Origin of the sequence: Streptococcus suis (assembly GCF_019856455.1) — a bacterium.
Taxonomy (GTDB): Bacteria; Bacillota; Bacilli; order Lactobacillales; family Streptococcaceae; genus Streptococcus; species Streptococcus suis_AE.
In genome coordinates, this window is sequence record NZ_CP082205.1 from 2017069 (window position 1) to 2074739 (window position 57671).

The following is a 57671-nucleotide window of genomic DNA, read 5'->3' on the forward strand; positions in this document are numbered from 1 at the left end:
GCCGAAATCGGCCAATTACGAAACGGATACAGGCCACATACTTTCAAGATATGGTGAACTCGGTGTTCAATTTCTTCTTCTGTCACCCCTCGCATGCGCAAACCAAGGGCAACCTCATCAAAGATCATCGTTTGGCTAATCATTTGGTTGGGATTCTGAAGAACATAACCAATCCGTTCTGCTCGCTCTTTGACAGAATCTTCTTTGATCGACTGCCCCTTCCAGAGAATCTCACCCTCACCCTGAATAAAACCACAAAGCACCTTGGCTAAAGTAGATTTCCCAGCACCATTTTTTCCAACAATAGCTAGACGTTCCCCCTTATGAATCGTCAGTTGGATGTCTGTAAGAACTTGTTTGTTAGGATAGGAAAAATGAAGATGCTTGACTTCTAACAAAGCCTCTTTCTCTCCATTTTCAAAGTGTAGAGTCGGTAGGGATGCTATATTCAAAGCCTCAATATCAATTTCCCAAACTGAGGAGAGGCGTTCTGCCTGCGCAATCGGATATCCTAAGGCGCGAAGAGTCGATAGATATAAGGGTTCACGGATGCCGTTTTCCTGTAACAATGAGGTACGTAATAAATCATCCTGTCCTCCATTGAACAAAATCCGACCGTCATTAATCAATACAACTCGGTCCACCTGACGATACAGTACGTCCTCTAAACGGTGTTCGATAATAATGGTTGTGGTCCCTTCTTGCTTGTGCAGACGGTCAATCAAATCAATCGTATCTTGGCCCGATTTGGGGTCTAAATTAGCAAGTGGCTCATCAAACAACAAAATAGGACTCTCATCAATAAGAACTCCGCCCAGACTGACTCGTTGCTTTTGACCTCCAGATAAATCTTGTGGTCGATGTGCCAGCCAATCGGTCAAAGACAGTCTTTCTGCCCAATCTCCTACTTTTTGCTTCATCACCACCTGGCTTTCCATGTCGTTTTCCAAAGCAAAAGCTAGGTCCTCGGCAACTGATAAGCCAATGAATTGACCATCTGTATCTTGAAGAACCGTTGATACGAGCAAGGACTTATCATAAATTGAAAGATTAAAAGCTTCCTGACCATCCAATAGTAAACTTCCGCTATGTTCTCCCTTGTAAATATTGGGAATAATACCATTAAGACATTGTCCAATCGTCGACTTTCCTGAACCAGATGGACCAATAATCAGAACTTTCTCTCCCTGATAAATCGTTAACTGAATATCTTTTAAAGTGGGTTCCTGTTGCGCTTGGTATCTAAATGTAAAATCTTTAAACTCAATGATTTTTTTCATAGGACTATTATAGCGTAAATTGACTCTGAAAAAAAGGAAGAATCATCAGTTTCTCCCATTTCAAATAAGTTCATCTATGATTCTAGAGCAGATGAATTCTACCTTCTTGCCTCACAATCGCATTAAAATGATACCATCAAGGTCCGTAAAACTTGCTCCATAAAAGCCACGAGCATCTGTCGGGCGTTCTGCAATTTGCCCACCATTTACTTCAACACGATCGATAATTTTTATCCACTTCTTCCTTACTCGCCACATTAAGTGAAATCAAGACTTCATTGCCACTCGCTACTACCTGAAATGGTACGCGTTGAGCAAAGCTATCTGCCTGCATCAAAATCAAGTTGCCACCCTCAGGCAAAGTCGCAGACTTAATATGTCCAAACGTCGCAACTGCAAAGCTGATTGCTTCATAAAACCGACCAGCTATCCAAAGTCTGCTACTGCTAATACTCAATGAAAATCAAAAGTAACCTAGGAAACGAAGCGAAGATAGAACTGAAGTTCATCAAGGCAAGGTGACAACGGATAATGTTGATTTTCGAAGGGGATAAGTTCATCCAAAATAACTTCATCTCCTTCTCTTTTCTAATTGATAGGCTTCGTATAGAATGGACTGAAGAAAATAGCAAGCATTCTGATTACACAAAAACATTGCATTGATTTCTCAATGCAATGTTGATTATATTAGGCATTTGTCGGAGCCAAAGTTTCCCCAATCGCTTCCAAGCGTTTTGCCCATTCTTGACGAGTCAAACCGTTTTCAGAGATGTAACGGTTGCGCTCATGAGCACGGCATTCAGCTGAACAGCCACGAACATACTTGTACTCATTCTCTTCTGATGTCAAAATACGACGGTTACAGAATGGATTGCCACAGTTGACATAGCGCTCACATGGTGTGCCATCGAACCAGTCCTTACCAACGACAACTGGGTCTACATGGTTAACATCGACCGCGATACGCTCGTCAAAGACATACATCTTCCCATCCCACAATTCGCCACGAACTTCTGGGTCTTTACCATAGGTTGCGATACCACCGTGGAGCTGGCCGACATCCTTGTAGCCTTCACGAACCATCCAGCCTGAGAATTTTTCACAGCGAACACCACCAGTACAGTAAACAACTACGCGCTTGTCCATGAATTTCTCTTTGTTATCACGGACCCATTGTGGCAACTCACGGAAGTTGCGGATGTCTGGACGGATTGCACCACGGAAGTGACCAAGGTCATACTCGTAGTCATTACGTGTATCCAAAACAACTGTATCTTCGTCCAAGAGAGCTTCTTTGAACTCTTTTGGTGACAAGTAGGCACCTGTTGTTACAAGTGGGTCAATATCGTTGTCAAAGTCGTTGTCTTCCAAACCAAGGTGAACAATTTCTTTTTTATAACGAACAAACATTTTCTTGAAAGCTTGCTCATTTTCTTCATCAATCTTAAACCACAAATCGCTGAACAATGGGTTTGCATGAACGTAGTCCATGTACTTTTGAGTTGTTTCATAGTCACCAGAAACAGTACCGTTGATACCTTCGTCGGCAATCAAGATACGGCCTTTTAGTCCGATAGACTTACAGAAAGCTAGATGCTCAGCAGCATATTCTTTGGCATTTTCAATTGGAACATACTTGTAATAGAGTAGAACGCGAATATCTTTTGACATAGTGTCTCCTTTTCAATCTTTGCAATAGATGATAAAACTCTGTCATTTCTAATAAATGATACCTTACGATTATATCGTTTAGCCCCTCAAAAGACAAAAATCTGAACTGAAAATTTAGAACCTGTATTCGCAGGTTCAGTGCTTATGTGTAAAAAATGAGGCTGGGCAAAAAGACCAACCTCGCTTCTCAGGGTTCGTGTCAACATCTCAGCGCAGTGGTTGATTGGGTTTAACAGTCCAGTGGACTGTTAAAGGTTGGAGATAGGATTTGCGAAGCAAATCTCAGCAATTCGTGTTTTACACTCCAAATCTGACCTATACGACTGATGCGAACAGAGTTCGCTTCATCTCCAACCTCAAACTGTCCCCCAGACAGTTTGAGCTGTGCGGGGCGGGAGTGAAACAGTCTGGGGATAGACTGTTTCAGCTCAACAACTAGAAATAAAGACTTGTTGACGAACTCTTTTTTCTACCATTTGTCAAGCCTATCAAGGTATTTGATGAAAAATATGTTAAGTTCAATAGTCAAAATAAGGAAATTGTTTTCTTTTGGACTAAAGTTTCGTGTAAAAAAGAGTACACGAAATGAACACCTTATGTTGAAAATTTTTGATAAGGTGTTACAATAATATAGCATAAACAATCTTACCGATTTTGGGTTGAAGCGTAATCGTAAAGTTTGTTATGCATAATGAGGTAATACATTGTCCGAATGAGACGATGTATGGAGGCAATCGTGTGTGGCTTCGTAGAAGTCGTTTGCGATTGTCTTTTTCGTTTCTCATAAAAGTCTGCGATATGGCAAGGATTGGTATGACTGGCTGAAGCGATATTGTGGATACATTTGAACAGAATCTTTCTAGCGTAGGGATTGCCACGCTTGGTAATGTGTTCCTTAGCGAGGAAGTTGCCAGATTCATAGTGTCTCAGATCAATACCGATAAAGGCATTGATTTGATTGGCAGACTGAAAACGGCGAATATCTCCCAGTTCACCAATAATACTTGTTGCAGTAGTCTCAGCTATTCCAGGAATAGAGAGCAGAATGTCATATTCAGGTAATGGCTGAGCTAGTTCCACCATTTGGTCTAGAACAGTTTGTCTCTGTTCAGAAAGTCTAAGCAATTCTTTTGCATAGTAACGAACCTCTTCCAGCATTGGAGAGGTTTTCTTGACGGCACAATAAGATTGATTAGCTAGTGCTATCAGCTTCTCAGCTAAATACGCCACACGCTTGTCCGAAATACGTTTTGAGGTGGACTGACGAATGCTCTCTAAGAGTTTGTCCTTGCTTAAATCAAGCACGAAGTCCTTGCAAGGAAACGCAGTAACTAAGTTCCAGTATTGTTCCCCAGTTGGCTTTGATAAGACAGTCTCTATCTCTGGAAACGTGACTTGCAAGACCTTGTGCAGACGGTTTTTAGCTCGAACGATGTCCTCAGTTAAGTTCTGATAGAAGCGACTTAAATCTCGCAGTTCTTGATAGACTTCTTCTTGGACATAAGTGGGTTTACGATTCAGCACAAATTGAGATTGAGCCAGTTTTTCGGCGTCAATTTGATCTGTTTTCCGCACACGCAAGCTATCCAGTTGCTTCTTAGCTTCTAAGGGATTAAGCCGTGTATAAGCGTAGCCATGTTCATCCAGAAAAGCTTGGAGACGACGAGAATAGACACCTGTTGCTTCAAAGATGATTTCTGGCTTATGGACGGTTTTCAAATCGCCAAGTAGCCGAGCAAAGCCGATGGCGTCATTGGACATGGTATAGCCATGAACTTTCTCACCATTGACTAGAATGGCCACTTCTGAACTTGCCTTACTCACATCAATCCCAAAAACTGCACGCATGATATTACCTCTTTGTCTTGAATGATTCCTTGTTTTAGTGATGTCATTTTCAATACTCGACGTCTGGCGTCCCACATACTTTGATAACATTCTTTCTAAAACAGGTGTCTTGCCAGTTTTTGATGCGACGTCTAGCGTCAAAAGAGTTCTCGACTTAACAAGACACCTCTACTTTATCATAAAGAAAAAGTAGTGACTACTCTCTCCCGTCGGAGATTTCCTCACTACTAATCTTAGTATGTTTTTGACCAGTCGAGTTCTTTCCCGCTCCCATTTATTGAAGGTTCGCTATAACTTCTTAGTCGTCTAATTCTGTTTTCAGTTGTCGGAGTTTTTCCAAGGTATCATGTCCAATCAGTTGGTTCACTTTTCGCTTATGGCGTCTAGCAATATTTTCCTTCCATTTATCTTCAATAGGATTATGTGGCTTCTCGGCTTTCCTTTGCTCTTTGATTTCTCTTGCCTCCTGCCACTCCACTCCTTTAATAACTTCTTCCCAATAGCTGGCAATGGCAGAGCAGAGATAGAGTTGGACCTTATTCAACCAGTGTCCAAAAAAAGTTTGCGGAGCACTTTCCTCCACTAGCCGATAGGTCCTTTGGATTTCAATAAGTTGACTTTGGTATTTTTCCCACTGGAGCATAGCTTTACTCGGCTTTTTTCGATAAAGTTGACGCTGTTTGATTAGAGCTATATACGGTGCAACAAAACGACTCGTCCGTATCTTGATAAAATTTCTGGAGGAGCGAATGGCCACCAGCATGCCTGAGGCCAATAAGCGTTCAACCTCCCTTGCCTGATTATCTGGAAAACGGTAATGGACTTGCCACCCCTCTTCTTCAACCACTAAGCGAATCTGCATTCTACCATTTTGCCAACTCGCCTCCACCTCTTGCTTTTCATCCCATAACTTTTGAAAAAAGAGAAGAAGGTAGTAGCTTTGCTTACTAAGTTCATACCAACTGTTCGTATGGTAAAGGTAGGTCCGAATCGCTCCTTTCATATAAAATTCGCCATGGAAATCATAAAAAGTTGGCTGTTTGTATGTAGATTGTGATGGGTGGTTACTAACTCGGAAAACCTTATAATAATAACTATTCCAAAGAATGCAGCCATAAATTGATTTCGTCGTTTTCGATTGATAAAGACTTAAAACTTCCTCGTCAGGATTGAGTATAGAATGAATAATCGGTCCCAACTTTTCTTCTGTCCAGACCATACTTCTCCCCTTGAACACATGTTTTTGTTTGTTTTATATTACCCGTTGTGCTAATTAATTCTAGCCAAATAAAAAAACTTTGCGTATCATAAACTCAAAACAACCACGAAATGAGGGAATGATATGCAAAGCCAATATTATTATCTCGCAAATCCCAATCAAACACAAGTTATTTTTTCAAAAATCTTGACTCAAGTTCTCGCTTTATATGAGCGATTTGTTCCCTATGAGGTTCGAAATCGGCGAAATATCCACCTACAAAAACAGTCTGATGTCGTTGTTATCGCTAGTTATCTTTGGGCAATTCAAGAGGGTTGCAGGACGGCAAGTGCTATTTCCCGTGCGATTCGTCATAATCTCTTCCCTGACAACTTCCCTTGCCGTATCTGTCAAAATCTTGCTCAAAGTATTCAGCGTATGCGCTATTTTATGGTCTTAGATCTTTGTCAAACCTGCTCGTTCGGCTTGATTGACAGCTTTCCTTGTGCCCTATGTCACCCCATTCGCAACATGAGAGCTACATTGTTATCAGAGGTGGCAGATATTGGCTATAATGCGACTAAGAAAATCCATTATTATGGCTTGAAATTTTCAGTTCTTGTCAGCGATAGTGGGTTTCCTATTGATTATGTTGTCACACCCGCATCTATTTATGATGGCGATGTTGCTTTGGAGCTACTTGAAAATAGCCCATTTCCAATCGTTTATGGAGATAAAGGATATGTGGATAGACAGATAAAGGCAGCGTTAGCAGACTGTGGCATCCAGTTAATTTCTCAACTCAGAAAAAACATGGTGGGTTATTCATGGCTAGAAAATTACAAAATAAGTCGATTGAGAAAACCAGTGGAGACTGTATTTTCTAGTTTAGAGCAGTTTGGAATGGAGGCTTTACGTTGCCGAAGCATTCAGGCGCTCAAATTTAAGACAGAGGCAATATTACTTATCTATTCTCTTTTGCTTAAAAGCAGTCATACTGAATTCGGTATCAGTTTAAAATATTCCCTTGCTTACGCTTGATTAACTAGCACAACGGGTTTTATATTATTATATCATATTTGTATTTTTTGGTATTGAAAAAACCCTAGAATTTTTTCTAGGGAAAATAAAAACTTAATCTTTAGACAAACTACCTGTCTTCGTTTGAGATTTTGCATAAACAGCCAAAAGGAGTGTCCCTGCAATAGCAACTGTAATACTATTTGCAATACCTGCCACAAGTCCCTGTGCAAAGACCTTATTCGCCGCCTCACTATAGATAAGAATATCTAAAACTGGGGCAATGACTCCCCAAGCAATGAGGTTAGCTACTGCTTGAAAAATATTGAAAGCAAAAATATCTTTTCCTTCAAAAATCCCTTCCTCAACACGAAGACGATTTCTAGCAAAACCTAACACCAAGCCGAAAACTGCTGAGGCTAGAACCCATGACCACCAAGGCGACCCACCTCGCAGTGCGTCTATAAAGGCATGACCAATAAGCCCTACAAAGAAACCAACAATTGGTCCAAAAACAATTGACAAGAGCGACTGAACTGCATACTGCAATTGAATGTAGGTATTCGGTACAAAGGTAGGAATGCTAATCAGCAAGCCAATGACAACAAAGAGGGCAGCACCGATACCGGTAGCTACGACAGTTTTGATAGAATTATTTTTCATAACTATCTCCTAAAATTTCTTTAATTACTAATACGTTTGATTTCAATATGCCAGTTTTGACCTACACCGACATTATAAGCCTTGGCAAATGAGCCCTGATTAATCGCAACACCTACACGATAGAGGGAATTGATATAGATCAATGGTTGTCCGATACGTACATCCGCAAAGGACTTGCCATAGGTTACTTGGTTTTGATACACAAGCATGTCATTATTGTATATGGTCACTTCAAAGCGATCTTCAAACTGCGGTTGCAAGGTGTAAAATTCTTCCCTCGTAATCGAGGTCCAAAGCGAGCCGAATCGAACATCCAGAATATCAATTGCACCTTTTACATAGTCCGAACCAACTTCCGTTGGGACTGTTGGAATTTCCACAATCTCATCCACACTTAATTCTGGACCAACTTCTTCAAAGCTAATGTGTCCAGAAGCCAATTTAGCTCCCGTATAGGCATAAACATCTCGACCATGGAAGGTGTACGAATGTTCTGTATTGGCACGGCGATTAGCCACCTCTGAAATTTCTCGAACCGCCTTTATCCCCACATATTTTTTGATGAAGGATAGCGTTCCATTATCTGGCGTTACAATGTAGTGATTTTGTTCGGTCAAAGCTACTACACTCTTACGTTTTGAACCAACTCCCGGATCAACAACCGAAACAAATGTTGTCCCCTCCGGCCAGTATTCGACTGTCTGAAAAAGACGATAAGAGCCTTCAAAAATGTTGTAGGGTGTAATATCGTGGGTGAGGTTGTGAACAACTAGGTCACGCGACTCCTGAAGAGCCACACCAATCATAGCTGATACAGCTCCATCCACTAATCCAAAATCTGATTGTAATACTAATAAATTATTCGACATAGCTCCTCCTAAAAATAATACCACTCTATCATATCAGAAAAGCTAGATGCTTTCAAATAGCTATTTCCTAAACAATGCTATAGTTTCGCCTTATAGCTAAATTATTTTAGAACAACTTATTTACATCTTCAATCTGAACATTTTACAGTTGGTTATCATTTGGCAATCTGGCACAAAAAAATTTCCCAACGTCCGTTCTAATTTCCAATCCAGACTTCGAACTTTGATATTTATACAAAGAAAACTGCCTACCGGCAGTTCCAATCTTCAACTTTTTAAGCCAAAAATTGTCCTTATGGACAGCTGAAAATAAAGAAAACCAGCTACTCATTTCCAACCTTTAGGACATCCCACCTACAATGAGAACCGTCTACCGACGATTTCAATTTCCAGCCTTCTAATAAAATTGGCAGTTCCTCGGAATTTCTAACCTTTTAATATAAAAAAAGTGCTACTAGCACTTTTTTTTATATTAAAACCCATCTACATTTGTGTAAATTTTTTGGACGTCTTCGTCGTCTTCGAGGGCATCGTAGAGTTTTTCAAATGTTGCGAGGTCATCGCCTTCAAGTGATACTTCTGATTGTGGAATCATTTCAAGTTCAGTGACGTTGAACTCTTGGATTCCTGATTCTTTAAGTGCCACGATTGCCTTGTGCAAATCAGTTGGTGCTGTATAAACAGTGATTGTGCCGTCTTCTGCTTCTACGTCATCCACTTCGACATCTGCTTCAAGGAGCAATTCGAAGATGGCATCTGCATCATCACCAGCAAAGACAACCACACCTTTTTTATCAAACATGAATGATACAGAACCAGATGCACCCATGTTACCGCCGTTTTTACCAAAAGCAGAGCGCACGTTAGCTGCCGTACGGTTTACATTTGATGTCAAGGTATCAACAATAATCATAGAACCGTTTGGTCCAAAGCCTTCGTAACGACCTTCTACGAAAGTTTCGTCTGTGTTTCCTTTTGCCTTGTCAATGGCCTTGTCAATGATGTGTTTTGGAACCTGCGCTTGCTTAGCACGGTCGATAACAAATTTCAGCGCTGAGTTTGTTTCTGGATCTGGGTCACCCTTTTTCGCTGCTACATAGATTTCAACACCAAATTTGGCGTAAACTTTTGAGTTAGCACCGTCTTTTGCGGTTTTCTTGGCTACAATATTGGCCCATTTACGTCCCATGGGGAACCTCCTACATTTTATAAAATCGCTTTATTATACCATAAATGGCAAGGATTGAGAAGATTTTAAAAATCTTCTTTACTATACAGTTGACATGTATAGTTTTCCGATATATAATATATAGTACAACTGTACATTTGAACTACATAGGAGAAGCCAAATGAAAAGGAACAAGCACCTCCCCTTAACGGAGACAACCTACTATATTCTATTAGCCCTCTTGGAACCTGCCCATGGCTACCATATCATGCAAAAAGTAGAGGATATGAGTGATGGTGATGTGAAAATCGCTGCAGGAACCATGTATGGAGCGATTGAGAATCTTTTGAAACTAAAATGGATTTGTTCCGTTCCAAGTTCCGATAAAAGAAGAAAAGTCTATCAAGTAACAGCAACGGGACAAGAGATTATTAAACTGGAAACACAGCGTATTCAAAAACTACATCACATTGCCAAAGAATTAGTTTTTTAAGGAGGAAGCCATGATAAGACACAAATTATTCACCAGTTTACAAGAGGAAGAACATTGGATCAATTCGATTCAATCCGAAGGTTATCAGCTTGTCAAAGTAACTCCGTGGACAGCAGCCTATCATTTTGAAAAATGTAGTCGCCCCCCTCATCCCGTACGCCTTGATTTTCATGAACATATTGCAAAAGGAGAATATTCAAATTACCTCTCTCTATTTGAAGACTGTGGTTGGCAACCTATACAAGGTAGTCGTAGATGTGGCATCCATTATTTTCAACAAACAATCGAAGCTTCAAGCACAGAAATTTTTTCTGATACCGAATCGAAAAAAGCATTCTATTCACGCTACCAAAATTATGCCTACTCCTATTTCGGATTATTTCTGACTTTATTTTTTATCCATTACCAAGTTGGACTCCAAAATGGATACACACTTTGGAATCCTAAATCCTGGTACCTAACTCCAGGACTATGGGAACGAACTGGTACCAGTTTTTGGTTTGGTTTTCTCTTTGAAACCCCATTCGCATTGTTTAGAAGTGGCATTATTCCCTTATTTTTCCTTGCTTGGTCTATTTATTTCCTCCATATCGCTGAAAAAGGTAAAAAAGAAGCGAAGAAATTAGAAAAATACTGATGGCATACTATCCAAAAGAAAAAGATTGAAAAGAGTTGACTGCAATCATCTTTTCAATCTTTTTTACTTTTTACAACTCAACTGTCACAACTTGACTATCTTTGCTTACTTGCCCAAGATTTCCAAGGCTGACAGATTTGATTTCAGCAGTGTTTGTGAAGGCAACAACGATGGTTGTTTCACGTCCTGCTGAGCGAATGGCTTCAAGGTCTGCGACAAGGAGCAAATCCCCTGCTTCAACACGTTGACCATCTGTTACCTTGGTTGAGAATGGAGCACCGTTTAGCGCAACTGTATCTAGGCCGACGTGCACCAAGACTTCTACACCCTTGTCAGACAAAATACCGACAGCGTGTTTGGTTGGGAAGACACTGGTTACGATACCTGAAACTGGTGCGTAAACATTGCCGGAGCTAGGCTCAACTGCATAACCGTCGCCCATCATTTTTTGTGAGAAAACTGGATCTTTCACTTCTGTGATGGCAATGGCTTGACCTTCAGCAACAGCATAAACTGCCTCGGTCACACCCTTGAATTGTGCTTCCTCAACTACTGTTTCAGTCGCAACAATTTCCGTACGAGGAATAGCTACGCCAGATTCTAGCAAGTCTTGAATGTCTGATTTGAGAACATCTGCTTTTGGTCCGTAGACTGCTTGAACACCTGAGTCTTTGATAATCAAGCCCATAGCACCAGCCTGTTTCCAAGCATTTTCATCTCCAACCTGTGCCACATCTTTAACACTAACGCGAAGACGGGTCATACAAGCATCCACATCTGCGATATTATCACGACCACCAAGCAAGTTGATGATTTGAACCACTTGTGAATTGGCATCCGCAGTATCTACGTTTGAGTTTGAAACCACATCCGTTGTTTCTGTATCATAGTTGCCATTGCGTCCAGCTGTTGCTAGGTTGAATTTCTTAATCATAAAGTTGGCAATGAAGTACATACCAACCGCAAAGAGGGCTGTTACCCAGATAAAGTTAATAACATCCATACCGATACCAGCTTTGATCGCCATCGGTGTACGTGTAAGGAATTCAATATTACCAAACGAGTGCATACGCAAGTTGACAATGTCAGCCATGGCAAAAGCCGCACCTTGTACAAAAGCATAAACGACATAGAGTGGCATTGCTGCAAACATGAACATAAACTCAATTGGTTCTGTTACACCTGTCAAGAAAACGGCTGCAGCAGATGAAAGGAACATACCACGGTATTTTTTCTTCTTATCCGGGTCAACATTGCGGTACATAGCAAGGGTCAAGCCCATGAGAATACCAGAGGAACCAATCATTTGACCTACTTTAAAGCGAGCAGGCGTTACATTGGCAAGAAGGTCATTGTACTGAGCCATATCACCAGCATCCTTGAGGTTAATCAAGTCTGTAATCCAAGCCAACCAGAGCGGATCTTGACCAAATACTTGTGTACCTGCTTGAGCACCTGTCAAGATGTCATAGGTACCACCAAGCGATGTGTAGTTCATTGGAATGGTCAACATGTGATGAAGACCAAATGGAAGAAGCAAACGTTCCAAGGTACCATAAACAAAAGGAGCTACAATAGGAGCGGTGTCTTGTGATGTTGCAATCCATTTACCAAAACTGTTAATACCAGTTTGTACAAGAGGCCAGAAGATTGCCAAACCAAGCGCTACAAGAACAGAACGATAGATGACTACAAACGGCACAAAGCGTTTGCCGTTAAAGAAGGTCAAAACATCAGGTAATTTGCGATAGTTGTAATATTTGTTGTAAGCAGTCGCACCAACAAAACCAGCAATAATCCCTACAAAGACACCCATGTTCAAAGCAGGTTGACCCAAGATATTGACGAAGTAGCCTGAAACTGGAATCTCTGTTCCAAATACAGTGGTTACGGTTGCCGCTGCATCTGCAAGCATGTCAGTCGTCACGCCAAAGAAGTGACCTGTTATCAAGTTAATCAAGATAAAAGCAAGACCTGCTGAGAAGGCACCTCCAGCTTTTTCCTTAGCCCAGCTACCACCGATAGCCAAGGCAAAGAGCAAGTGAAGGTTTCCGATAATCCCCCAACCGATTTGGGCAATGATATTCCCAATACGAATGAGCAATTCTGATTCAGGACTGATTAGTGGAATCGAGTTTCCGATAGAAACCATGAGACCTGCCGCCGGCATAACGGCAATCACGACCATCAAACATTTACCGAATTTTTGCCAAAATTCAAAACTAAGAAATTTTTTCATGTGTTTCTCCTAAATTTTTTCTTGGTCAGTTGACCTTTAAATACTAATGTTAACTTCCACACCAAAGTGGTCTGAAATAATGGGACGATTCTCTCCATTGAAAATCACACGACTGGATTGAACCTGTCTTTTCTGATTTAAGAACACATAGTCCAGACGTTTTTCCTGACTATGCCCTGCCCATCCGTCAATGGCTTTTTCAACAGTGATACCTGCATCCTTTTTCTCTGCCAAATCATAACTATCATAAAGTCCAAGGTCCCTGATAGCTTGGTAGGCTTTGGGATTTGACAGGGCATCCGTATTGAAATCTCCCATTAGAATTTTCAAGCGGTCCGAACTTGTCCGTTCCACAATCGAGCGAATATTCTCCAACTGATTTTCTTCTTTACTGTCAGGAAGGTTGATATGACAAGAATAAATGTCGATCAATTCCTTCTCATACAAGACCGTCAAACCAATGATTTTTCTAGACAAGATTGATGCCAAATCTTTGTTCTGACTGCAGTAGAAGGCATCCACTTCATAGACAGGTAGTTTGGTCAAGAAGGCAATTCCTTCATCGTACCTATCGTAACCGATATGAGAATTGGACCAGAAATAAGAATAGTCTGCCACTCCAAGCTCTCTCAGTTTCTCAAGCAGGACCAGACCATAATTGTCTTGCCGTAAGTCCTTGGTCACCAGAGGACTTGTCATCAACTGGTTGACTTCCTGAAGAGCAATCACATCGTATTGCTTTTGGGCAATGGTCTGAGCAAGTATGTCCAATTTTTGAACTTGATTTTCTTCCAACCAGGCATGGACGTTGACTGTTAGTAATTTCATAGGTCTCCTTTCTATTTACTTCGTAAAACGTATTCAACTTGTAGCCTTATTATAACGTAAACGTTTTCAATTGTCAATGGTTTTACGGAATAATTTTATTGGTTTTCCGTAAAAGTTGTCTAGACTTAGAATACTGACCTTTGGCATTTTTTATGATATACTAGCGGTAAATAGCAAGCTAGGAAGTTACCCCCAATGAGTAAATACAAAAAAGTCTATGCTGACATCAAGGAAAAAATTGAACAAAATATCTGGCAGGCCAATCAAGAGATGCCTACAGAAAATGAACTGATGGAGATTTATTCCTATTCCAAGGACACCATCCGCAAGGCCCTATCGTTATTAGAAATGGATGGTTATATCCAAAAACGTCAAGGGAGAAATTCCATTATTTTGGACCATAACCTGGTCAGAAAACCATTTGTGTCCGAATTGAAGACCGTCAGTGAACTCAACCGCTCTGCCCACCATCAAGTCCAGACCGAATTGACCAACCTCTATATTGTCCAAGGTCAGCCAGAGGTCATGAAGGAATTGGAAGTGGATGAAAAAACGGATCTCTACCGTGTCAGCCGCGTTCGGACTATCGACGGTGAGCGATTAGAGTATGAGATTTCCTACTTTGACCGCAGGATTGTTCCCTATCTCAGCAAGGAAATCGCTGAAAAATCGATTTATCAGTATTTGGAAAACGACCTTGGCTTAGAAATTTCCCATTCCCGCCGAGAAATTTCCTTCCGCTTTGCGACGGAAGAAGAAAAATCCTTGCTTGATCTGGCAGGCTATGATATGGTGGTCTCCGTCACCAGTACCACCTATCTGGCAGACGGCCGTCCCTTCCAGTACGGCACCATCACCTACCGACCAGATAAGGTTACCTTTGTTTCAATGGCCAAACGATAAAAACTAAACATACTAAAAAAGAATGTTCCCACTCGGAAACATTCTTTTGTTTTGGATTAGTTACTGTGCCAGATATCTTCGTTGTACTGTTCAATGGTACGGTCAGATGAGAAGAATCCTGCTTTGGCGATGTTGTGAACAACTTTCTTGTTCCAAGATTCTTGATCTTCGTAGTCTGCAAAGACTTGCTCTTTAACTTCGATGTACTCTGCTAAGTCAATCAAGGTCATGAACCAGTCTTTAGAAATCAATTCATGGTGCAAGCGACCAAGACGTTCTTCATTACCAAGTGCTTTCACTTCATCACTAATGATAAAGTCAACCGCACGTTTGATGTTGGCATCACCATTGTAGTAGTCCGCAGACACGTAGCCAGCCTTGTCGTACAAGTCAATAATAGTATCTGAATCCTTACCAAATGTGTAGATGTTATCCATGCCTGCTAATTCTGCAATCTCAACGTTAGCACCGTCCATAGTACCAAGTGTCAAGGCACCGTTGAGCATGAACTTCATGTTACCTGTACCTGACGCTTCTTTAGAAGCCAATGAAATTTGCTCAGAAATATCTGTTGCAGGGATGAGTTTCTCAGCAACTGTCACATTGTAGTTTTCTACCAAGTGAACGTTGAGGTACTTGCTCACTTCTGGATCGTTGTTGATCAACTCAGACAAGCAGAGAATCAAGTGAATAATGTCTTGGGCAATCACGTAAGCTGGAGCTGCCTTACCACCGAAGATAACGGTGATTTTACGTTTTGGCAGATTGCCGTTTTTGATTTCAAGATACTTGTGGATGACATACAAGGCATTCATTTGTTGACGTTTGTACTCGTGGAAACGTTTGATCTGTGTATCGATGATAGAGTTTTCATCCAATTCGATTCCCTTATTGTCTTTCAAATAACGTTTAAGGGCCAACTTGTTGTTGAACTTGATTTCTGCCAACTTAGCATGCACTTCCTTGTCATCTGCAAAGGCAAGCAATTTCTCAAGCTTAGTCGCATCTGTCAAATACTCATCACCAATCAATTCCTTGATATAGTCAGCGAGGTCTTGGTTAGCAAATTCCAACCAACGGCGGAAAGTGATACCGTTTGTTTTATTGTTGAATTTTTCTGGGTAAAGCTCGTAGAAAGCTTTCAATTCAGAGTTTTTGAGGATTTCTGTGTGAAGCGCAGCTACACCGTTCACTGAGTTAGAGAAGTGGATATCCATGTGAGCCATGTGTACACGACCTGATTCATCAATGATTTGGACTGCTGGGTCTTTAATTTCTGCACGAATAAGGGCATCCAATTCTTTGATAATATCAACCAAGTGCGGCACCACTTCTTCAAGGAACTCAAGTGGCCATTTTTCAAGTGCTTCCGCCAAGATAGTGTGGTTTGTGTAACCAGTCAGATTCTTAACGATGGCAACTGATTCCGCAAATTCAATACCATGCTTTTCAGTCAAAAGACGGATCAACTCAGGAATCACCATTGATGGGTGAGTATCGTTGATTTGCACATAAGCGTAGTCAGCCAAGTCATGCAAGTTTGAACCGCGCTCAATTGCTTCATCAATCAAAAGTTGAGCAGCATTTGATACCATGAAATATTGTTGGTAGATACGGAGCAATTCACCATTCTTATCAGAATCATCTGGGTACAAGAAGAGTGTCAAGTTTTCTTTAATATCAGTCTTGTCAAATGAAATACCGTCTGTAATCAAGTCATAGTTTACTGACTCAATATCAAACAAATTGAGGTAGTTCTTAGTCTCTTTTTTATAGCCAAGAATATCAAGACGATCCAATTTTGATTTCAAAGTGAAGTTTTTGAATGGAACATCATAGCTGATAGTTGTTGGAATCAACCAAGAATCATTTTCAATCCAGAAGTTTGGCTCTGCTTCTTGCTCATTTTTCTTAAATACTTGGCGGAAAAGACCACAGTGGTAGTTCAGACCAACACCTTCACCGTTGATAGCAAGTGTTGACATAGAATCAACGAAACATGAAGCCAGACGTCCCAAACCACCGTTACCAAGTGATGGTTCTGGTTCAACATCTTCAACTTGAGCCAATGATTTACCAGCTGCTGCCAATTCTGCTTGAATGTCTTTGTACACGCCCAAGTTAATCAAGTTGTTTGACAAGAGTTTACCGATAAGGAACTCAGCTGAGATATAGTAAACTTTACGTTTTCCTGTGTTTTTTGGTTTTGAAGCTGCTGCATCTTTTACGTAGTTTAACAATTGAAGATAGATTTCTTCATTTGTCAAATCAGCTAATTTCTTCGAAGTATTTGTTTCTGCAAATGTTGTAAATTTAGTCATGGTTTTCATTTCCTCGTTGGTATAGTAATGTCATTTTGGTCAAGAAGTCTTTGCGTTCTTGTGTCAAGTCTTCAGCTTTCATGCGCCATTCCCAGTTTCCACCGATAGTTGACGGCATATTCATTCGACTTTCTTCACCCAAGTCTAGGACATCTTGCATGGTTGCAATAGCTGTATCACTCACTGTTGCAAACAGCATACGGAGCATAGCTTGGCTAACTTTTTCAATCGGCTTACGGTTGCTATAGGCGTCCACGTATTCTTGTTGTTCTGGATCAAGATTGTTGTACCAGCCATTGACAACCTCATTATCGTGAGTTCCAGTGTAGGCAACTGAATTTGGAATGCAACGGTGTGGAGCATCGATACTCTTGCCTGTTACATCAAAGAAACCAAATTCTAAGATTTTCATGCCTGGATAGCCACAATCTGCAAGCAATTTGCGAGCTTTAGCGTCAATGTTTCCAAGGTCTTCTGCAATGATTGGAAGGTCTCCAAGTGTTTCTTTGATAGCCTTGAAGAGATTGTAGCCAGGACCTGGTTCCCAAGTTCCAACTTTTGCCACCTCTGCCTTACCATCAACTTGCCAGAAGTCTGAGAAACCTTTGAAATGGTCAATCCGAAGGACATCATAAAGTTTGAAACTTTCATGGATACGATAAATCCACCAGTTATAGCCAGTTTTTTCATGTTCTGGCCAATCGTAAATAGGATTTCCCCATAATTGACCATCTGCCGAGAAGTTATCAGCTGGTACACCTGCTACATAAAGCGGCTTGCGTTCACTGTCCAATTTGAATAGTTGGGGTTTTGTCCACACTTCAACGCTATCAGCAGAAACATAGATTGGCATGTCTCCGATGATTTTGATGTGGTGTTTGTTGGCATATTCTTTCAATTGTTTCCATTGGCTGAAGAAGAAATACTGTGTGACTTTGTAGTAGTCGATTTGATTTGCCAATTCTAAGCGGTACTTATCAAGAACTTCCTCGTTGCGAGCTACAACTTTTTTATCTTCCCATTCTTGGAGAGCTTTATTACCAAAGTATTCCTTGATAGCCATGAACTCAGCATAATCTGTCAACCAAGATGAGTTAGCCTTTTCAAACTCTAGAAAAGCAGCTTTCTTCTTATCATCTTGTAAAAATGCTTGAACTGCCTTCTCCAAAATTGGTCGACGGACTTGATAGATAAGAGCATAGTCTACTTTTTCAGGATTATCTCCAAAATTTACATCTTGGAAATCTTCTGTTACCAATAAGCCATCTTCAACCAAGAGGTCAAAGTCTATCAAATGTGTATTTCCTGCAATAGCAGAGAAAGACTGGTAAGGAGAATCTCCATAGCTTGTAGTTGTTAGTGGTAAAATCTGCCAGTAGGTTTGCTTGGTTTCCACCAAGAAATCTACAAAATCATAGGCAGACTGTCCAAAAGTACCAATACCAAACTTACCTGGAAGTGAGGTAATATGCATCAAAATTCCACTGGTACGATTTGTCATAAAAACGTTTTCCTTTCTGTCGGTTACGAATATAGTTTAACGCAAACGTTTGCATTTGTCAAGGATTTTATAAAAAAAGTTTTAATATGCTCTAGAAAGCCTATTTTATAGCATTTGTTAGCGAATAACAAAAAAGAAAAAATCAGATAGTTCTATCCGATTTTTCAAATTCTTCACTATTTTTAAGCAAAGCTTTGCTCTTTTATTTGGATGCTTCCATCAACCACATCCGCTTCCAGATATTTGACATCAACATGATCCAAATAGTAATCTGTTACCTTGTCTCGAATCTGATTTTCAATCACGCGGCGCAGAGGACGGGCTCCCATGGCCTTGTCATAGCCTTCTTCCATCAAGAATTCTTTGGCAGCTTCCGTTACCATTAATTGGATGCCTTTCTTCGCCAGGGTATTATTGACCTGGGACAAAAGTAATTCTACAATGGCTTTGAGATCATCTTTACCCAAGTGCTTGAATTCGATAACTGCGTTAAAACGATTAAGGAACTCCGGACGGAAGAATGGTGCGATGCGGTCCATGATGTCTAGCTCTTCTTCACCTTCTGCCATTCCATAACCAAAACCAGCATTGGAAGTCGCGATAATAATGGTATTTTTAAAGTTAACTTGGTTGCCCTGTCCATCAGTCAAATGCCCGTCATCTAGCACTTGCAAGAGAAGGGTAATCACTTGCGGATCTGCCTTTTCAATCTCATCCAAGAGGACAATGGAGTAAGGATTGCGGCGGACACGTTCAGTGAGAGTATGGGAATTGTCATCGTAGCCAATGTAGCCAGCTGTGGTACCGATTAATTTGGAAACGGCTGTCCGATCGCTGTATTCAGACATATCCAAACGAATAATGGCATCCTTGTTACCAAACAAGTCTAGCGCTAACTGTTTTGCCAACTCTGTCTTACCCACACCTGTCGGACCGACAAAGAGGAAGGAACCAATCGGACGGTTGCCATCATCAAAACCTGCACGATTCCGACGAATGGCACGGGATACAGCTTCCACCGCATCGTCTTGACCGATAACCTTAGCTGCCAGGCGATTTTTCAATTCCTTGAGTCGTTCAATATCAGAAGCTCCCATTTGAGAGACTGGAATTCCTGTCATCCGCTCAACCGCCTGAGCCACATCATTAACAGTCGCAACAACTTTTTGACTTTCGGTATGGTTGTCAATCTGTTTTTGTAGCTTATCAATACGGACTTTTTCATTCAAGGCTTTTTCATAATCCTCTTTTTCAGCTGCTTCCAACTGCAACTGTTTTGCCTCAGCCATTTCTGCTTCTAAGGTCTGAATATCTGTCACAGGATGTTGTGCAGCCAAGTGTGCAGCAGTCACATCGACTAGGTCAATGGCCTTATCAGGCAAGCTACGTTGTGGAATATATTGGACGGAATAATCAACCGCAGCTCTCAAGACCTCATCTGGCAATTCAATATTGTGGTGGGCTTCATAAAGCGGCTTAATCCCTTTCAAAATCTGGTAGGTGTCTTCTGCGGACGGAGCATTAACCTTGACTTCATTGAAACGACGAGCCAGAGCGGCGTTCTTGTGAATGGTATTGCGGTATTCGTCCTGTGTAGTGGCACCGATAACCGTCAATTCCCCACGGGATAAAGCTGGTTTGAGAATATCCGCTAAACCCTTGGAACCTGAGTCCCCACCAGTGCTACCAGCTCCCAAAATCTGATGAATTTCATCAAAGAAGAGAATGATATTTCCTGCTTTTTTGACTTCATCCACAAGATTCTGCACATTTTCCTCAAAAGCACCACGATACTGAGTCCCAGCTTCCAAGCCTGAAATGTCGATGGAGATGATTTCCTTGTTCTTAATGGCTGCTGGCACATCTCCGTTGACAATGGCTTGAGCCAAGCCTTCTACTACCGCTGTCTTTCCGACACCCGCATCACCGACCAGAACAGGGTTGTTCTTGGTACGACGAGCTAGGATTTCAGAGGTTTCTTGGATTTCCTTGTTTCGTCCAATGACTGGATCCAACTTACCTTCACGCGCATCTTGGGTCAAATTGCGACCCAGTTTTGCAAGAATCCCGTCTGACTTTATCTGACCTTTGGCCTGTGTTTGAGCCACTTCTTCTGTCTGTGGCAAGCGACCAGTCTGACGGTAAATGGCAAATTCCTCCGGCGTCACCTCACGACCATTGATCGCATAGCGACGGCGTTCGGTGCTGTAGCCTCCCATGTTGCCCATGAGTTGATTGAAAATATCGTCCATGTTGTTAAAGTTATTGAAATTGTTGTTCATAGTAGTTACCTCGTTTATAAATTCTATTTCTTTTGACTTTTACTGACCTTTGTTTTAAAAAAATTGATTTAGTCTTTTAGTTTGCTTTTAGTACTAGGCAACGAGCTGAAGGCAGTACTGGAGTACGGCAAAGCGAGTCAACGCAGTAATAAAAGATAAACTAAATGACGCTAATAGGGTATAATCTTATCTTTCATAGCAACCTCCTCAGAAGTTTGTCCTTTACTGACCAATTAGTCAATTAGTCAATTAGTCAGTCAAACAGCATTTTGTTTGACCTAAACTGATCTTTTGTTCAAAGAATTCGTAAGGTCCTTTACCTTACGAATCTTATTCTACACCATTGGTCAGTAAAAGTCAACAGTTTTGTTTGACCTTTTTTGACTTTTTATAGTCGAATGAATTAGCTTTCAGACAAGGAACAAAGGCGCAGGCTATACTAAAGTATGGCAAGGCGAAAGTGACGATGTATCAAAGTTAATTCAAATGACTATAAAAAAATCTACCTGACGGTAGATTTGGTAGCTACTAGATGATAATCCCTTCCAAATGATCTAGTTCATGCTGAACAATCTGGGCTTGGAAGTCTGTCAGCTTTAGGTTCTGCTTTTTCCAAGAAGCATCAAAAAACTCCACTTCAATCTCCTGATAGCGAGTGGTCGGACGGATACCTTCGAGCGACAGGCAGCCCTCTTCTGTCTGATAGGGCTTGGCCTTGCTGATGAGGACGGGATTGTAGATGACCAGGTTGGTGAAGCCCATGTTGACGATGATAATCCGCTTTTTGACGCCAATCATGTTGGCCGCCATGCCCACGCAGGCGTGAGCGTTGGCTACCAAAGTATCCTGTAAATCCTGACCGACCTGCACATCTAGCTGAGTCGCAGGCTCAGACTTTTGTTGCAGGAAGAAAATATCTTTCATAATAGGTTGAATCATGGGGACCTCTTTCGATAAAGTATATAGTATTATTTTACTATTTTTTCTACCATTTGTCAAGCCTATCAAGGTATTTGATGAAAAATATGTTAAGTTCAATAGTCAAAATAAGGAAATTGTTTTCTTTTGGACTAAAGTTTCGTGTAAAAAAGAGTACACGAAATGAACACCTTATGTTGAAAATTTTTGGTAAGGTGTTACAATAATATAGCATAAACAATCTTACTGATTTTGGGTAGAACGATAATCGTAAAGTTTGTTATGCGTTATGAGGTAATACATTGTCCGAATGAGACGATGTATGGAGGCAATCGTGTGTGGCTTTGTAGAAGTCGTTTGCGATTGTCTTTTTCGTTTCTCATAAAAGTCGGCGATATGGCAAGGATTGGTGTGACTGGCTGAAGCGATATTGTGAATACATTTGAACAGAATCTTTCTAGCGTAGGGATTGCCACGCTTGGTAATGTGTTCCTTAGCGAGGAAGTTGCCAGATTCATAGTGTCTCAGATCAATACCGATAAAGGCATTGATTTGGTTGGCAGACTGAAAACGGCGAATATCTCCCAGTTCACCAATAATACTTGTTGCAGTAGTCTCAGCTATTCCAGGAATAGAGAGCAGAATGTCATATTCAGGTAATGGCTGAGCTAGTTCCACCATTTGGTCTAGGACAGTTTGTCTCTGTTCAGAAAGCCGAAGCAATTCTTTTGCATAATAACGAACCTCTTCCAGCATTGGAGAGGTTTTCTTGACGGCACAATAAGATTGATTAGCTAGTGCTATCAGCTTCTCAGCTAAATACGCCACACGCTTGTCAGAAATCCGTTTTGAGGTGGACTGACGAATGCTCTCTAAGAGTTCGTCCTTGCTTAAATCAAGCACGAAGTCCTTGTAAGGAAACGCAGTAACTAAGTTCCAGTATTGTTCCCCAGTTGGCTTTGATAAGACAGTCTCTATCTCTGGAAACGTGACTTGCAAGACCTTGTGCAGACGGTTTTTAGCTCGAACGATGTCCTCAGTTAAGTTCTGATAGAAGCGACTTAAATCTCGCAGTTCTTGATAGACTTCTTCTTGGACATAAGTGGGTTTACGATTCAGCACAAATTGAGATTGAGCCAGTTTTTCAGCGTCAATTTGATCTGTTTTCCTCACACGCAAGCTATCCAGTTGCTTCTTAGCTTCTAAGGGATTAAGCCTTGTATAAGCATAGCCATTATCTTCTAGAAAAGTTTGGAGACGGCGAGAATAGACACCTGTTGCTTCAAAGATGATTTCTGGCTTATGGACGGTTTTCAAATCGCCAAGTAGCCGAGCAAAGCCGATGGCGTCATTGGACATGGTATAGCCATGAACTTTCTCACCATTGACTAGAATGGCCACTTCTGAACTTGCCTTACTCACATCAATCCCAAAAACTGCACGCATGATATTACCTCTTTGTCTTGAATGATTCCTTGTTTTAGTGATGTCATTTTCAATACTCGACGTCTGGCGTCCCACATACTTTGATAACATTCTTTCTAAAACAGGTGTCTTGCCAGTTTTTGATGCGACGTCTAGCGTCAAAAGAGTTCTCGACTTAACAAGACACCTCTACTTTAACATAAAGAAAAAGTAGTGACTACTCTCTCCCGTCGGAGATTTCCTCACTACTAATCTTAGTATGTTTTTGATAATTTGAATTATTTTATGCTTTATCGGATGAGGATAGTAACGAAAAGTACCAGCTTTTCTCAAAATATACCCATTAAAATTTTGCTTAAAGCGAAGAACACCATCCGAGCCATCGAATAAGCCTGTAATCCCTAAGAAATTATAAAACTTGATAGATTTTTTTATTGCCTTCTTCATTGCGAATTCTTGTAAAACGATTGGAGCATAGAAACTACTGAACTCCTCAAGTGAACCACTAAATAAATACACCAATTCTTGTTTAGTATATATAAACAAACTAGCAGCAATATCTATATCAGATGTCCCATATTTGTTAATCCAGTGTTCAGCATTTTGTTTTCGTTGCTCAAAACTCTCTATTTGACTTTCAATTTCGCGTAGTTCATTCCCTTTTTTTCTAGATTTCGGATTTATACTCAAATCTTGCACTAAATTCTCTGCTATTTTTTTCAATTTATCTTCTTGAGAATGTAATAAATCTAGATAGGTAGTCAGATTCAAACTTGCAATTAAGAAATCCGCTCCATCACTAAATGTATCAAATAGATCTTGATAATATTCTAACGGTTTATCTGTATAATCTCTTCTGTTTGAAGTAGTTTCTGTTATAGCTTTAAATCGCGGTAGTTCATCCTTTGTTAATCTAATAATTTTCAGTCCAAAGCTATTAGCCTTCTTACTAAGAACTTTCCCTTTTTTACTAAAGGAGGATACTAAGGTATCTTCAGTAATCCCCTCCAAATCCTTCACATAATGCCAAACCGGCTCTCCATTTGGATAACCTGTTTGTAAGCCATCATGTTTAAATCCAACTTGCACCATCTTCTCAATTAGTTGAGTATCTGCTTCACTAATTGGATTCCCTACACTATCAAAGAGTTGATAGGTTTGGGAAGGCTTGACCACCAATTCAAGTACGCCTTCACGCTTAGCATAGTTTTTTAAAGATTGATAAAATTCCTCTAAATAAGCATCATCGGTAACCAGCGGTCCAGAATTCAATTCCATATACAAACCACCAGCCATCTTCTTACAGAAAAGCAAAGTAGAAATAACGATTTCTGATTGTGAATTTTTAAAACCAGCATAGCGAACATCATATCCTCGCTTGGATAGTAATCCGGCCATCTCAATAGATTGAAAAAATGATTTTTCATTTACTTGTTCACAATGCTTTAAAAATTCTTCTTTAGTTATTTGACAAAAAGTCATTATTTTTTCTTCCTTAATTTTTTTCTAATTTCCAGTAAAACTTGAAAAATCTTATATAATATTGGCGAAACAATAAGATCGAATTCGCCGATATACTCTTCTACTACTGGATTCAAATGTGATTTAAAGTGATAAAGGCCTCCGTCTAAAGTTGGCTCTATTCCTCCTAAATTTTGCCATTTCACACCTCGTTCGAATGCACACTTTGCTGTCTCCACCCATGTTAGTAAAGCAGGCTGATAATGTTTAAACTTTTCATCCATACCAGCATAGATATTTTCAGATGTTCCTGCAAAATCAATTGTCAAAGTACCAGCCAATGGAACTAACTTACTCCCGTTACGAATCAGAGAATGTATCATTTCTAATTCTGTATTTATTCTTCGGGTTTCTTTTTTATAATTTTCAATCTTCGATTGTCTCGTAGTGGAGGTGAAAGTCATGGCTTCTTTTACTAATTTTTCTTCAAGATAAGATAACTGTTCATATCTCTTTGCTAAATCCAAATAGGCAACTACAATATAAGAATTTTCTGGATAGGCATTCAATATTTTTTGATAATACTCTCTCCCCCGCAAGCGAATAGATTTGCGCTCCTCAGTCTTTTTTAATAGCTCTGAAAAATCTCTTAACAATTCCTCACGACCAATTCGAATCTCAATACCTTTATTACGCGCCGACCGAATATTTTGTCGAACTCGTTTATTTAGTGATTCCTCTGAGAAGGATTCGCTATACAATACTGCATGACAAGTAGGTTGGATTGTAGCCGACATGGTCTGCACTCGACCAGACCAAATACCTCCCAAATCAACAATCCTATCTTTGACGGCAAGTACATTTAATTCTTCTTCCCTATCTCCTGTTATAGTTTTACTAGATAGTCGAATAAATGGATCGAATTTTATAACAACACTGCGTTCTCGCAGGGCAAATTCTTTAATGGACTTAAATACAAATGATACTAATTCAGCATCTTCATAATCCATTACAGGACCTCTAGGTATATAAATCATCGTAAAACCAAATGGTACTACCAACCTTCTGATAAGAAGAGAAGCAACTGCCACTAATTTCCCATCTTTAAAAAAGCCTAGTCTCTCATTTCGCCACTCACTTTTTACGGTTGCCCACTGACTGCTCTGCAAGAGATTGGCCTGTGGTGATTGTTTTACAAATGAATCATGTTCCTCAGCAGAAATGCCTATTTTATAAGTGTAAAACATTGATTATTCCCCTTGCTCATAATTACTTTTAACGCTAATTAGGAAGGGCTTGCCCGTAGTGTCAAGCCCTGCTATACTAGTATAGCAGTCGATTTTGTCAAGTATTTTGTCCTGTTTTCAGTAAAAAAAGCCTAGTTTTCACTAGACTTTTCTTATTTATTTTACACAATAAATCGCAATCGCTTGACTGACAAAGGACGCTGTACCTTCTCCTCCCACTTGATCAATAAATTGAGTAAACCGGTTATCTGCAATATACATTTGTCCTAGACTTGCTAGAATTTCATTGGTACAATTATAAAAATTCTCACTAATATAAGCTTTAAGAACCTCTACTTGTTTCTGAACTTTAGAATCATCAGCTGATAAATTCTTCATTTTTCCAAATTCCATCATAATACCAGATATTTCTGAACTTATCTGAGCAAACCCTTCCTGATTTGTCTTAGCAGAAAATTCCTGAAAAGCTACGGTATTACCCCATCTTTCTTTAGCTTCCTCCTGGAAAGCCAACAAATCCGACTTATCAAACACTTCAAAATTCATGTAATTTTCTCCCTTCTGCTGTAAAGACTTGGCATGCTTTATGACTTTTTCCAAGTGTTTCTTTTTCAACTCCAGTAATCTAATCTGGTCTTTCAAAGCCGCTTCTCTGTCATACGCCGCATTCCCTACAATTTTTTTATTTCTTTGAGAGGAAATTCCAATTCACGAAAAAGTAAGATTTCTTGCAACTTTTCAAACGCCTCATTATCATAATAACGATATCTGTTTTCCGCAATAAAACTAGGTGTCAGCAAATTTATTTCATCGTAATAATGAAGTGTGCGCACACTGATACCTGAAAGTTGACTCACTTCCTTAACTGTTTTCATGGAAAATCTCCTCTCTATAATCAGTATAAGGGGTAACGTAAGGTGAGAGTCAAGGGAAATATTACATTTTTTTCAGCTGGTTGTCCACAATAGCAATCTTATTTTCCTGGCACCATTCCAGTACAAGTTCTTTGTAACATTGTGTTTCAAAGGCATACCATTCTTCCAAACGGTAACATCTCTCTAACTCATTCTTAAAACGTCTAAAAGCACCGCGCCCTCGAATAGCTCGAAATAGACGGCCAGACAAGTCTCCATCAGTCAAATCAGAAATATAGAGCTCCATAAATGTGTAGGGATTGAAGTCATAATAGGTCGGCAGCCGTACGAACCTTCCCGTCACATCCTCCTCAATCTCTTCTTCTAAACCTTCACAGGATTCAAGCCCCGTTTCCTCAACAGACAGATAGACTAATTCATCTAAATAGCTATCATAATAGTACCTATCACCTTGACTAATCATCTGCAACGAATCAACCACATCTTGAAACCAAACTGCCATATCCTACCACCTCACTGCATCTAATTCCTCTATCATGGCTTTGCGTCGCGGATACTGGACTTTCCACGAAGTGCGAAGACTTGTACTCACCACTTTCCCATCAGGTAAACCTGCAATTTTTACCAAATACCCTGCCAACTGACGATAGCGGCTTCGACTACTAGCCACATCCATCTGCTGACAAAGAGCTTGAGCGTAGGCATCTCGTAATTGCTCAGGCAGTTTCTCTGATAAATAGTCTTCAAATCGATCCAAATTTTCTAAGAACCAGTAACTTGCTGTAATGCGGTCCAATAATTCCTGCGGTCGGTCTGCCAATTGCAACAATTTCAACTGCTGTGACCGGAAACGACCATCCTCCAGCAAATCATCTAAGTAGCTCTGCCATTCTTCCCTAGAAACATAGTCCCGTAACTCCTCTACCAGCTCCAAATCAGTATCACCAGCAGAGAAAATCATCTCCAGCAATTCTTCTCTGACCTTGTCATCCTGCCCCTGAGACCGGTAGATGTCCCGTAACTGCTGGCTATAATCCGACACCAGTCCCCTATACTGGGCATCCAGGCGCTTACTTTCCTGCAAGAGGTGAACGGCACGGTCTAGATGCTGATTTGCTACAGCCTGGGCAATGGCTAGTTTACGAAGTCCAGCCACCTCCCAATGATTGGCCTGGAAGGTCAACAAGTCTGCCTCACTAGAGTCCAACTGAACCAACAACCTGTAACAGAGCAAGGCAAATCGGTCACGACGGAATTTCCATGACCAAGAGGACTGGTCTCCTTCTTCTATCGCCTGCAAAACAGCTTGAAAATAGGTCAATTTCTGCTCAAGGAAGGTTTCTTCTTGAAACTCCATTTCCACAAATTCCATGAGAAGATCTTCTGCAACCTCATAGCCACTTAGCTGTTCTAAGCACCAGTCTAGTAATTCTTGGACAATCTTATCCGGAGCTACAGTCAATAAATTCTGCCAGTAGCCAGCAAGTCTATACAGCAGACTACCAGTCGTTCCATTGGAATCATCCAACTCTTGCTGGCAAATCTGGTGATAGAAGGCATCTGATACAGCCAAGAAATTCGCATACTCACACCTATCCAGCAAAGGCTGGAGATACTGATGCATGGCCTTTTCCACGGCCCGTTCGTAATCCCTAGTCTGCCTATACTCTATAAACCCCATACGCCTGTCCTCAAAGGGACGGCCGAGGTCTCTGATTTCCTTCATCACATTTTCCACTTGCTGAGGTGTTAACTGGGCAGAGAAACGCAGTTGTAGCCGATTGGCTAGTTCCCTATCTTCTTGGGCTAATTCAAGAACAACAGCCCGTAGTTGCTCAACTGTCAGTTTATCCAGGAGCTGGGCAAGTGACACATCTTTGCCCTCAAGAGCTGGCTGGCTATCTAATTCAGAAATAGCAAACAAGACTGCTGCCATATGCTTGCAGTGGTTCATTTCTTGAGCATATGGACACTCACACCACATATTGACCAGCTGACCGTGCTCAAAGCTAATCTCCACCTCATAGACTTGACCACCAATAACGTGTGCATTGTAGCCATCACCCACCTCTTCAAGCCCTTGAACAGCATCGTCTAAAAATAAACTGCAACCCCTATCTACAATGTGAGGCTTAAAATAGTCCATCCAATTTTTCATGATTTATTTCCTTTGATTTTTCTACTTAAATTATACAAAAAAAATAGGAAGTTTTTCAAGTCAACGACAAAAACTTCCCATTCTTTATTGCATTCATCTCACTCCACCCTCATTGGCACGCGCCCATAGGTCTGCTCTGCCATTGCGTCAGCGCCCAGTTGATAGACCGCATCCGCCTGCTGGGTCAGGCTGTCCCAGGGCTCTTTGCCGATCCGCGTCACCAGGTCCACCCGCTCCTTGACGGTCTTGAGATAGGCCTGACCTCGAGCTGAAAAGCCCAATACATGGACCGCATCTGGCAAGGGAGTTTCCACCGCATTGACCAGGATATAGGTCAGCACCCGCCGCACCCGCGCCTTGGTGTAGCGCTTGGTCGCAACAGCATCCACTAGCTCCTCGACGGTCGCTACGCTCCCAGTAGCAGAGCGGATACGACTGGCTAGTTCTTCGTTGACCTGAAAGACCTGACTGAGAGCTCGGTGGGTCGCAATCTGATAGCGGAGCAGGGGAAAATAATTTCTCCAGCTTACCTTGGTCGCCTCCTCAAAGAGACTGGCAGACGGTAAAAAGTCACGCACCAAGTCCAATTGGTCAGCACCCTTTCGAATAGCTGTCGCCGAGGCGTAGGTCGTTTCCACCTCTTCCGAGTGAAAACCAGCTCCCTGCCGTTGAACAGGGCTGAGCTGAATGCCTGTTCCAGCCACCGCCTTAGCATAAGCCAAGGCCAGAATATGGTTGGGCGTATCACCTGTGAAGGTTAGACCCGCAAACGCCTGCCACATAGCCTGGGTCTTCTGTGGATAAGAGAGATTGTCTGGCAAGTTTTTCACAAAATTTTCCATCTCTTCCGACTTATCCACATAGATATTCGCAATCTTTTGGTAATCCAGCATTTCTTCCGTACCGAAAACCAGTTTTTCCACACCCAGCTTGTGTAAAATGCTGATGGCTCCCTTGGCAAAATGGTCAGCCGACTGGACAGACACCAAAAAGGGCATCTCGACAACAAGATCTGCCCCGTGTTCCAAAGCCATCTGAGCCCGTGTCCACTTATCCACAATAGCTGGCTCACCCCGTTGCATAAAATTGCCAGACATAACCACGATTTTCAACCCCTCAGCCTGCTCCAGCAAGTACTTATGTCCCGTATGAAAAGGATTGTATTCCGCTATTATCCCTGAAATCATGCCTTGACCGCCTTGAAAAACCACCGCTGGCTAGTTTCTGTCGGCGCTTCATCTTCAAAGTCCGCAAAGACTTCCACAGAAGCAAATCCAGCTTCTTTCAATAATTCCACATAAGTTTCAATCGGATAGGTCCGCTCTTCATGCACTTCATCCCGACGGATAAACCGCTCCTCTTGACTGTCCTCATCTTTGACAAAGAAGGTCAATTCATGAACAATGGAATACTCACGCTCACCTTCATAGGTGTCCCAGACAAAGGCAAAATCCTCGTAGTTTTCATGGTAGCTATAGCCTGCAAACACTTCCTCCATTTGATAGATGGAGTGAACGTCAAAAAGGAAGGTCCCGCCTGTATTGAGAACAGAGTGAACGCCCTCAAAAACCCGCAAAACAGCTGCTTGGTCCGCCATGTAGCAAAGGCTGTCCGAGTAACAGGTCACCGCATCAAAATCTCCAACACCTTCCAGAGCCATCATATCTGCCTGGGCCAATTCTATCATGACACCAGCAGCTTCTGCTTTTTTCTGGGCCAATTCCAACATTTCATAGGACAGGTCAAGACCTGTCACTTCAAAGCCCTTTTGAGCAAAACGTACAGCCTGAATCCCTGTCCCACAGGCCAATTCTAAAATTGTCTTGGTGTCTTGTGGCAAGTTCCGCAAGCTAAAATCTGTCCATTTATCATACAAGCTGTCGTCCATGATTTCATCATAGACCGCCGCAAAGGTTTCATAAGTTGCCATATTTTTCCTTTCATAAAAAGCAGCCAATCGACTGCTTCATTAACTCATGCTGTGTTCAAGAAGTCATAGTTTTGAGTTGTTAACAAACTCTTTTTGACTAGTCGAGTTCTCTCCCGCTTCCACTATTCCTTTTCTAAAAAGTCTGCGACTTCCAAAAAGCTGCCTTCATGCCATAATTTTTCAAGGTTGTAGAGGTCACGCATTTCTTCTGAGAAGATATGAACGACAACGCCTCCAAGGTCCAAAAGAACCCAGCCACCGTTACTATCGCCTTCTACACGGCTACCCTTGATTCCAACTTCCGCTACCTTTTCACGGATGTTTTCCGCAATAGCCTCCAACTGGCGACTGTTCATGGAGCTGGCAATCACAAAGTAGTCTGTCAGACTGGTCACGCCTTGAACATCAATTACAACAAGGTCCTCAGCTCGCTTGTCATCAGCAGCCTGAACCACAACTTTTACTAAATCTAGTTCTTTCATGTTATCCTCTAATTATATTTTCTAATGTATCTACCTGGGCAAAATTCCATGACCTGATGTTTTGGTAGTGGTCAATCAAGTCTTTGGCATCCAATTTGCCTGAATAACCTGTCGTCGTTCCGTCCTGAAGCACAGCTACCTTGTAGCCTAGTTCATAAGCTACTTTAATCGTCGTATCAATGCAAAAATTGGTCGCCATGCCCATGATAATGAGCTGCTCAATTCCCTTTTCCTGCAAATAAGCATGAAGCCCCGTTTCCTTGAAGGCACTGTTAAAGGTCTTATCGAAAATCTTCTCGCTAGCTAAGGGTGCAACAATTGAGTGAATTTCCCAGTCGGCAGTCCCCTTGACCAATTCCTGATCATGATGGCGGACATGAATGACTTCTAGCCCCGCTTGACGGGCTTGTGCAAGGCTATCTTGCCAGAGGGCTAATCGCTCTTCAATGGCATAAGGTTTTTCCTTCACTAGAAGGTTCTGAATGTCAATGACTAACAATGCAGATTTCATAGCTTAACACCAGGCGTTTCCAAACGAAAGACCAATTCCCTTTCTTCTTCAACATCTAAGACAAAACCATTTTTCTCCAAGAGATAAGCCATTTTCTGATTGCCCTTGACATAGGCTGCAATCAAATGGTCGCAGACAGGGTGTGACTGAGCCATTGCTATTACGACCTCCAAAGCAGCCTGGCCATAGCCCCTTCCTTGAAACTCTTGGCCAATCATAAATCGCCAGAGCATATACTGCTGGATGTCTTCATCAATGTCAATCAAGGCAAAACCGACCACCTGTTCATCTACCCAGATGGCATAAGGGAAAACATCCCCGTTTTCTCTGTAAAGCCAAGCGTCAGCGAGTGAACGCACATTGGGAGCCACGAAGCCCTTGTCCTCCTCGGCTACTGTCAAGTCTAAGACTGCTTGATAGGAAATCTCATCCACAGGTTTTAATGTAATCATCTCTACTCCTTCAACCAAACAACATAGCCATTATAGGTTTCCAAAGTTTGTGGATAAATGGGAAGCCCCTTCTTGGCTAAGTAGGAAATGGTTTGGGCAGTTTCATAGGCTACTGCCTTGTCCAAGGACTCTTTTGCGATACGACGTGCCTCTTCCACCCCGGGAAAATCCCGATTGGGTTCGATGTAGTCCGCCACATAGAGCACCTTGTCCAGCAAGGTCATCTGTCCTGCACCAATGGTGTGGCGTTGAATGGCTTGGAAGATTTCCTCATCTTCCAAACCAAAATCTTCTGCGATTTTATAGGCCCCAACCACACCGTGCCAGATGTTATTATCCCAGTTGAGCAGGTCCCTATCCAAATCATACTTGGCAATCAAGTCCAGAAAGACTTGGTCTTCCACTTCCTTGGCATAGTCATGCAAAAGCGCAGCCAGACTGGCTTTTTTCGGATCACAGCCGTATCGATCTGCCAAGGCAAGTGCTGCCTGCTCCACACCCAAGACGTGTTGGAAGCGTGCTGGCTTCATGGCCGCACGGATTTTTTCCAAAAGATCCTGACGGTCAAATGTCAAATCTGCTGCAATCATTGGTAAAGTCCTTTTTCTTCGATATAGTCCAGAACTTCATGAGGCACCATAAAATTCGGTACCCGTCCTTGCTTGATAAAGTTCCGTACCATGCTGGATGAAATGTCCATCAAGGGCACATCTACCCAGATAACCGGATAGGACGTCCCCGCCTTGTAGCGAGGACGCTGGACACCAACAAACTGCACCATCTGGACCAATTCATCAATCCTGTGCCATTTTGGAAGGTAGTCTACCATATCTGCACCGATGATAAAATAATAATCCGTATCAGGATTTTTTTCTTTCAACAATTTCATTGTGTCGTAGGTATAGCTGACACCACGGCGTTCCAGTTCAATGGTTTCAATCCCCAAGCCGTCAATACCTGCAATAGCCATCTTGAGCATGGAATAGCGATGGTATTCGTCAATGGTTTCTTTTTTATCCACATGAGGCGGAATGAATTCTGGCATGAGCAAGACTTCATCCAGCTTCAACTGTTGACGGACCTGGTCTGCCACAATCAAGTGAGCATTGTGAACAGGGTTAAAATTCCCTCCCAGAATCCCCACTTGTTTGCGATTGGTTTCTTTCTTTTCAACCTCTAATTCAACCTTGGTAAAGGGTGTTAAGAGTTCAATAGCCATAGGCTCTCCTTCTTAGATTTCTTTGACCTGTTTGGAAATTTTACGGTTCTCTTTCTTGCTAGATTGTTTGAATAAAATCAAGATGCGACCGATTTTTTGGACCGTATCCACACCGATTTCTTCTTCCAAGATTTCAGCTACTTCGTGGATGTTTTCATCCGTATTTTGTAGCAAGGTCACCTTGATCAATTCACGCGCGTCCAGCGCCTGACGAACACTGGTTTTAATCTGGTCATTGAGACCATTTTTCCCAATCTGAATGATGGGTTTGAGACTATGTGCCTGACTGTTCAAAAAGGCACGTTGTTTTGAAGTTAATGACATCTATTTTTCCTATGTTTCTATATTTATTGGCTAACAAATGTAACCAGCACACCCATCTAAATTATCGTCTTGCGAATCACCACATCCACACCCTTAGGTGCCCAGGCAGCAATCTTGGCCTTTTCATTGACACGAATCCAACCAAGACCTGAGAAGACCACATCCGTCTTCTCGTTGATGGTAAATTCATGGCGGACCAATTCAGGAAATTCTTTCAATTCCTTGCTGGTTGGTGGCGCTAAAAGTGAGCCCGCATGTTTCTGATAAAACTCACTAGCTCCCTGCAGTTTGGTGCGGTGGAGTTGGAGCTCATTGTCAAAGAAGGCCGTAAAGCCTTGGCGTTCACCAGCCACAAAGTCAAATCGTCCCAGACCAGCCAAGAACAAGGTTTGTTCTGGATTGAGCTGATAGGTCTTTGGCTTGATTTCCTTGCGAGGGCTGATGTACTTGAGGTTTTTAGCCGTCAAATAATGGGCCATCTGGTGACGATGGATAATTCCTGGCGTATCATAGATGTATGAACCATCGTCCAGAGGAATTTCAATCTTATCCAGCGTTGTTCCAGGGAAACGTGAAGTCGTTATGACATCCTTGTCCCCTGTGATTTCTTGAATAATAGCGTTAATCAAGGTTGACTTGCCGACGTTGGTCACGCCGACCACATAGACATCCCGTCCCTTGCGGTGTTGTTCAATCTTTTCAATCAAGTCCTTGATAGCCTGCTTGTTTTGGGCTGAAGTCAAGACAACATCAACTGGTCGCATGCCGATTTCATGTGCCCGCTCAGTCAACCACTGAGTAACCTTGCCTGTCTTGACAGACTTGGGTAAAATGTCCTGCTTGTTGCCGACCAAAAGCACGTCATTTCCAGAAATAAAGCGAGGTAGACCTGGAATAACCGATCCATTGAAGTCAAAAATATCAATGACATTGACCACCAAGGCATCACTTTCTCCTACGCTATGGAGGAGTTTCAGGAAATCGTCATCCGAGATATTGACATCTGAAATCTCATTGTGATGGCGCAAACGGAAACAACGTTGGCAGTAGAGTTGCCCTGTTTCCAAGCCTTTTTCTAGGGCTGATTGAGGTGTAAATCCAGCGACAGCCTTGTCTAGCGTCTGAATCTGGGCACCACAGCCGATACAAAATAATTCTTCCACTTACATCTCCCTCTTGTAGTCTATCGCTCCATATTTAGCGATGATTTTTTTCATGGTCCGTCGCTCACGCCAACGGTTAATCTGCGTATTGATAGAGTCCGTCTTTATCAAGGGTTTGACCAAGACAGACTTGAGACCAGCTCGCTTAGCAGCCCGAATATCTGTCATCAACTGATCCCCAATCATAACCACCTCATGCGGCTGGACATCAAAGCGTTTCAAAGCACGGTTAATCCCAAAGGTGAAGGGCTTGAGAGCGAAGGCTTCAAATTCAATCCCAAAAGGTGCAACTGCTCGCTTGACCCGCTCGTATTTGTTGTTGGAAACCACCACAACGGGAATGCCTGCGGCCTGTAAATCCTGTAACCACTGGCGCATCTCTGGCGTACCATCGGGATTGTTCCAAGCAATCAAGGTATTATCCAAGTCAACAAACACTACTTTTATGCCATGTTTTTTCAAGCTTTCGACGGTCACGTCATAAGCCTTTTCCAAGGCAAAATCCGGCATGTAATTTTCTAAACTCACTGTCGTCTCCAAAGTTTTTTATCAGACAATTATACCATTTTTCTAGTAAAAAAGCGAATAGATAGCCAAAAGGAAAACACCCGGTGGAACCGAGTGCCTATTCTACGAACCTATTTACCTTCTAAAATCCAATCCTTAGGAATGAAAATCATATGGGTCAACAACCAATCAATATCCAGTGAATATTTCGAGAAGGCAAACCCAATTTCCTCAACACCAGAATCATCCTCATCCATGCCTAAAATCGTCGTCGCATGACCATAGTTCGCATGACTATCATCAAAGAGGCGCCAAATCAAAGCCTTGTAAACCAATTTTTTGGCATCATAAAGCGTATAAGTCTCTCGATATTCTGAAAAGGCTAGACAGTCCTTGCCTTTGGGTTCGACACCCTTAAGTTGAGCAATAGCAATCAAGCTATCATAGTTGTGATAACGGAGGGAGCTACTCAAGGATTGAGCCAAACTAACCGCATAATCCAAGGCCAAATCACTCACCTCCACAGCCACAGTTCCCAACTGTTCCCGCAATGGATTGAGCAAATTCGCAGCAAAGCGAGCTAACTCTTCACGGATCTCTTGAGGCAAATTCTCTATATCTTCCAGAATAATCTCCCTATCCTGCTCAGAACCCTTGTAGACATTGATGTCTAGCCCCTGCTCACCCAGTTTTTCCAGTTCAGAATCAAAACCTGTTTTCCCAGCTTGAACATATTGAGCGAGAGTTTCATAGTAACCTTCTGGCAAGATGATACGTTCTAAGTTATCAGCTCTTTCAATGATTGTCATAGATTTCTTCCCCCCTATGTTTGATATTCTTATTGTAACAAGATAAGGGGAAATTGTAAACCTTTTCAACTTTTATTACATATTTACACCAAGTATATGAATACAAGTAATTCATAGCTACCAAAACAAACGGGTTCCATGAACCTGGTCAACTGGCAATTTTTCTAACAAATCAGGTACATTGTCCACCGTCAAGCCACCACCAATCAAGATTTCAATTTTACCTTGTGCATAGGCGACAATTTCCTGTAACCATTCCACATTGTTCAAGGCAGACCCCGTCAAACTGCCTCTTGTCAAAATCCGTGTCACACCATGAGCTGCCAGCCAATCAAGAGCCTCGAATTGGCGTTCGCGAGGAATTTGGTCAAAAGCCATGTGAAAGACAATCTGACAGTCCTGCGAAACAGCAAACAGTCTTTCCAAGGCTGGTTCGTCCAACCAATTTTCCTCGGTTAACAAACCATAAACCAGACCATCTGACCCCAGTTCAATCGCTGCTTTACAATCTTCAACCATCATTTCAACCTCTGCCTCATCATAGCAAAAATCTCCACCGCGAGGGCGAATCATGGTCATGACTGTTGCATCCTGCTCATGCGCCAGTTGACAAACATATTTGATTACAGCATAACTCGGTGTCGTCCCCCCGACTGCCAAATTATCGCAAAGTTCAATCCGTTGGGCCCCCATTGAGATAGCTTTAGCAACATCTATATGGTTTTCAGAACAAAATTCTTTTATCATGGTCATTCCTCTCGAAGTCTTTTTCTTAAGTATAACAAAAAAGAGTATATTAACCAATACTCTTTTCAGAAATAACGACATCCTTTAATGATATGAGAAGGACTGCTGATAAAATCAGGGCCATGCCCAGAAAATCAATCGGATAAAAACGTTCATTGACCAACCAGACCGCAAAAAATACGGAGGCGATTGGCTCGATAGAAGCTAATAGACTTCCATTTACCGGACCAACCATACTGACCCCTTTGAGAAAGGCCGTATAAGCAAATATGGTTCCGACTCCGACAATCCCCAGTAAGCCCAATAGACTACCACCATCAAGCGGTAGATTGCCCTGCCAAGTTTGTAAGCCAAGCGTAACCACAAAGCCGCCCATCAGCATGCCCAGCCCTATCACCACCATACTGCCGTTTTGACGAATCAGTTTTCCTGGCAAAATAATATAGAGTGCATAGGTAAAGGCAGAGAAGATTCCCCAGAACAAACCAATTGGTGTCACAGCCAACTCATCCAATTTGCCATGAGTTGCAATTAAAAATGTACCTGCTACAGCCAAAACAATCGATACCAACTCAATTCCTGATGGCTTTTCCCTATTTTTCAAACAAGTATAGGCCAATACCAAGACAGGACAAAGATATTGTAAAACCGTAGCTGTTCCAGCATTTGTATAGTAAATCGCTTGAAGGTAGGCCATTTGATTGAGTACCAAACCAAGCATGGCAAAGACAAAAATGCCCAACAAAGCCTGTTTGCTCTTTAAGACCCTAATCAACTGCTCTCTGGCTGTTATATAGGCTAGCCCGAGCAGGAAAACACCGGATACCATCAACCGAAGGGAGGTAATCATATCCACTGATACACCACGTAACATCAAGTACTGCCCACTTACCCCCGAAAGTCCCCAAGCTATCCCTGCAACTAAAGTTATCAAGGTTCCCAATCTTTTTTCTGTCATCCTATCTCCTTCTCACATAGTGAATACTTCCATTATACCAAAAGAGCAGGACACCGTCCCACTCTTTGCTGTCATTATTGTTTGAGACCCACAAACTCTACAAATCGCATAAAGGCTTCCTGTCCTTCTGGAGTACGTTTGTAGACACCTGCATCTTCTAGGACACGGGCAAAGATTTGTCCGACGGATGCTCGAATGACCTCTTCAGCCGTCTCTTCTGTCACAACTGGATGTTCTGCTTTTAAGCTGTCTGCCCAAGGCTGATGATAGTCAGCTACCTGACTAGCTTGACCCAGTAGGTATTTCTTGACTTCAGCCAATTCTGCCTTTAAGCGCGGTGGCAAAATCGCCAAGCCCATGACCTCAATCAAGCCGATGTTTTCTTTCTTGATATGTTGGACGTCTGGGTGTGGATGGTAGATGCCATCTGGAAACTCTTCTGAGGTCTGATTATCGCGGAGAACCAAATCCAGCTCGTACAAGTCCCCTCGTTTCCGAGCAATCGGGGTGATGGTATGATGGGGAGTTCCATCCGTCTCAGCCTTAATCTGAACTCTATCATCTGAGTAGCTCCGCCATTTTTCCAAAATCTTAGTCGCTAAACCAAGAAGCGATGACTTATCTGCGGAACTCAAGCGGATGACCGACATAGGCCACTTGACAATGCCAGCAGATACGGACTCAAAGCCAGCAAAGACCAGCTGGTGCTCAATCGGAGCCTTTTCCATAGCAAAACTGTGCCGCCCACCCTGATAGTGATTGTGGGTCAAGATAGAACCACCCGAGATTGGTAGGTCTGAGTTGGAACCGACAAAATAATTTGGAAAGATGTCCAGCAAGTCCAAGAGCTGCTCAAATGTTCGCGGACTAATAACCATGGGCACATGTTCCTGATTTAGGAAAATAGCATGTTCATTGTAGTAAGCATAGGGTGAATACTGGAAGCCCCACTTTTCTTGACCAAGATCCAAGCGAATAATACGGTGGTTGGCGCGTGCTGGATGGTTAATCCGTCCCTGATAGCCCTCATTTTCCATACAGAGTAGGCATTTGGGATAATTGCTTGCTTCAGCCTTCGTCGCAGCCGCAATAGATTTGGGATCCTTCTCCGGTTTAGACAGATTGATTGTGATTTCCAAATCCCCATACTCTGTTGAAACTGGATAATAGATATTTTTCGCAATCGCAGCCATCTTGATATAGTCATTGCGCTTACTCAAGGCATAAAACTCTGCCACAGCTTGTTCTGGATTTTCCTGATAGGTCTGCCAAAAATCACTATTGACCTGACTTGGACTTGGGGTTATCAAATCCATCAAACAAGCCCCAACCATGTCCTGTTCTTCCAGCACTTCTCCCACAAAACCAGTTCGCACCGCTTGAGCTAGGAGCTCATCCTTGAGTTCAATCAAGTCTGTTAGTTCTGTTTGGACAGTCAAAACTTGGTCCCCAACCAAGGCTAAAACCCGATTTCGCAAGTAGATAGCATCCATTTCCTCAAAATCACTGTTGGCAATAACCTGCTCAACAAAACGATCCACCAATCCAGCCATCATTTCTCCAATCTATTTTCGAGATAAAACGCGAGAGCCTCCAGCAATCTCCGCTACATAGAAGCTTGGTTCATAGCCAACCACTTCAGTATAGGTCTTGCCGACATTTTCCGTGAAGGCTTCAACCTTATCCTTGTGGACAATGGCAATACCACAGCCGCCGAAGCCAGCTCCTGTCATCCGAGCACCAAGAACCCCTTCTTGTTCCCAAGCAGTATGTGCCAAGGTATCCAATTCCAGACCTGTCACTTCATAATCATGCTCCAAAGAAACATGAGAAGCATTGACCAAACGACCAAAGGTTGCCAAATCCCCTTCTTCTAAAGCCTTACGGGCCTGCAAGGTCCGTTGATTTTCTAAGACAGCATGGCGGGCACGCTTGAGGCGGTTTTCATCCTTAATCAAATAACTATATTGATCAAAGGTCCACTCATCCAACTCTCCCAGAGTTTGAATAGTCAAGACTGCATTCAATTCTTCCACTGCTTTTTCACATTCCGCGCGGCGTTCATTGTACTTAGAATCCGCCAATTCACGACGTTTATTGGTGTTCATGATGACAATCACATGGTCACCCAAATCCAGCGGTACCAATTCATATTCAAGCGTATTGGTATCTAGATAAATGGCACGTTGGTCTGCTCCCATACCGATCGCAAACTGGTCCATAATACCAGAATTGACACCGATAAAATGATTTTCCGTCTGCTTACCGATTTTCACTAAATCAAGACGAGTCAACTCAAGACCGTACAATTCTTCTGCGATAATGCCGATCAAGAGTTCCAAGGAAGCTGATGAAGACAAGCCTGAACCATTTGGAATATTACCGTAAACAAAGACTTCCATACCTGTATCAATGCTGTGCCCTGCTTCTTGCAAGAACTTGAGAACACCCTTGGCATAGTTGGTCCAGTTATCTGCCTTATCAAAGACCAGATTGTTCAAGTCCACTTCGATAATCCCAAGTTCTTCAAAGTTTGCGGAATAAAAGCGCAAAACTTGGTCATCACGTCTGCGAGCAGCTCCGTAAGTTCCCAAGGTAATGGCTGCTGGAAAGACATGACCACCATTGTAGTCTGTATGCTCACCAATCAAATTAATCCGACCAGGTGAGAAGAAAGTCGCATCTGCCTCTTGGCCAAACACATCGAGAAAGGCTTGCTTGAGTTGTTCTGTGTTCATAGGAACCTCCTTGATATTGTAATCGTTTTCTTTTATTGTACAACTTAACAATATAAAAGTCAATGTTTTTACTAAAAATTTACTAATTTTAGCATTTGTGCTATACTAGATACAAATAGATAGGAGAATATCATGGTTACCATTAAAGACATCGCTGAAAAGGCTCAATTATCATCCGCCACCATTTCCCGCGTACTCAAGGGCGACCTGACCCTATCCGTCAGCCAAGAAACCCGCGACCGCATTTTCAACTTGGCACAGGACCTGGGCTACACCAAACACCTCAAAAAACAAGCTCCTCAACAAAAAGGCACCATCGGCATTGTCCAATGGTACACTGAAAGCGAAGAGCTAGCCGACCTCTACTACTACTCCATTCGGGCCAGCATCGAGCAGACCGCCAGCCTTCTCGGCTATCAAATCATCCGCTCCTTCAACGACTTGACCAATCCCCTCCTTCAAGGATTGGACGGCATCATCGCGGTTGGTAAGTTTTCTTCTGGGCAAATAGCAGAGCTGACCAACTTGTCTTCCAAGCTGATCTTTGTAGACTCTGATACGCTGACCGAGGGATTCTCCTGCGTCACGACTGACTTTGAACACTCTGTTCAGACAGTTATTGACCACTTCCATTCGCAAGGTTTGACAGACATTGGCCTATTGGTCGGACAGGAAGAAACCACAGACGGACACCAACTGCCAACAGACCCCCGCCTGACTGCCTTTCGTGACTACCTAGACACCTTGGGCATTCTCCAAGAAAATTATATCTACCAAGGAAAGTTCTCCACCCAGTCGGGCTATGAGCTGATGAGCCAGGCTATTGAGGACCTAGGTGACAAGCTACCACCTGCCTTTTTCATGGCAAATGATACCCTGGCAGTCGGTGCCCTGCGTGCTTTACAAGAGCGTCAAATCGCAGTGCCCGATAGAGTCCAACTCATCACCTTTAACGATACAGCCATCACCCGTCAGGTCTATCCTGCCTTGTCTTCTATCAGCGTCTTCACCGAAGAAATGGGGCAAGAAGCCATGCAGCTGCTAGACCGTGTGATTGCTAGTCCGCAGCCCCACCATCCCCGTAAGATTAAACTAGGTACCCAGCTGGTAATACGCGAGAGTTCTGATTGATAAGGAAATCTTCCATCATTCCGTTACTTATATTGAATTTTATACAAGTGGTTTGATACCGAGTACGGCTTTTCAATAAGTATTAAAAATGTTAAACTTCTTGTAAAACTTGTACTAAAATTTGCATAGCACATGCACATAGCCAACATTAACAGATTATTTGCATTTTACAAGTAATCTGTTATAATGGATATAGAAAAAGGAGCTGGACGGCAATCCAGCCCCAAATGTAGAACCGTTAAAAAGACGGTGGCTTAGTTTAGATTATTTAGAAATAACCGTTACTGTCCAAAGTTTGACGGTTATTTCTTTTTGTCATTATCTTTGAAGATTTTATAGCACAAGCCAATCAATGCAATAGCAAAACTACCAAAGCCTAGAATAGTTTGCACAACTTCAAAAGCTGTCAAAAGATGCTACTCCTTTCCGTCAGATTTTGATGAATTGCCCATAGGCATCACCTCACTTTCAGAAAATTCAGAGCCACCGTCTTCACTTTTCTACTCATCTATTATAACATATTTCATTCCCAAAACTTGTTGAAATAGCGTAGTCTTTTCAATAAGTTTTGGGAAGCCAAAAAAATCTTCCTACAACTAAGTAAGAAGATTTTTTTATTTAGTATTGCCTTCTAGCTCTATCAGCATCAGCTCTTGCTTGTGCTGCTCGCATTTGGTCTTGATGGTGTCGTGTTTGTCTTGCACGTTCCTCTGCTATCTGAGCTTGTCGCTTTGTATCAAGCATCTTTCGTCGTGCTTCTTCCTGCTCCGCAGCAGCTCCGTTAAGTAGATCTTTATCAACAGGTACTGATCCGCTTGGTCCCATCGTTCCTAATGTTTTAAACAATTCTCTTTCAATATAGTTAAAAAGCGGTGCTACTAAACGGACAATAAACATTGAAATGTTCCAGTAGGTTTTGAAAATTGTCTTTATAATTTTCATTGTTTAACCCCTACGCTTTCTTCTTGCTCCTGCCAAGCCAAGCGTTGACATCATGGCAAGACCTACCAAGCCTAGAATACTTTCTTGTTCTCCTGTCTGAGGTAGTGCTTTCGCACGTTCTGCACGTGAGTAAGTAATACCTTGTGGTGTGACGGTGACACCTGCTTGTGGGTTCGTCACCACAACCTTACCGTCAACAACCTTCACATCTTGACCTTTGGTAATAGCGTCTTTGACTGCATCAATATTGATAGCTGGTTTTTCAACAGCAGTTGGAGCATCTTTTGGTACTGCAACGATTGTTCCGTCTGGAAGTGTTGCAATCACATTGTCTTTTGCTTTGTCTTCAAGGTCTTTGAGTTTGTTGTACTCTGCTTGAAGTTCTGCCAATTTGCTTTCTTCTGCTGCAAGTTTAGCAGTAACAGTTTCAAGTTTGTTTTGTGCTGTTTCAGCTTTAGCTTGTGCTTCAGTTAGAGCCGCTTGCTTTTCAGTAAGTGTTGCTTGAGCGTTAGCAAGAATTGCTGGTGCTTCAAGATAACCTTTCAACTCAGTAGCAAGTGCTTTTGCTTCTTCAACCAAGCGGTCTTTTTCTGCAAGAAGAGCTGCTTTGTCTTTGTTCAAGCTATCAAGTGTTGCTTGTTGTGTAGCAAGGTTAGCTTTAGCTGTTTCAAGAGCTTCAGCTTTTGCAGTAGCAGTAGCTTGTGCTTGAGCAAGTTCAGCCTTAGCTGTATCAAGTGCAGCTTTCTTAGTTGCCAAATCAGCTGAGAAGTTGTCAACTGCTTTTTGTGCATCTGCCTTGCGAGCCTCAGCGTTTTGAAGAGCAATGGTTGCAAGACGTAGGTTATTTTCTACTACCTGTGTTTGAAGCGGTGTTGCAGTAGCATCAGCAAGAGTTTTCTCTGCTTGAGTTTTCAATTCAAGAGCTTTAGCGTAATCTGAGCTTGCTTTTACAAGATTTGCTTGAGCAGTATCAGATGCGGCTTGTGCTGCTGATTGGTCTGCTTGAGCTTTAGCAAGGGCGGCTTGAAGAGTAGCTGGGTCGTTAGGGTTGGTGATTGTGGTGCCGTCATTTGCCAATACAGCAACGAGCCAGTATTGACCATTGATGTTTGCAATTGAAAGACCGATACCACCGTTAGCATACATGTTTGGAGTCAAGTGATTCCAATTTGATTTGCTGTCATCAAATGATGTTGCAAGGAATGCTTGCCATGCTGCATTTTTGATATCTTCAACAGTTTTAAGAGTGTCAATTGAACCAAGACGTGCAAGGTTTTCAATTGCTCCTGGAATGTGACCAGTTGTTACTGGGTCTGTTCCACGTTGTTTATATTGGTTGGCACGGTTTTGTGCGATTGTGATAGCATTGTCTGTGACAGTCGCAACTGTTTGAATACCAAGTTGTTTACGCAATTGGTTTACAGCATCAACGTAGATGAATGACATATCCAATTGGTTGTCTTTGGTCAAGTTGTTAACATCAACGGCAGATTTTGCGTCATCAGCTCCTACTTTAAGAGTTGAGGCTGAAATTGAATTGAAACCTGAATCTTTCAAGAAATCTGCATTGTCTTCAGATGGGTCTTTTTTCCAGTTATCCAAATCAGATTTGAAGTTTGAATCAACGTTAACTGTTACAACATCAACATTTGCCAAAGCATTTGTTGCAGTTTTAACAGCGTCATTTGTTTGATTGAGTGCGTCAGTTGTTGTTTTAGACTCATCTTGAGCAGCTGTCAATTTTGCTTTTGCTGTATCAACAGCGTCTGATTTTACAGCAACCTCAGTTTCAGCAGCTTTGATTTTTGCATCGCGGTCTGCGTCAGCTTTCTTAGCGTCTTCAAAGGCTTGGGTTGCAGTATCAACGTTAGCGTTAGCATCTGTAACAGCTTCGCTTGCATTATCAAGGTTAGCTTGAGCTTCAGCAAGACCAGTACCAGAAAGGGCGTCTTGTGCTGCTTTTACATCAGCTTCTTTAGCAGTGACAGTAGCATCAGCTGCGTCTTTTTCTGCTTGAGCAGTATCAACAGCAGTTTGAGCGTCTGCGACTTTACCAGTTTGGTCAGCAATTTCAGCGTTGACTTCATCTGTTTCAGTAGCGTTTGCAGCTTGGTCAGCAAGGTTAGCTGTTTGGTCAGCTTGGTTTGCTGCGATGTTTTCTGGTGTTGCGTTTACGGTATTTGCTTCAGCGTCTTTGACAGTTTGGGTTGCAGTATCAACGTCTGCTTGAGCAGTGGTAACGTCTTGGTTAGCTGCATCTGCATCAGTTTGAGCTTGGTTAGCTTCAGCAGCAGTAGCATCAACAACAGCTTGTTGTGCGTCAAGAGCTGGTTTAACATCAGCTGATGTTTTAGGTGTTTCAGCAACAGTTGTTTCCGCTGTTGGTGTTTCAGTTGTAACTGGTGTTTCAACAGTTGATGCCATTAATGATGCTTCAGCTTCTTCATAAGAAGAATAAGTTTCATTTGGTACAGATTTTACAATTTCACCTGTAGCATTGTTGACAGTTTGCCATTCACCAGTAACACGGTTTAATTGAATTCCATATTGTGTATTTGCTGATACGTTAGACGCACCAACGGTTGCAAGGGTGATAGCAGCACCTGTTGCTAGAGTTTTAAGTGTTTTTTTGTTCATAGTTTTCTCCTGAGTTGCTGTTAGGATTGGTTTGACTGTAAAGTCAAACCTTGATATATGTAGTATATCAAGCGATTTGTGCTCTATATTTTTAAAGTATACCATAAACTTCCTTACAATTATTTCTATAGAAAACTATAGGTTCAATATTGCAAAATAGCATCGAAAAACAATGTATTTTTTTTTTTGAACCCATAGGTCATCTTTTTGTAGATTTTTATCCTAGTTTTAAGTATACTAATCTAAAAAAAGATTGAAAGGAACATTATGTCGAATCTATACCCGTTTGGACCAACCTTTAAACAATTACGAGAGAAAAGAGGGCTCAGCTTAAAAGAGGCTGCTTCTACGATTGTATCACCGCAATTTCTGAGTCGTTTTGAAAAGGGAGAGAAGGGAATTTCCCTTGAAAACTTTAACCGTTTATTGATTGTGCTCGGCTTAGAATGGAAGGACTTTGCAGCTGCATTTGCAGATAATGGCGGAGATTGCATAGAATTTCCTGCTTACGAATTTTCCAAACATATCACAAATGAAGAAGACATATTTCGCTATCTTCCTGAATACGAAAAATTATTTGATCGATACCTAACTGACAATCCTACACAGGCAGACATATTATTAAAGATAATCAAGCTTGGTCATTATCCAACGATTGCGAAGTCAGAAGAAACCGTCGAAAAAATCCAGCCTGTTATCAATCACCTGATGAAGCTTGAGACCTTTACTAGTTCCGAGCTGGAATTATACTGTCGTATCGTCAATCACTGTCCCCTCGAATTGGTGGAGCACATGTCCAAACAGCTTCTGGTTATGTACAAACAAAGTGCAGATACGGACACCTATATTCGTATTTTAAATGGACTGACCTTCACAGCCAAACACTTTTCCGAACAAGGGTATCATCTAAGGGCTGATAACATTATTAAAGAAGTGAAAAAGCTTCAAACATTTGAACGTGGTTATTTAGCTATACCTCTCATGTTCCTTGAGGTAGAACATATCTACAATCAATTCCGCTGGAATAAGACTGAAGCTATCGAACTCGCTAAAAATATGTTAAATTACTTGGAAAGTGCTAAATTTATTGACCAAAATTATTATTCGAATTTCATCAAAGCCTTTATCTACAACTGTCATAAATTAAATAAAACAGGCGAAGACCTATTTTAACGTTAAAGTAAGTTCTAGTCTGGCACAAAAACTATAAATCAGACTAATACAAAAAATAAGGCAGAACCTACTACGAAAGCTTGACATAAACTAGGTAAAGTAAGCTAATCACTAAAATTAACAGATTATTTGTATTTTATAAGTAATCTGATATAATAGAGATAGAAAAGGGGTTGGTCTGCAAACCAACCCCATGTAGAACCGTTTAAGACGGTGACCATATATTAGACTATAACTCGTCCAACAACTCGATCAAAAGTGGGGACGGGTTATTTTTTATCACCATCTTTGAAGATTTTATAGCACAAGCCAATCAATGCAATAGTAAAACTACCAAAGCCTAGAATAGTTTGCACAACTTCAAAAGCTGTCAAAAGATGCTCCTCCTTTCCGTCAGATTTTGATGAATTGCCCATAGGCATCACCTCACTTTCAGAAAATCAAGAGCCACCGTCTTCACTTTTCTACCCATCTAGTATAACATATTCATTCCTAAAAATTATTGGAATAGTGCAATATTCCCGAAATCTTTGAGAAACCATAAAAAAATTACAACTCTTCTATAGTGATGATATTTTTTCATTTTATACTCAATGAAAATCAAAATCAGACTAGCTCCAAAGGTTTGGGGAACCTTTGGAGGTTGGAGATAGAGCGAACGTAGTTCGTTTCTACTCAGCAGATAGAACCCTGTTACTATTTTGTTTCAAGGTAACAGGCTGAAAGGCTCCACTGGAGCCTTTCACTCATCAAATCAAGTCAACAACATCTGATTTTGATTTTCGAAGAGTATTAGCTAACTATCCTTTAACAGTCAATGCTCGCGCTACCTTCTAATACTTTATACCGTTTTTTAAATATAGCATAAAAATAAGATAGAAGCACCTAGTTTACAAGTAACAGTAAAAACCGCTAAGATACAAACATCCTAGCGGTTTTCCTCTATTCAATTTTAATCCAACAACTTAGCCAATTCCTGTGCCAAAAGTTGTTGTGCAACTTGCGGGTTAGCTTGTCCCTTAGTTGCTTTCATCAAGAAACCTGTAAAGGCCTTGTCCGCATTGCGTTTGCCAGACTTGAAGTCAGCTACAGCCGCTTCATTATCCGCAAAGACTTGGTGGATAATCGGAATGAGGACTGCTGGGTCTGAAATCTGTACCAAACCAGCCTTCTCAACATAAGCCTTAGCAGAGCCGCCTTCCTTAGCCAAGTGAACAAAGACTTTCTTGGCAATCTTAGATGAAATAGTACCATCCGCAATCAAGGCTATCATCTCAACCAAGTTTTCAGGTGTTAAGGCGATTTGCTCAATGGTCTTGCTTTCTGCATTGAGGAACTGAGCCACTTCACCCTGCAACCAGTTGGACACTTGTTTGGCATCGCCACCTGCTGCCACGGCTGCTTCAAAGAAGTCAGACAGAGCTTTAGTTGACGTCAACTGACCAGCATCGTAGGCGGTCAAGCCCAAGTTTTCCACGTAGTTGGCACGGCGAGCCTTTGGAAAGACTGGCAATTCTGCACGCACTTCCTCAATCCAGCTGTCGTCAATCTCATAGAGCGGTAGGTCCGGCTCTGGGAAGTAACGGTAGTCCGCTGACCCCTCCTTGACACGCATGAGAATGGTTTCACCAGTAGATTCGTCGTAACGGCGAGTTTCCTGCTGGATTTGACCACCTGAACGCAAGATTTTGGCCTGACGTTCTACTTCGTGCTGCAAGCCCTTGCGCACATAGTTAAAGGAGTTGAGGTTTTTCAACTCAGTCTTGGTCCCAAATTTCTCCTGACCATAGGGGCGAAGGGAAATGTTGGCATCCACGCGCATAGACCCCTCTTCCATCTTGACATCTGAAATGCCAGTGTATTGGATGATTTCCTTGAGAGCAGTCAAGTAGGCATAGGCCTCCTCAGGCGAACGCATATCAGCTTCTGACACAATCTCAATCAATGGCACGCCCTGACGGTTGAGGTCCACATAAGAGTAGCCGTCTGTACCGTGGGTATTCTTACCTGCATCCTCTTCCAAGTGGGCACGCTCGATACGAATTTTCTTGGTTGAGCCATCTTCTAGCTCAATCTCAATCCAACCATTGTAGCCAATCGGCTCGTCAAACTGGGAAATCTGATAGGCTTTAGGGTTATCAGGATAGAAATAGTTCTTACGGTCAAAGTGCATTTCCTTATGAATGTCCATGTTCAAAGCCAAGGCAGCCTTGATCCCCGCATCCACAACACCCTTATTAAGGACAGGAAGGACACCTGGGAAGGACCAGTCAATCACGTTGGTATTAGCATTTGGATCCTCACCAAAATGAGCAGATGAAGGTGAGAAAATTTTCGAGTTGGTATTCAACTCCACATGGACTTCTAGACCAATAATCGTTTCAAAGTTCATTAGTTAGCACCTCCAAAAATCACTGGTTGTTGCTTGTGGTAGTCTGTTGTCGCTTCAAAGGCAGCAGCCACTTGGTAGATAGTTTCTTCTGAATATTTTGGACCAATCAATTGCAAACCAACTGGCAAGCCTTCTACAAAACCAGCCGGAATCGAAATCCCTGGAAGACCTGCCAAGTTGACAGGAATTGTTAGCAAGTCCGCCAAGTACATAGCCACAGGGTCATGGTTGAGCGTATCCAAACCAAAGGCAACTGTCGGAGCAGTTGGTCCCAAAATCAAGTCATAGTCCGCAAAGACTTTTTCAAAATCTTGGATAATCAAGGTCCGCACCTGGCCAGCCTTCTTGAAGTAGGCATCGTAGTAACCTGATGATAAGCTAAATGTACCTAACATAATACGGCGTTTGACTTCCTCACCAAAGCCTTGGCTACGGGTTTTCACGTAAATCTCTTCCAAGTTGGTCGCATCTTCTGCACGGAAACCATAACGGATTCCGTCAAAACGTTGCAAGTTAGAAGATGCCTCTGATGATGCGATAATGTAGTAAACAGCAACCCCATACTTAGAATGTGGCAGGCTGACTTCTTCGATAATCGCCCCCAAACTTTCCAAGTGCTTAGCCGCCTTGAGAATGGTTTCCTTGACCTGCGGATCAATCCCTTCGCCCATGTATTCTTTCGGCAAAGCAATTTTCATGCCTTTAATGTCCTGACCAATCTTGCTAGTAAAGTCAGCAATTTCATTGATAGTTGATGTCGCATCCTTGACATCATGACCAGAAATAACATTGAGCAACTGGGCATTTTCCTTAACCGTCTGTGAAAATGGACCAATCTGGTCAAGAGATGAACCAAAGGCAATCAAACCAAAACGTGACACCGTTCCATAGGTCGGTTTCATACCGACGATACCATTAAAGGCTGCTGGTTGACGAATGGAACCACCTGTGTCAGACCCCAGTGACAAACGGACCTGACCAGCAGCAACTGCAGCTGCCGAACCACCTGAAGAACCACCAGGAACTTTTGTCTGGTCCCAAGCATTTTTGGTCGGTTTGAAGGCAGAGTTCTCATTAGAACCACCCATAGCAAACTCATCCATGTTTGTCTTACCGACAATAATCATATCCTTTGCATAGGCTTGGGAAACTGATGTCGCATCGAAAATCGGCTCGTAGTTGTAGAGCATTTTTGAAGCTGCCGTGGTCAAAATCCCCTTAGTAGAGATATTGTCCTTGACTGCCAAAGGAATCCCTGCCATAACATTGTCCGCATCAATCCCTTTTTCATCAAGGGCAGCAGCCTGCGCCAAAGCTACATCTTCTGTAATAGTCAAGAAAGCATCCACTGCTCCCTCACGGCTCTTAATGTCTTCCAAAGTTGCCTTGGTTAACTCCGTAGCCGAAATCTCCTTCTTGACAAGGAGGTCGTGCAATTCATCAATGGTTTTATTGTTAAACGTCATTAGGCATCTCCTCCCCCGTCTAGAATAGCTGGTACCTTGATAAAGTTATCTTGTGATTCAGGCACATTTTTAAAGAGCTCCTCACGGCTCTCCCCTTTTTGGGCAATATCTGCTCGCAAGACATTCTTACGGTCGGCCATAGTGGTCGTTACCGCAACACCTGTCGTATCTACTTCATTGAGCAATTCAACCATGTCGACAATCTTGCTCAAACTTGTCGCAAATTCCGCTGTTTCCTGGTCCGAAAATTCCAGCTTAGACAGCTTGGCAACGTGACGGACTTCAGCTTCAGAAATCTTCATTCTTACTTTCCTCCTAATGGAAATCTATCTTCTCATTATACCATATTTCCAGCCCCAGACAAAGGTAGAAATGACCTAATATGTTACCAATTTCCTCCTAAAAATCCGTTCTTTAAATTGCGAAGTATTCCTAATCTCACACCATAAAACGATAAAAAACAGCAAGTTTCATCTAGCAATAAAACTTACTGTTTGCTTAGCCTATCTTTTTTATGAGCTAATCCTTTGCATGTTTGCGGTATTTTTCCATTTTACCTTTAAAAAGCTCCCCATTACTTGGTGCTGTATAGGAGACAGCATTGGCTCCAGCTTCGATAACCCGCCGAATAGAGTCCTCAGCCGGTCCACCAGTCGCAATAATTGGAAAGTCAGGGAAAGCTTCTCGAATCTTCTTCACAACCCTTGGCGTTTCTATACCGCAAGAAACATTTAAGATATCTACTCCAGCTTTAATCCGTGAGGTTAAATCAGACTTTTCAGAAACAACGGTATAAATGATAGGAATATCTACTACCTTATTGATTGCCTCAATTGTTTTTACATCCGTTGGTCCATTTACCACAACAGCGTATGCTCCCTCCGACTCAGACAATAGACTCATATTAGCTGAACGCATACCTGTCGTCAAGCCTCCACCAACACCAGCCAAGACTGGAACTGACGCAACCAACATAATACTTTTGATAATAGCTGGACTGGGCGTAAATGGATAAACAGCCAAAATAGCATCTGCATTGTGATTGGCAATAATAGACACATCCGTTGTAAATAAGACTGAACGAATGCGACGACCATAAATACGAATTCCACTACATTCCTTGATAACCTCTGGCATCTGAACAATATCCTGCCGTAAATCTGATAAAACAGATGGAATAAACTGTTCGCTCATCCTCAACCTCCTCTATACTAGCTTCAATAATATATAGTATAACATATTATTTCATGGAAGATACACAAAAACAATCCATTTTACCACTGCTTTCACAATTTGGTACTTTTTCAACAGATTTTTTTAAAAAAAGAGACAGCTTTCGCTGCCCCCCATTCTCCGACTAAAATAGTCTGTAGGACTATCTTAACGACGGATTTCTTTGATACGTGCTGCTTTACCTTGCAATGCACGTAGGTAGTACAATTTAGCACGACGTACTTTACCGTAACGTACTACTTCAATCTTATCAACACGTGGAGTGTGGATTGGGAATGTACGTTCAACACCTACACCGCCAGAGATTTTACGGACAGTGTACATTTCTGAGATACCTTGACCTTTACGAGAGATAACAACACCCTCGAAGATCTGAATACGCTCACGAGTTCCTTCGACAACCTTAGCGTGAACACGAACAGAGTCACCAGGACGGAAAGAAGGGATATCAGTACGAAGTTGACCTTCTGTCAAACTTTGGATCAATGGATTCATTTTATTCTCCTATCTTTGTCAATCTTAGGTGCTTTTAAACCCAGCGGATAAACTGTATTTTTGTGCGTCCATTACACACAGACTATATTATACACCAAGTAATCACCTATGTAAAGCATTTTGATAAATTTATCATGGTCAATCACACCGCTTCTTTTACAAGTTAAGTCAACAAGGTCTGAGTTTGATTTTCGAAGAGTGTTAATAATACATTCCTGTTGGAGAAAAACGAAAAACCAGTCCACAGACTGGTCACTATACTATTAATCAATGATTGTCGCACCGAGTACATGACGCAAATGGTTAAGAGCAAACTGATGATTCTCCTCCGTCAATGCAGCAATGGCTGATGAGACCACCTCAATACGATACCCCTTATTATAAGCATCAATAGCTGTATGAAGAACACAAATATCAGACAAAACACCCGTCAAGACAACCGTATCTACACCACGTTCTCTTAGTCGAACATCCAAATCTGTCCCAGAAAAAGCAGAATAATGACGTTTATCCATCCAACGAACACGCGCATGCCCTTTATGTTTTTGATAAAAATCTGCTAAAGGACCATACAAGTCACGCCCTTGCGTCCCAATGATATTATGACTTGGGAAAAGCTGAGCTTCAGGATGAAATTCATCCCCCTCCTCATGACCATCAATCGCAAAGAAAATGTAGTCTCCATTTTCAAAAGCTTCTTGCGTAACCTGAGCAATTCGTCCAGAAATAGCCTGAGCTGATTTTCCAGCAGTCAACTTTCCTTCATCTGCCACAAAATCTATTGTATAATCAATCGAAATCAATGCTTTTGTCATTTTAGTAGTCACATTTCTTAATTTCATCAAAAATAGCTGGGATGAGAACTTTCAAATAAGTCCCCTTCATTCCCAAAGAACGACTTTCAATAATCCCTGCACTCTCCAACTTACGCAGTGCATTCACAATAACCGAGCGTGTAATACCGATACGATCTGCAATCACAGAAGCAGTCAATTGCCCTTCATTGCCATCCAATTCACCCAAAATAGCTGCAACTGCCTTCATTTCTGAGTAAGATAGCGTATTTACTGCCATATTAACTGCCGCACGACGACGGATATTCTTCTCGTCTTCTTCCCGTTGGAAATTAAGTAACTGAATACCAACTACTGTTGCCGCAATCTCAACCAAAATCAAATCATCATCGTGAAACTGCTCATTATTCCGCCAAATAATAAGCGAACCAAAACGAATCCCCGTTACGTGGATAGGCGCTATCGTTGTCAGCCCGTTTGGATAAGTCGATCGTGATTCGACAGGGATGGCAGTCAACTCGCTCTCGACAGGCAAATTAACCTGCGTATCGTAAACCTGCGCAACTGCTTTTACATATCCTTCTGGGAATTGTTTGTTTTGGAAAAATTCTTCCACACGATCATTGTTCGTCTCATAGTTCATGTGGTATCCCAAAACTTCACCTTCACTATTAATGATGCACGAGTTGCAGTCAATAATAGCTGATAAATGCTCAGCAATGGCATTGTAGGGCAATTCTTCTGCCAATTGCTCTTCGGAACGCTTCAAAATAGAAGTAATATTCCGTGTCTTCTCTAATAATGTTGTCATATTTTCCTCTTTACTCTGTAATTGCTTTCAGTATAGCAAAAAATATATAAAATTTCAACAATTATCAGAATATTTGCCGTTATCAGAAAAATTCAAACAATTTCATTCAAGTAAAAAGAAAAGGCTGGGCAAAAAGCCCAGCACCGCTTCTCAAAGTTAGTGTCAACATCTCAGCGCAGTGGTTGATTGGGTTTAACAGTCCAGTGGACTGTTAAAGGTTGGAGATAGTATTTGCGAAGCAAATCTCAGCAATTCGCATTTTACACTCCAAATCTGGGGCCTATACGACTGATGCGAACAGAGTTCGCTTCATCTCCAACCTCAAACTGTCTCCCAGACAGTTTGAGCTGTGCGGGGGTGGGAGTGAAACAGTCTGGGGATAGACTGTTTCAGCTCAACAACTTAAAACGAAAAATTGTTGACGAACTCTTCTTATGAATGGTTGAGTTCTTTCCCACTCCCAAAATTCCATTATCTACGATATTGCCGCAAAAATCGTGACATTTTTTCTTGAATTTCTGCCAACTCATCCACACGTGGTAAATACACAATACGGAAATGATCTGGATCCTTCCAGTTAAAACCTCGACCATGGACCAAAAGTACTTTTTCTTGCTTGAGGAAATCCAATACAAATTGTTCATCATCCTCAACTCGGTACATCTCACGATCAATTTTTGGGAAGACATACAGACCAGCCTTAGGTTTTACAGCAGAAAGCCCCGGAATATCATTAATCGCCTTGGTAATAAACTCCCTTTGTTCATATAAGCGTCCGCCAGGCATCAAGAGTTCATCAACCGATTGGTAGCCTCCCAAAGAAGTTTGAACAACCTGTTGAGCCAAAACGTTTGAACACAAACGCATATTGGACAACATATTCAAGCCTTCAATGTAACCTTTTACATGCTTTTTCGGACCAGATAAGACCATCCAACCTACTCGGAAACCACAAATACGATGCGATTTAGACAGTCCATTCATCGTCACAACAAATAAATCTGGAGCCAGTGTCGCAATAGGGATATGAACAGCTCCGTCAAAGACCATACGATCATAAATCTCATCAGAGAAAATGATCAATTCATGTCTACGAGCAATATCAATGATTCCTTCTAAAATTTCTTTCGGATAGAGAGCACCAGTTGGATTATTTGGATTGATAAGGACAATTGCTTTGGTTCGAGAAGTCACCTTGGACTCCATATCTGCCAAATCTGGATACCATTCAGCTGCTTCATCACAAACATAGTGAACAGCTTTACCACCAGCCAAACTAACTGCGGCAGTCCAGAGAGGATAGTCTGGCATTGGCACCAACACCTCATCACCATTATCTAGCAAACCTTGCATAGACATAACAATCAGCTCACTCACGCCGTTTCCAAGATAAATATCTTCAATGTCAACATTTGGAAATTTCTTTAGCTGACAATACTGCATGATAGCCTTACGTGCAGAAAAAATTCCCTTACTATTCGAATATCCCTCTGATTTACGGGCGTTATGAATCAAGTCACGAATAACTTCATCTGGAGCAGTAAAACCAAATTCTGCAGGATTCCCCGTATTCAAACGTAAAATCTGCTCTCCATTGGCACGCATACGCATGGCCTCTTCCAAAACAGGCCCACGAATATCATATGCTACATCATCCAATTTTGTTGACTTGTTAAATTGCTTCATGTCGTCACCTCGACTTTCTATCTTTTCTATTGTACTGTAAAAGCTAAAAAAGTACAAGAATCCTTTACATTTTCTCTCAAAAGGCTTATAATAAAAATGTAAGGAACTACTCTACCTATTTCGGGACAAAGCTCTTCTGAAAGGAGTTATTATTATGACACAATCTTACAAAACCATACTCGTCGCTGTAGACGGCTCTAAAGGAGCAGAATTAGCTCTTCATAAAGCTATTCATGTCGCACTACGCAACCAAGCACGTCTGATTATCGCCCATGTGATTGACACCCGTGCTCTCCACAATGTTATTGCATTTGACGCCTCTGTCTATGAATCTTTAGAAAGAGAGGCGGAGCTCCTCCTCGAAGAATACAAACAAGAAGCCCTCAACGCTGGTCTGACCGATGTACAAATTCGCATCGAATTTGGTAACCCTAAAACCCTATTGGCTATCGATATTCCAAAGGAAACCGGTGCTGATCTTATGTTACTTGGGGCAACTGGTCTAAATGCCTTTGAACGTCTCCTGATCGGATCCTCATCCGAATATATCATGCGCCACGCAACTATCGATTTACTCATTGTTCGCGATGGAGAAAAAAGTTTATAAACCAAAAGACTTGATTTACGAATCAAGTCTTCAGACTGAAGACAAAGTCCTTAGAATTGATTTTCTAAGGGCTTTTCTTCGTATTTAGGAGTATAATATAAGAAAAAGGACTTGTGAGGTTCTCCTATGTTACACAAAGAAAAACCTGACTATAACCGCAATCAGTACGGTTTCTATACCCTTGACCAGCTTGTACCTGCAGATCATTTCCTGCGCCAAGTGGAAGCTGTGATTGACTTCAACTTCATTTATGACCTAGTAGAAGATACCTATTCGTCTGATAATGGTCGTCCTAGTCTTGACCCTGTCATGTTAGTTAAAATTCCTCTGATTCAGTGCTTTTATGGTATTCGTTCCATGCGTCAGACCATCAAGGATATTGAAGTGAATACTGCCTATCGCTGGTTTCTTGGTTTAACCCTAGATGACAAGGTGCCTCACTTCACGACATACGGCAAAAATTATTCCCGTCGCTTTCAAGAGAAAGGTTTGATTGAGTCCATTTTCACGCATATTCTTGGGCTGTGTATCAATGCAGGCCTGATTGACCCGACGGAGATTTTCATAGACGGAACTCATATTAAAGCTGCGGCCAATAATCGTAAGTTTATCAACCAAGAGGTGGAAAAGCAGGCTAAATTCATGAGTGAACAGCTGGAAATCGAAATTAATCAAGATCGGGTAAAGCACGGAAAAAAGCCGCTCGGGCCCGCCAAAGAGCCAGAGCCCATCGCTAAGAAAATCTCCACAACCGACCCAGAAAGTGGCTGGTTCCACAAAGGTGATCATAAGGAAGTTTTCGCTTATTCTGCCCAAGTTGCCTGTGATAAGTATGGCTGGGCACTTGCTTATAGTGTTGAGGCTGGTAATATCCATGACAGTCAGGCTTTTCCTGCACTTTTCGCCAAGCTTGAACCCTTGAAACCAGAGTATATCATTGCAGATTCGGGCTATAAAACTCCCAGTATTGCCAAGTTTCTAATTGATAAGGAAATCACTCCTGTCCTTCCCTACACCCGTCCTCGTGGGAAGAAGGGACAACTTCGTCCTAAAGATTTTGTCTATGACGAACACTTCGATTGTGTCCTGTGTCCTGAACATCAGACCTTGACCTATCGCACGACTACCCGAGAAGGCTACCGAGAATACAAAAGTGATCCTGCAATTTGTGCCAACTGTCCCCTATTATCAGTATGTACGACCAGTAAGAACCATCAAAAAGTTGTTACGCGGCATATTTGGAAGGAGTATTTGGAACAGTGCGAGGATATTCGTCATCAAAGAGGGATGAAGGAGCTCTACCAACATCGGAAAGAGACGATTGAACGGCTATTTGGCACAGCCAAGGAATACCATAATCTGCGCTACACGAGGGAAAAAGGCAAGTCCAAAATGGAGGATAAGATTGGACTGACTTTGGCGTGCTTAAATCTCAAAAAACTAGTTAAAAGGATGGCAA

The 57671-nt window shown here is 41.9% G+C and carries 52 protein-coding genes and 3 pseudogenes (2 of these 55 only partly in view); 8 read left to right on the forward strand and 47 right to left on the reverse strand.

The annotated features are described in order from the left end of the window. The 5 genes from K6969_RS09705 to K6969_RS09725 form a co-directional block, all read right to left on the reverse strand. Positions 1-1280, reverse strand: the 5' portion of a protein-coding gene (locus K6969_RS09705) for an ABC transporter ATP-binding protein (RefSeq protein WP_171943199.1). It extends 394 nt beyond the left edge of the window; the window shows 1280 of its 1674 coding nt (coding positions 1-1280); the start codon lies at positions 1278-1280; the stop codon falls past the left edge of the window. A gap of 211 nt (positions 1281-1491) precedes the next feature. Then, the gene (locus K6969_RS09710) at positions 1492-1737 is read right to left on the reverse strand and encodes a hypothetical protein (RefSeq protein ID WP_253911845.1); all 246 of its coding nucleotides are present in this window, start codon (positions 1735-1737) and stop codon (positions 1492-1494) included. Positions 1738-1967: 230 nt separating this feature from the next. Beyond that, positions 1968-2951, reverse strand: a complete 984-nt coding sequence (locus K6969_RS09715; protein WP_171943198.1) for a rhodanese-related sulfurtransferase — start codon at positions 2949-2951, stop codon at positions 1968-1970. A 645-nt stretch (positions 2952-3596) separates the two neighbouring features. Continuing rightward, positions 3597-4799 carry an IS110 family transposase gene (locus tag K6969_RS09720; protein WP_321537499.1) on the reverse strand — a complete coding sequence of 401 codons (1203 nt, stop codon included), beginning with the start codon at positions 4797-4799 and terminating at the stop codon, positions 3597-3599. A gap of 298 nt (positions 4800-5097) precedes the next feature. Then, complete coding sequence (locus K6969_RS09725; RefSeq protein WP_171943197.1) at positions 5098-6018, reverse strand: hypothetical protein; 921 nt, start codon at positions 6016-6018, stop codon at positions 5098-5100. 123 nt (positions 6019-6141) lie between these two features. On the opposite strand from K6969_RS09725, the gene K6969_RS09730 reads away from it, so the two are divergent. Next, positions 6142-7038, forward strand: a complete 897-nt coding sequence (locus tag K6969_RS09730) for an IS982 family transposase (protein ID WP_153309468.1) — start codon at positions 6142-6144, stop codon at positions 7036-7038. 93 nt (positions 7039-7131) lie between these two features. On the opposite strand, the gene K6969_RS09735 is transcribed toward K6969_RS09730, so the two are convergent. The 3 genes from K6969_RS09735 to K6969_RS09745 all read right to left on the reverse strand — a co-directional run bounded on the left by K6969_RS09735 (position 7132) and on the right by K6969_RS09745 (position 9738). Continuing rightward, a complete protein-coding gene (locus K6969_RS09735; RefSeq protein ID WP_029174116.1) occupies positions 7132-7680 on the reverse strand; it encodes an ECF-type riboflavin transporter substrate-binding protein in 549 nt (182 codons plus the stop codon). Positions 7681-7700: 20 nt separating this feature from the next. Next, the gene (locus tag K6969_RS09740; protein WP_004195242.1) at positions 7701-8549 is read right to left on the reverse strand and encodes an S-adenosyl-l-methionine hydroxide adenosyltransferase family protein; all 849 of its coding nucleotides are present in this window, start codon (positions 8547-8549) and stop codon (positions 7701-7703) included. A 472-nt stretch (positions 8550-9021) separates the two neighbouring features. Continuing rightward, complete coding sequence (locus tag K6969_RS09745) at positions 9022-9738, reverse strand: YebC/PmpR family DNA-binding transcriptional regulator (protein ID WP_004194195.1); 717 nt, start codon at positions 9736-9738, stop codon at positions 9022-9024. Between the two features lie 160 nt (positions 9739-9898). Between K6969_RS09745 and K6969_RS09750 the strand changes: the two genes are divergently transcribed. Together K6969_RS09750 and K6969_RS09755 are read left to right on the forward strand one after the other, a co-directional pair. Then, complete coding sequence (locus K6969_RS09750) at positions 9899-10210, forward strand: PadR family transcriptional regulator (RefSeq protein ID WP_171943071.1); 312 nt, start codon at positions 9899-9901, stop codon at positions 10208-10210. A 10-nt stretch (positions 10211-10220) separates the two neighbouring features. Then, positions 10221-10847 (forward strand): DUF2812 domain-containing protein, encoded by a 627-nt coding sequence (locus K6969_RS09755; protein ID WP_024379995.1) that lies wholly within the window; start codon positions 10221-10223, stop codon positions 10845-10847. Positions 10848-10917: 70 nt separating this feature from the next. Here the strand turns inward: K6969_RS09755 and K6969_RS09760 are convergent, their stop codons facing one another. Together K6969_RS09760 and K6969_RS09765 are read right to left on the reverse strand one after the other, a co-directional pair. Beyond that, positions 10918-13086 (reverse strand): PTS transporter subunit IIBC, encoded by a 2169-nt coding sequence (locus K6969_RS09760; protein WP_171943070.1) that lies wholly within the window; start codon positions 13084-13086, stop codon positions 10918-10920. A 36-nt stretch (positions 13087-13122) separates the two neighbouring features. Further along, positions 13123-13914 carry an endonuclease/exonuclease/phosphatase family protein gene (locus K6969_RS09765; protein ID WP_029174120.1) on the reverse strand — a complete coding sequence of 264 codons (792 nt, stop codon included), beginning with the start codon at positions 13912-13914 and terminating at the stop codon, positions 13123-13125. Between the two features lie 195 nt (positions 13915-14109). Between K6969_RS09765 and K6969_RS09770 the strand changes: the two genes are divergently transcribed. Continuing rightward, a complete protein-coding gene (locus K6969_RS09770; protein ID WP_029174121.1) occupies positions 14110-14817 on the forward strand; it encodes a UTRA domain-containing protein in 708 nt (235 codons plus the stop codon). 56 nt (positions 14818-14873) lie between these two features. Here the strand turns inward: K6969_RS09770 and glgP are convergent, their stop codons facing one another. From glgP to K6969_RS09895, 25 genes and pseudogenes are all read right to left on the reverse strand, one after another. Beyond that, positions 14874-17138, reverse strand: a complete 2265-nt coding sequence (gene glgP / locus K6969_RS09775; RefSeq protein WP_029174122.1) for a glycogen/starch/alpha-glucan family phosphorylase — start codon at positions 17136-17138, stop codon at positions 14874-14876. Then, the gene (gene malQ, locus K6969_RS09780; protein ID WP_171943069.1) at positions 17131-18639 is read right to left on the reverse strand and encodes a 4-alpha-glucanotransferase; all 1509 of its coding nucleotides are present in this window, start codon (positions 18637-18639) and stop codon (positions 17131-17133) included. Before malQ ends, glgP begins: the two co-directional genes overlap by 8 nt. A gap of 182 nt (positions 18640-18821) precedes the next feature. Next, complete coding sequence (locus tag K6969_RS09785) at positions 18822-20921, reverse strand: AAA family ATPase (protein WP_029174124.1); 2100 nt, start codon at positions 20919-20921, stop codon at positions 18822-18824. Between the two features lie 528 nt (positions 20922-21449). Next, the gene (locus K6969_RS09790; protein ID WP_105130490.1) at positions 21450-21860 is read right to left on the reverse strand and encodes a peptide deformylase; all 411 of its coding nucleotides are present in this window, start codon (positions 21858-21860) and stop codon (positions 21450-21452) included. Positions 21861-22082: 222 nt separating this feature from the next. Continuing rightward, a complete protein-coding gene (locus K6969_RS09795) occupies positions 22083-23285 on the reverse strand; it encodes an IS110 family transposase (RefSeq protein WP_321537509.1) in 1203 nt (400 codons plus the stop codon). 168 nt (positions 23286-23453) lie between these two features. Further along, entirely contained in the window at positions 23454-24746 is a 1293-nt protein-coding gene (locus K6969_RS09800) for an aminoacyltransferase (RefSeq protein ID WP_171942963.1), read from the reverse strand. Next, positions 24746-25972: a peptidoglycan bridge formation glycyltransferase FemA/FemB family protein gene (locus tag K6969_RS09805; protein WP_029173965.1), complete on the reverse strand. Its 1227-nt coding sequence runs from the start codon at positions 25970-25972 to the stop codon at positions 24746-24748. The genes K6969_RS09800 and K6969_RS09805 overlap by 1 nt, the downstream gene beginning before the upstream one ends. A gap of 156 nt (positions 25973-26128) precedes the next feature. Continuing rightward, positions 26129-26847, reverse strand: a pseudogene (locus tag K6969_RS09810) (MerR family transcriptional regulator). Between the two features lie 61 nt (positions 26848-26908). Next, on the reverse strand, positions 26909-27349 hold the full coding sequence (locus tag K6969_RS09815; RefSeq protein ID WP_171942962.1) for a UPF0158 family protein: 441 nt from the start codon (positions 27347-27349) through the stop codon (positions 26909-26911). A 3-nt stretch (positions 27350-27352) separates the two neighbouring features. Then, on the reverse strand, positions 27353-29005 hold the full coding sequence (locus K6969_RS09820) for an SWIM zinc finger family protein (protein WP_029173967.1): 1653 nt from the start codon (positions 29003-29005) through the stop codon (positions 27353-27355). Between the two features lie 98 nt (positions 29006-29103). Further along, the gene (locus K6969_RS09825) at positions 29104-30192 is read right to left on the reverse strand and encodes a nucleotidyltransferase (protein ID WP_029173968.1); all 1089 of its coding nucleotides are present in this window, start codon (positions 30190-30192) and stop codon (positions 29104-29106) included. After that, positions 30189-30935, reverse strand: a complete 747-nt coding sequence (locus K6969_RS09830; RefSeq protein WP_029173969.1) for a class I SAM-dependent DNA methyltransferase — start codon at positions 30933-30935, stop codon at positions 30189-30191. The genes K6969_RS09825 and K6969_RS09830 overlap by 4 nt, the downstream gene beginning before the upstream one ends. A 122-nt stretch (positions 30936-31057) precedes the next feature. Beyond that, positions 31058-31417 carry a ribosome silencing factor gene (rsfS, locus tag K6969_RS09835; protein ID WP_029173970.1) on the reverse strand — a complete coding sequence of 120 codons (360 nt, stop codon included), beginning with the start codon at positions 31415-31417 and terminating at the stop codon, positions 31058-31060. 1 nt (position 31418) lies between these two features. Beyond that, positions 31419-31928 (reverse strand): cysteine hydrolase family protein, encoded by a 510-nt coding sequence (locus tag K6969_RS09840; protein WP_029173971.1) that lies wholly within the window; start codon positions 31926-31928, stop codon positions 31419-31421. After that, a complete protein-coding gene (locus tag K6969_RS09845) occupies positions 31925-32380 on the reverse strand; it encodes a GNAT family N-acetyltransferase (protein ID WP_171942961.1) in 456 nt (151 codons plus the stop codon). Before K6969_RS09845 ends, K6969_RS09840 begins: the two co-directional genes overlap by 4 nt. 2 nt (positions 32381-32382) lie before the next feature. Then, on the reverse strand, positions 32383-32970 hold the full coding sequence (gene yqeK / locus K6969_RS09850) for a bis(5'-nucleosyl)-tetraphosphatase (symmetrical) YqeK (RefSeq protein ID WP_171942960.1): 588 nt from the start codon (positions 32968-32970) through the stop codon (positions 32383-32385). Continuing rightward, positions 32967-33599: a nicotinate-nucleotide adenylyltransferase gene (locus K6969_RS09855; protein WP_099871226.1), complete on the reverse strand. Its 633-nt coding sequence runs from the start codon at positions 33597-33599 to the stop codon at positions 32967-32969. Before K6969_RS09855 ends, yqeK begins: the two co-directional genes overlap by 4 nt. 12 nt (positions 33600-33611) lie before the next feature. Next, positions 33612-33923: a ribosome assembly RNA-binding protein YhbY gene (gene yhbY / locus K6969_RS09860; RefSeq protein ID WP_004195298.1), complete on the reverse strand. Its 312-nt coding sequence runs from the start codon at positions 33921-33923 to the stop codon at positions 33612-33614. A gap of 56 nt (positions 33924-33979) precedes the next feature. Further along, a complete protein-coding gene (gene yqeH / locus K6969_RS09865) occupies positions 33980-35086 on the reverse strand; it encodes a ribosome biogenesis GTPase YqeH (protein WP_171942959.1) in 1107 nt (368 codons plus the stop codon). Next, the gene (locus K6969_RS09870; RefSeq protein ID WP_321537401.1) at positions 35087-35614 is read right to left on the reverse strand and encodes a YqeG family HAD IIIA-type phosphatase; all 528 of its coding nucleotides are present in this window, start codon (positions 35612-35614) and stop codon (positions 35087-35089) included. Positions 35615-35724: 110 nt separating this feature from the next. Next, on the reverse strand, positions 35725-36402 hold the full coding sequence (locus tag K6969_RS09875; protein ID WP_171942957.1) for an SEC10/PgrA surface exclusion domain-containing protein: 678 nt from the start codon (positions 36400-36402) through the stop codon (positions 35725-35727). A gap of 117 nt (positions 36403-36519) precedes the next feature. Next, complete coding sequence (locus tag K6969_RS09880) at positions 36520-37149, reverse strand: copper homeostasis protein CutC (protein ID WP_171942956.1); 630 nt, start codon at positions 37147-37149, stop codon at positions 36520-36522. Between the two features lie 49 nt (positions 37150-37198). Next, the gene (locus K6969_RS09885) at positions 37199-38107 is read right to left on the reverse strand and encodes a DMT family transporter (RefSeq protein ID WP_171942955.1); all 909 of its coding nucleotides are present in this window, start codon (positions 38105-38107) and stop codon (positions 37199-37201) included. 74 nt (positions 38108-38181) lie between these two features. Further along, positions 38182-39663, reverse strand: coding sequence for a UDP-glucose--hexose-1-phosphate uridylyltransferase (gene galT / locus K6969_RS09890; RefSeq protein ID WP_171942954.1), 1482 nt, complete (start codon positions 39661-39663; stop codon positions 38182-38184). A gap of 9 nt (positions 39664-39672) precedes the next feature. Then, on the reverse strand, positions 39673-40845 hold the full coding sequence (locus tag K6969_RS09895) for a galactokinase (protein ID WP_171942953.1): 1173 nt from the start codon (positions 40843-40845) through the stop codon (positions 39673-39675). A gap of 132 nt (positions 40846-40977) precedes the next feature. Between K6969_RS09895 and K6969_RS09900 the strand changes: the two genes are divergently transcribed. Continuing rightward, positions 40978-41976 (forward strand): LacI family DNA-binding transcriptional regulator, encoded by a 999-nt coding sequence (locus K6969_RS09900; protein WP_171942952.1) that lies wholly within the window; start codon positions 40978-40980, stop codon positions 41974-41976. 302 nt (positions 41977-42278) lie between these two features. Here the strand turns inward: K6969_RS09900 and K6969_RS09905 are convergent. From K6969_RS09905 to K6969_RS09915, 3 genes and pseudogenes are all read right to left on the reverse strand, one after another. Continuing rightward, positions 42279-42434 (reverse strand): annotated as a pseudogene (locus K6969_RS09905) (putative holin-like toxin). A 160-nt stretch (positions 42435-42594) separates the two neighbouring features. After that, positions 42595-42918, reverse strand: a complete 324-nt coding sequence (locus tag K6969_RS09910) for a hypothetical protein (RefSeq protein WP_024376444.1) — start codon at positions 42916-42918, stop codon at positions 42595-42597. A gap of 3 nt (positions 42919-42921) precedes the next feature. Continuing rightward, positions 42922-45555 carry an SEC10/PgrA surface exclusion domain-containing protein gene (locus K6969_RS09915; RefSeq protein ID WP_171942951.1) on the reverse strand — a complete coding sequence of 878 codons (2634 nt, stop codon included), beginning with the start codon at positions 45553-45555 and terminating at the stop codon, positions 42922-42924. A 267-nt stretch (positions 45556-45822) separates the two neighbouring features. Here K6969_RS09915 and K6969_RS09920 point away from each other — a divergent pair, with 267 nt between their 5' ends. Beyond that, complete coding sequence (locus K6969_RS09920) at positions 45823-46728, forward strand: helix-turn-helix domain-containing protein (RefSeq protein ID WP_105148869.1); 906 nt, start codon at positions 45823-45825, stop codon at positions 46726-46728. A 269-nt stretch (positions 46729-46997) separates the two neighbouring features. On the opposite strand, the gene K6969_RS09925 is transcribed toward K6969_RS09920, so the two are convergent. The 9 genes from K6969_RS09925 to K6969_RS09965 form a co-directional block, all read right to left on the reverse strand. Beyond that, positions 46998-47150: a putative holin-like toxin gene (locus K6969_RS09925; protein WP_073259299.1), complete on the reverse strand. Its 153-nt coding sequence runs from the start codon at positions 47148-47150 to the stop codon at positions 46998-47000. A gap of 530 nt (positions 47151-47680) precedes the next feature. Next, positions 47681-49120 carry an Asp-tRNA(Asn)/Glu-tRNA(Gln) amidotransferase subunit GatB gene (gatB, locus tag K6969_RS09930; RefSeq protein ID WP_105100381.1) on the reverse strand — a complete coding sequence of 480 codons (1440 nt, stop codon included), beginning with the start codon at positions 49118-49120 and terminating at the stop codon, positions 47681-47683. Next, positions 49120-50586 (reverse strand): Asp-tRNA(Asn)/Glu-tRNA(Gln) amidotransferase subunit GatA, encoded by a 1467-nt coding sequence (gatA, locus tag K6969_RS09935; RefSeq protein ID WP_171943177.1) that lies wholly within the window; start codon positions 50584-50586, stop codon positions 49120-49122. Before gatA ends, gatB begins: the two co-directional genes overlap by 1 nt. Further along, the gene (gene gatC, locus K6969_RS09940; protein ID WP_011921930.1) at positions 50586-50888 is read right to left on the reverse strand and encodes an Asp-tRNA(Asn)/Glu-tRNA(Gln) amidotransferase subunit GatC; all 303 of its coding nucleotides are present in this window, start codon (positions 50886-50888) and stop codon (positions 50586-50588) included. Before gatC ends, gatA begins: the two co-directional genes overlap by 1 nt. Before the next feature lie 217 nt (positions 50889-51105). Beyond that, positions 51106-51780, reverse strand: a complete 675-nt coding sequence (locus K6969_RS09945; protein ID WP_171943178.1) for a hydrolase — start codon at positions 51778-51780, stop codon at positions 51106-51108. Between the two features lie 186 nt (positions 51781-51966). Beyond that, positions 51967-52314 carry a 50S ribosomal protein L19 gene (rplS, locus tag K6969_RS09950; RefSeq protein WP_024376329.1) on the reverse strand — a complete coding sequence of 116 codons (348 nt, stop codon included), beginning with the start codon at positions 52312-52314 and terminating at the stop codon, positions 51967-51969. Positions 52315-52577: 263 nt separating this feature from the next. Further along, on the reverse strand, positions 52578-53129 hold the full coding sequence (locus K6969_RS09955; RefSeq protein WP_024377635.1) for a cysteine hydrolase family protein: 552 nt from the start codon (positions 53127-53129) through the stop codon (positions 52578-52580). Between the two features lies 1 nt (position 53130). Then, positions 53131-53919 (reverse strand): GTP-sensing pleiotropic transcriptional regulator CodY, encoded by a 789-nt coding sequence (gene codY / locus K6969_RS09960; protein WP_171943179.1) that lies wholly within the window; start codon positions 53917-53919, stop codon positions 53131-53133. A 471-nt stretch (positions 53920-54390) separates the two neighbouring features. Then, positions 54391-55605 (reverse strand): pyridoxal phosphate-dependent aminotransferase, encoded by a 1215-nt coding sequence (locus K6969_RS09965; protein WP_014637482.1) that lies wholly within the window; start codon positions 55603-55605, stop codon positions 54391-54393. A 154-nt stretch (positions 55606-55759) separates the two neighbouring features. Here K6969_RS09965 and K6969_RS09970 point away from each other — a divergent pair, with 154 nt between their 5' ends. Together K6969_RS09970 and K6969_RS09975 are read left to right on the forward strand one after the other, a co-directional pair. Continuing rightward, entirely contained in the window at positions 55760-56212 is a 453-nt protein-coding gene (locus K6969_RS09970; protein WP_029178924.1) for a universal stress protein, read from the forward strand. Positions 56213-56338: 126 nt separating this feature from the next. Beyond that, positions 56339-57671 (forward strand): annotated as a pseudogene (locus tag K6969_RS09975) (IS1182 family transposase) (it continues 163 nt past the right edge of the window).

What these genes read in the sequence shown, in the direction of transcription:
- K6969_RS09715 (WP_171943198.1), bottom strand. Translation starts at nt 2,951, where the DNA reads ATGTCAAAAGATATTCGCGTTCTACTCTATTACAAGTATGTTCCAATT.
- K6969_RS09720 (WP_321537499.1), bottom strand. Translation starts at nt 4,799, where the DNA reads ATGCGTGCAGTTTTTGGGATTGATGTGAGTAAGGCAAGTTCAGAAGTG.
- K6969_RS09725 (WP_171943197.1), bottom strand. Translation starts at nt 6,018, where the DNA reads ATGGTCTGGACAGAAGAAAAGTTGGGACCGATTATTCATTCTATACTC.
- K6969_RS09730 (WP_153309468.1), top strand. Translation starts at nt 6,142, where the DNA reads ATGCAAAGCCAATATTATTATCTCGCAAATCCCAATCAAACACAAGTT.
- K6969_RS09735 (WP_029174116.1), bottom strand. Translation starts at nt 7,680, where the DNA reads ATGAAAAATAATTCTATCAAAACTGTCGTAGCTACCGGTATCGGTGCT.
- K6969_RS09740 (WP_004195242.1), bottom strand. Translation starts at nt 8,549, where the DNA reads ATGTCGAATAATTTATTAGTATTACAATCAGATTTTGGATTAGTGGAT.
- K6969_RS09745 (WP_004194195.1), bottom strand. Translation starts at nt 9,738, where the DNA reads ATGGGACGTAAATGGGCCAATATTGTAGCCAAGAAAACCGCAAAAGAC.
- K6969_RS09750 (WP_171943071.1), top strand. Translation starts at nt 9,899, where the DNA reads ATGAAAAGGAACAAGCACCTCCCCTTAACGGAGACAACCTACTATATT.
- K6969_RS09755 (WP_024379995.1), top strand. Translation starts at nt 10,221, where the DNA reads ATGATAAGACACAAATTATTCACCAGTTTACAAGAGGAAGAACATTGG.
- K6969_RS09760 (WP_171943070.1), bottom strand. Translation starts at nt 13,086, where the DNA reads ATGAAAAAATTTCTTAGTTTTGAATTTTGGCAAAAATTCGGTAAATGT.
- K6969_RS09765 (WP_029174120.1), bottom strand. Translation starts at nt 13,914, where the DNA reads ATGAAATTACTAACAGTCAACGTCCATGCCTGGTTGGAAGAAAATCAA.
- K6969_RS09770 (WP_029174121.1), top strand. Translation starts at nt 14,110, where the DNA reads ATGAGTAAATACAAAAAAGTCTATGCTGACATCAAGGAAAAAATTGAA.
- glgP (WP_029174122.1), bottom strand. Translation starts at nt 17,138, where the DNA reads ATGACTAAATTTACAACATTTGCAGAAACAAATACTTCGAAGAAATTA.
- malQ (WP_171943069.1), bottom strand. Translation starts at nt 18,639, where the DNA reads ATGACAAATCGTACCAGTGGAATTTTGATGCATATTACCTCACTTCCA.
- K6969_RS09785 (WP_029174124.1), bottom strand. Translation starts at nt 20,921, where the DNA reads ATGAACAACAATTTCAATAACTTTAACAACATGGACGATATTTTCAAT.
- K6969_RS09790 (WP_105130490.1), bottom strand. Translation starts at nt 21,860, where the DNA reads ATGATTCAACCTATTATGAAAGATATTTTCTTCCTGCAACAAAAGTCT.
- K6969_RS09795 (WP_321537509.1), bottom strand. Translation starts at nt 23,285, where the DNA reads ATGCGTGCAGTTTTTGGGATTGATGTGAGTAAGGCAAGTTCAGAAGTG.
- K6969_RS09800 (WP_171942963.1), bottom strand. Translation starts at nt 24,746, where the DNA reads ATGACTTTTTGTCAAATAACTAAAGAAGAATTTTTAAAGCATTGTGAA.
- K6969_RS09805 (WP_029173965.1), bottom strand. Translation starts at nt 25,972, where the DNA reads ATGTTTTACACTTATAAAATAGGCATTTCTGCTGAGGAACATGATTCA.
- K6969_RS09815 (WP_171942962.1), bottom strand. Translation starts at nt 27,349, where the DNA reads ATGGCAGTTTGGTTTCAAGATGTGGTTGATTCGTTGCAGATGATTAGT.
- K6969_RS09820 (WP_029173967.1), bottom strand. Translation starts at nt 29,005, where the DNA reads ATGAAAAATTGGATGGACTATTTTAAGCCTCACATTGTAGATAGGGGT.
- K6969_RS09825 (WP_029173968.1), bottom strand. Translation starts at nt 30,192, where the DNA reads ATGATTTCAGGGATAATAGCGGAATACAATCCTTTTCATACGGGACAT.
- K6969_RS09830 (WP_029173969.1), bottom strand. Translation starts at nt 30,935, where the DNA reads ATGGCAACTTATGAAACCTTTGCGGCGGTCTATGATGAAATCATGGAC.
- rsfS (WP_029173970.1), bottom strand. Translation starts at nt 31,417, where the DNA reads ATGAAAGAACTAGATTTAGTAAAAGTTGTGGTTCAGGCTGCTGATGAC.
- K6969_RS09840 (WP_029173971.1), bottom strand. Translation starts at nt 31,928, where the DNA reads ATGAAATCTGCATTGTTAGTCATTGACATTCAGAACCTTCTAGTGAAG.
- K6969_RS09845 (WP_171942961.1), bottom strand. Translation starts at nt 32,380, where the DNA reads ATGATTACATTAAAACCTGTGGATGAGATTTCCTATCAAGCAGTCTTA.
- yqeK (WP_171942960.1), bottom strand. Translation starts at nt 32,970, where the DNA reads ATGATTGCAGCAGATTTGACATTTGACCGTCAGGATCTTTTGGAAAAA.
- K6969_RS09855 (WP_099871226.1), bottom strand. Translation starts at nt 33,599, where the DNA reads ATGGCTATTGAACTCTTAACACCCTTTACCAAGGTTGAATTAGAGGTT.
- yhbY (WP_004195298.1), bottom strand. Translation starts at nt 33,923, where the DNA reads ATGTCATTAACTTCAAAACAACGTGCCTTTTTGAACAGTCAGGCACAT.
- K6969_RS09875 (WP_171942957.1), bottom strand. Translation starts at nt 36,402, where the DNA reads ATGACAATCATTGAAAGAGCTGATAACTTAGAACGTATCATCTTGCCA.
- K6969_RS09880 (WP_171942956.1), bottom strand. Translation starts at nt 37,149, where the DNA reads ATGATAAAAGAATTTTGTTCTGAAAACCATATAGATGTTGCTAAAGCT.
- K6969_RS09885 (WP_171942955.1), bottom strand. Translation starts at nt 38,107, where the DNA reads ATGACAGAAAAAAGATTGGGAACCTTGATAACTTTAGTTGCAGGGATA.
- galT (WP_171942954.1), bottom strand. Translation starts at nt 39,663, where the DNA reads ATGATGGCTGGATTGGTGGATCGTTTTGTTGAGCAGGTTATTGCCAAC.
- K6969_RS09895 (WP_171942953.1), bottom strand. Translation starts at nt 40,845, where the DNA reads ATGAACACAGAACAACTCAAGCAAGCCTTTCTCGATGTGTTTGGCCAA.
- K6969_RS09900 (WP_171942952.1), top strand. Translation starts at nt 40,978, where the DNA reads ATGGTTACCATTAAAGACATCGCTGAAAAGGCTCAATTATCATCCGCC.
- K6969_RS09910 (WP_024376444.1), bottom strand. Translation starts at nt 42,918, where the DNA reads ATGAAAATTATAAAGACAATTTTCAAAACCTACTGGAACATTTCAATG.
- K6969_RS09915 (WP_171942951.1), bottom strand. Translation starts at nt 45,555, where the DNA reads ATGAACAAAAAAACACTTAAAACTCTAGCAACAGGTGCTGCTATCACC.
- K6969_RS09920 (WP_105148869.1), top strand. Translation starts at nt 45,823, where the DNA reads ATGTCGAATCTATACCCGTTTGGACCAACCTTTAAACAATTACGAGAG.
- K6969_RS09925 (WP_073259299.1), bottom strand. Translation starts at nt 47,150, where the DNA reads ATGCCTATGGGCAATTCATCAAAATCTGACGGAAAGGAGGAGCATCTT.
- gatB (WP_105100381.1), bottom strand. Translation starts at nt 49,120, where the DNA reads ATGAACTTTGAAACGATTATTGGTCTAGAAGTCCATGTGGAGTTGAAT.
- gatA (WP_171943177.1), bottom strand. Translation starts at nt 50,586, where the DNA reads ATGACGTTTAACAATAAAACCATTGATGAATTGCACGACCTCCTTGTC.
- gatC (WP_011921930.1), bottom strand. Translation starts at nt 50,888, where the DNA reads ATGAAGATTTCTGAAGCTGAAGTCCGTCACGTTGCCAAGCTGTCTAAG.
- K6969_RS09945 (WP_171943178.1), bottom strand. Translation starts at nt 51,780, where the DNA reads ATGAGCGAACAGTTTATTCCATCTGTTTTATCAGATTTACGGCAGGAT.
- rplS (WP_024376329.1), bottom strand. Translation starts at nt 52,314, where the DNA reads ATGAATCCATTGATCCAAAGTTTGACAGAAGGTCAACTTCGTACTGAT.
- K6969_RS09955 (WP_024377635.1), bottom strand. Translation starts at nt 53,129, where the DNA reads ATGACAAAAGCATTGATTTCGATTGATTATACAATAGATTTTGTGGCA.
- codY (WP_171943179.1), bottom strand. Translation starts at nt 53,919, where the DNA reads ATGACAACATTATTAGAGAAGACACGGAATATTACTTCTATTTTGAAG.
- K6969_RS09965 (WP_014637482.1), bottom strand. Translation starts at nt 55,605, where the DNA reads ATGAAGCAATTTAACAAGTCAACAAAATTGGATGATGTAGCATATGAT.
- K6969_RS09970 (WP_029178924.1), top strand. Translation starts at nt 55,760, where the DNA reads ATGACACAATCTTACAAAACCATACTCGTCGCTGTAGACGGCTCTAAA.